Consider the following 44,355-nt stretch of genomic DNA (forward strand, 5'->3'; position numbering starts at 1 on the left):
GAGCTATTATTTGTTGTAATTGTTCGATTTCTCTAATATATTACGTTGAATACTATAATAACGGTAAGTACTTTCTCTTCTTACAGTTAGTAAACCGCAATCTATTTAATTTTAAATGGTGAAAGATATGAATGGCAGAATTAATAGATTGGAAAAATAGTGCTCGCAGGCATAAATTTATAGCTTCTTTTAGCGGAGGAAAGGATAGTGTCTTGGCTCTATATAAAGCAGTGAAGGTTGGAGAAGCGATTGGACTAATTGTCATGCTGGAGGAAGAAGGGAAACGTTCCAGATCCCATGCAATGCCGTGCCCAAGCTCAATCGATAGGTTTGCCCGTATATACTGCAGCTGCAAGTTGGATAGATTATGAAAAAGTATTTATGCGCCTTTTAGAAAAAGCTAAAAATCAAGGAGCAGAAGTGTTAGTAACTGGAGACCTAGATATGCCTGCTCATGACTGTTGACATGAAAAGGTTACGAAGAATGCTGGATTAAAGCTTGGGATGCCTTTATGGGAAATGAACTATCGTGAAGCTGTCGAAGACTTCATAAATCTAGGATTTGTAACGATTATTGTAACTGTTAATTTATCCCTTGGAATGCGAGAGGACGATTTAGGGCGAACGTTAACCCATGAATACGTGAGGGAGCTTGAAACTCGTGGTATTGACCCCTGCGGAGAAGGTGGCGAGTTCCATACCACAGTAATAGATGGGCCTATTTTTAAACATCCTATTCCGGTTCGGAAATGTGAGATTATTAAGGACGGAGAATATGCTTTTTTGCCTTTGGAGCTAGATCAGATGGCGGATATGGGGGTACCTTATAAAGTATAAAATAACATAAAAAAGAGACAGTTTTCTCCCAAGATTACAGGGGCTGTCTCTCCTCTGAATTTTCAGCCTATGGAAAGATTGTTGGCTTGGTATAGAAAAGTAAGAACAGCGCGCAATATATGTTAATTGAAAACCTATCCATTACTTGAATAAGATAAAGCGTCCTTCCTTTATTTCTTCGTTCCGCTTACAAATTCCTGAGTTTTTGCTGACGGAAAGAAATCAAAAAGGATGCCAATCACCATATCCTGATGCCTGACACCCAAAGTTACAAACAACTTAATCTTACTTTAATCTATTCTATTCAATTCAATTCGATACAAATCACGTCGTCGATCGCGTAATTGGCGCAGCGAACCAGAATTTCGAGAACGTCTCAGCTTCTCAAGGTCAACGTCACCAACAACGACGGTATCGATGTTAGCATCACATTCTCCTACAATCCCATCCCTTGCAAATTCAAAATCGGAAGGCGAAAAAATTCCAGATTGCGCGTACTGAATATCCACATTCTCAACATGTGTTAAGTTGCCCACGGTTCCAGCGATACAGGTATATACTTGGTTCTCAATCGCACGTGCTTGAGCACAGTAGCGAACACGGAGGTACCCCTGACGATCCTCTGTACAAAAAGGTACAAAAATAATGTTCGCACCCTTATCAACAGCAATCCTTGCAAGTTCTGGAAACTCGATGTCGTAAGAAACTTGGATAGCAATCTTTCCGCAATCTGTGTTAAACACATGAATTTCGTTTCCTTCTGAAATGCCCCACCATTTTTTTTCGTTTGGTGTTATGTGAAGTTTGGACTGTTTTTCTATCGTGCCGTCACGGCGGAATAGGAAACCGACATTGTAGACATCTCCATTCTCTTCAACGAAATGTGACCCACCAACAATGTTTATGTTATATCGTACTGCGAGTGCCGTAAACAAATCGATATATTGATTTGTATAGGTTGCCAGTCGTCGAACTGCCTGATCCGGTCGTTTTTCTTCGAGAAATGATAATAATTGGGTTGTAAATATTTCTGGAAATACAACAAAATCAGATCCGAAATCAGCCGCGACGTCGACATAATACTCAATTTGCCGATTAAAATCCTGAAACGAGTCAATCTTTTTCATCATATACTGAACCGCACAGATTCTAACCGGGAACGATGTGCGATAAATCCGCTTATTCTTGGGACGATAATCGACGTTGTTCCATTCCATCAAGGTAGCCATAGAAGCAGATGCTTTGTCATCTGGCAGATAGCTTGTGTTGATACGTTTAATCGTAAACCCCTGTAGAAGCTGAAAGGACAAAACGGGATCATAAATACTGTGCTTTTCAACTGCTGCAACATATTCACGAGCCGTCATTTCATTCTTGTGTTTGTGGTAATTTGGGATTCGTCCGCCGATAATGATGCTTTGAAGATTTAGTCGAACAGCGAGTTCCTTGCGCGCCTCGTAAAGGCGAGCTCCTAGTTTCATACGCCGGTATTCTGGATCGACCATTACTTCAATTCCGTATAAATTGTTCCCATCGGGGTCGTGATTCGTAATATACCCGTTATCTGTGATAACATCCCATGTGTGCTGGTCATCATATTCTTCAAAATTGACGATTAAACTTGAACAGGACCCTACAATCTTATCCTCATATTCCACGCAAAATTGACCCTCGGGGAAAATTCGAATATGACTTACCAATTGCTCCCTCTTCCATGGCTCCATATTAGGGAAGCAAACTTTCCCTAACTTTATAATTTCATCAATGTCTTCGATTCGTATGTTGCGAATGATTATTTTCTTCTCGTATTTTGACAAATCTGTCTCTGACACGTTCTCACACCCTTGCTCTAGTTGTAAAGCTATGTAGTTTTCTTGAAAATATCCTTCTTCTATTTAATGCCATTTTCATTTATGATTCCCTTTAATTACATAATTAATGATACATATTAAAAATTGACCCTAGTCAAAATTTCCATTTTCCTCTGAGCCTTGCGAATAAATGATCTTTTATATAAACCCCATCTACTAATACCTCCCATTTTGTGACATCGTCTTTTTAGCAAAATTAGTAGGATGATGCTTACTCCACTCCTTATGTCATTCGCATTGTAAGGAATGGATATGTTATTAAGCGTACACCTGCTTTAATTCTTTGTCACGTTAAACGAAAGACTGTAAATTAAGGTATTCTACAGCATTGCTGAATTTCAAGATATAAATGCTTTTTAAGAAAATAACAAATGGGCCAAAAAAATAACTATGGTTACTGTCATCATACTGAATACGGTAGACAATAAAACCGCTTGCGCAGCATATTCAGGATGATTTCCATATTCAAGTGCGAACAGCGAACTATTTCTTGAAGTTGGAAAAGAGCTCGCAATAAACAATGACTGTGCTGTAGTACCATCCAGCTTTAATAGTAAAATAACGAGGAACGCAATACATGGTGAAAGAATTAACCTTCCAATAAGGCTCAGCACTAAAGGCAGCGAAAATCTCGTTATTTTTAGGAAAGCACTTTGTGCACCAAGTGTAATAAGTGCTATAGCTAAAAATGCGTTTGAAGTATTTTTGATAGGGGTCCATATGTATTCTGGAATTTTTATAGAAACTGTATGAAGAAAAAAACCAAGTAAAAAAGCGTATAAGACCGGATTTCTCAAAAACGTTTTTATCGCCTGGAATTTTGCCTTATCAACAGAAACAGAATTAAATAACCCATAAGTATAAGTTAGGAGATTTTGAAAGATCATAACGACTATTTGTATGGATAGTCCAAGAGGATTATACTGAAAAACAACCTGACTGACAGGTAATCCAAAGTTCCCCGAATTACTTAGTACAACACTGTTTTTAAAGGTTGCTGAAAGACCGCTCTCAAATTTCGCCATTTTAGAGATTCCTGTACTGAGTATCATTAAACAAAGACCTTGTATGACAAGGAAACTAAGAATATGCAGAAGCGTATCTTCTTTAATTTCACTCTCATAAACATTGGCAAAACTCACAGCAGGCATTAGTAAATATGAATTTAATTTAGATAAGGTACGCATGTCTAATTTAAATCTTCTATGAAGAAGTGCTCCAACTCCAATAAGTGCAAATATGGGAAAAATAACGTTCAAAGTAATATGAAATAAAACGTCCATAAAATAATCCTTTCCATTTTAAGAATAATAAGCGCAATGGGAACTTGTAATTTTATTAGAATAAAAGTCTGTATAATGCTTAAGCTGCTTTAATCCTTCCAATATGGTTCAAAAATTTGTATATAGATGCTATAGCCATTGTTATATTTTATTGTTAATGCTATATCATACCGTCCATAGGTTTCGTCGTAGATCTGTTCGATTCCACTAATCGGTAAGTAAAAGTATTTTCCTGTATTAGGTTCGCTAACTACTATTCTCCCTGATTGGGTATGAATTTTTGCCCCCTCAACGTAAGTCATAAAACTAAACCCAACGATCCCTTCGATTTCATCCTTTATGATTGCATCGAAATCTCTCCCTTCGTGCTCCATTAAAAATGTAATAAGTTTCTTTGAATTGTCCTCCAATTGCTCTCCCCCCCATCCATTTCATTTTAAAAACAATACCCAAATAGTTGAAATACAAATAAATTATCGAAGTTCATTCAAAAAAGGAATGACAACATCTCCTGTTTGACACCAAATAAAAAAAGCCTGAGCAGTTGCCCACGCTTTCCTAAATAGTAGATTTAAAATCCAATTTTTTCACAAATTCTATAAATTCTTTAACTACTTTGATTTCAAGGTATTCTTTAGGATACAACATCCAAGTTCTTCTTACAATCGGATTCCCTTTTCTATCTTTTAGAATGATTCGATTAAGGTTTTGATGTTCCTGTACAAGAACACTCGGAAGTATCCCGTATCCCAAACCGTTCAATATCATTTCTTTGCAAGTATCAGCTTTATCCACTTCCATACCGATAAAAGGCGGCTGTGAAAATTCCCCACGCCACCAATTATCAATCATGGTCTTGAGTAAAACATCTGTTTCATATTCAATTCTCGGTAGGGATGGCAGATCACGAAGTTCAATTTTTTCTAATGATGTTACACAGAGATTTTCCTCAAAGAGTAGTATTTTTGAATCTGACCACTGATAGTCCCCACGGACCATCCCAATATGAACATCCCCACTATATACAAGATTAAATACATCCCTGCTCCATCCCGTTGTAACTTTGTAATTTACTTTTGGAAACTGTTCACGAAAAAGCTTTAAAAGATGTGGCAGCTTGTGCCTTGTTATGTAATTAGAAACTCCTAATCGTAAGGTTCCGCTAACCTCTTCATCCATATTAGATACTGTATCCTTAATCTGTTGGAGACGATACAGCATTTCATCCGCACATTGAACTAAATATTCTCCTTGTGGTGTAAAGTGAACGCCTTTTGTTCCTCTTTTAACAATTACTACTTGATATTCTTTCTCTATTTGTTGAATCTTTTTCGTTAATGCTGGTTGGGATAGATATAAGCTCTCAGCCGTTTTTGTAATATTCTTTTTTTCATAAAGCACCTTTAAGATTGTCCAGTCCCGTTCATCCATTTTCTTATCCACCTTATTTACTATTGATGTTACAAAAAAATCATTCAATCACTATTTAGATTATCATAGAAAAATTATTCTTGTTAAGTTAACCTCCATTAGAGTTTTAGTACATGATTTCACATTCAATTTGTAAACAGAGGGATTCCTTCATTCAGTCGGTATAAAAAACAAAGTCTCTGACCTGGAAGATCAAAGACTTTGTTTTATTAATAATTATTTATTAAGTGAACCAATTAATCTATTTAATGCTTAGTGAATTGGCATTACCGAACGTTGTTTGCAATGCCAATGTTTTATGTCCCTTATAAAACCATATAGATAACATTAACCCACTATCATATTTACTATTTTGAAGCTAAGTTATCTCGATCAATGGCTTTTGGTGGTTGTTCCATCCAGCCTTGATCAATCATAATATTGGTCCCATCCTCAACATATAGCCCTATATCCGCTAAAAACTTTGCATATATTCCACCTAAATCTCTTCTTCCGTTAAGAGAGGCTCCGTTTCCAGCAGTTCTTATTTTCATTGAAAACATTTCGATTTTATGGGCTAGCATTAATTTATCTGAAAATGGTGAAATGGTGGATTCACTTACTAAGTGATCCAATAGTGGAGGAGATGGCAAATTGTCCTTATGCAGTTTCTGAGAACTAATTTCTATATGTTTGTTTGTCAGCTCCTTTCCACGTATGAAAAATTCCTGAATAATTTCATTTTCTGCTACTTGACTAAAACCTATTAGTAATGCTTTGCTTGCTAAATTATTTTCGATATTATCATAGAGATGTGTAATCTCTAATGCATGAAGAGGTCTAATATCCCCCAAAAAACCATTTAGATAACTTTGTTTTTTTATAAAATCAACTTTTTCTGGTGTTGGAATTTGTGGGGGCTTTATATAAAGTCCTTTTTCCATTAATGTATTATTAACCTCAGTTAATAAATTTACTGTGGAATTAAGGGTTTTGATAAAAAAATCTCTTATGTCTTCTCTTGTCACTAGAGGTATTGCTATTGAATAAATGCTCATTCCTGCTTTACCAGTATACTTCAAATAGCTAAGGTAAAATTCATCTGAAAATAACCTTGGAGCACCTAAGTTTACATCTTCATCCGTAAACCCAATTGGTATAGGAAAGTTTTCTTGAATAAATATTTCTTTAATACTTTTCACAATCGTCTCACTTAAATTTAAGGCGTTTTCTACAACTTTTTTGATATCTTGGTCATCGATATGTTGAAGATAAAAACTAAGAACACACTTAGCCATAGTATTCCCTGTATAAGTTACCCAAAGCTTTCCCATTTCAGCAGATGTTAATGTTTCATTAAATGGTTTAATCGTTTCCATTTCAATCTCCTCGATTTCATTTTCATATAGTTTTTATATGCTAGCCAAAAAGTATTCATTTGATTAAATCATTTATTAATGAAAACAGGTACTATTGGTGCGTAAAATATATGTTTCCCTCTTTAAACTCTACTACCTTCGCTGGCACATTTGCTTTTCCATTAAATGGCCCATTTGTTGAACAAAGATTAAAAGCACTCTTCAACATTATTATGATAATATTTTTTTGGTTCGTTTTTATAAANNACTATGTACCCATCCGTATAACCTATTTTCCCCTAATTCTCATTCCAACTTAAAAAGTCATTATTTGACAAAATAATTATTAAGTCGACAAAAAAGATTTGACCTTTAAAAAATAAACGTATAAAATTTTCACATATTTGCGAAAAGAAAGAATGAGGGTTGATTGTGAAAAATGTATTATTTAGGAGAAAAAATATTGGCGAATTGCTGAAAAAAAACGGAAAAGTCCAACTGGAGCAAACTTTAGGAGCATTTGATTTAGTGCTGCTTGGGGTAGGAGCCATTGTTGGGACAGGTATATTCATTCTTCCTGGGACAGTCGCTGCGGAGCATGCTGGACCAGCGATAATTTTTTCATTTATTATTGCTGCTATTGTCTGTGCATTGGCAGGTATGTGTTATTCAGAATTTTCTTCAGCCGTACCAGTAACAGGTAGTGCATATACGTATGGATACATTGTGTTTGGAGAATTGATTGCTTGGTTAGTTGGGTGGGCTTTGCTTTTAGAATATGGATTAGCCGTTGCAGCGGTTGCAACTGGTTGGTCTGCTTATTTAAGTGCTTTGTTAGAAGGATTTAATATTACCATTCCAAAGGCCATCTCTGGCTCTTTTAATCCGGCAGATGGAACATATATAAATGTACCGGCTATAGCCATTATATTTGCCACTGCTTTTTTATTAACATTAGGAATAAAAGAATCTACGAGATTTAATGCAATCATGGTATTCATTAAGGTCTTCGTTATTCTTTTATTTATTGGAGTAGGTGTTTTTTATGTTGAGCCTGCTAATTGGCAACCATTTATGCCATTCGGAATGACTGGTGTTATGAATGGGGCAGCTCTTGTTTTCTTTGCTTATCTTGGGTTCGACGCTGTTTCGTCAGCGGCTGAAGAGGTAAAGAATCCACAGCGTAATATGCCAATTGGAATTATCGGATCGTTATTTATTTGTACAATCCTTTACGTAACTGTTTCACTTGTTTTGACTGGGATGGTTTCATATACGCAACTAAATGTAAGTGACCCCGTTAGCTTCGTTATGCAGCTGGTTCACCAAGATTGGGTGGCTGGTATTATTTCACTTGGTGCTGTTGTTGGGATGATGACCGTTATACTTGTTATGTGCTATGGCGGGACAAGACTTCTTTATGCGTTTGGCCGTGATGGCTTGCTGCCGAAAAGTATGTGTGAGCTTAGTAAAAAGTATAAAACACCCGTTAAAAATACGTGGGTATTTGCAATACTTGTAGCTTTCTGTGCCGGCTTCGTGCCGTTGTCTAAACTAGCAGAATTAGTGAACATGGGAACATTACTTGCATTTACAATCGTTTCACTCGGAGTGATCTACTTAAGAAAAAACAAGAGCATACCATCAGGTGGTTTTAAAGTACCATTCTTCCCCATCTTACCGATTGTATCATTCCTATTATGTGTATTTTTAATTACTCAGCTCTCTGCCCATACATGGATTGCATGCGGTATTTGGTTTGTATTTGGATTACTCATCTATTTTGTTTATGGTAAAAAGCATAGCTTAATGAATAAAGAATAAGAAATACAAGAAGTGAGCTTACGTTGTCCCGAAGAGACATGTAAGCTCACTTTTCTTTTTAGATAAGAATAAACTGAGAGAAACGAATCCGTAAACTTGATTCGTACTAAAGGATACTATACTAGTCTAAACAGAGCTTGTACAGCTGTTAGGAAAATCCCTATTACAAAACCACAAACTGCCCCGTTAACACGAATCCATTGCAGATCTTTCCCTATATTATTTTCTATCATATCAACAAGTGTTTCATTGTCTAACTTGTCTAAATTCTCTTGTACAAGATTGCCAATTTGTGAATGATTATTTTCAACCAGCACTGCTATTTGTTTTTGTATCCAATGATCAATGTTGGTGCTATTTTCTTGGATGTTGTCTAGTATGCGGCTCATCAATGGAATAAGATAATTATCCATAAAATCTTTATCCTCTACGAAAACCAATGCCTTTTCTTGAATTCGTTGCAGACTTTCCGTTATTGTTTGATCAGGCTCCCATTTCGCCAGCAGTTGATTTTTCCATTTCTCAACGCTTTCTACTAGTTCGCGGTTATCATTTATACCTTGTAACTCTTTCCGGATATATAAGAGTAAAGCTTCTCGATTCGCTTCACCCTCGTGTTTCAAACTATTGACCACACTTAATAATAGGTTTTGCACAATATTGCCGAGTTTTTCCTCGTTCAGTAAACCTTGAATAGACTTAAGAACAAACTGCAGCATGCCATCTGCTTCAATCTTATTGATTATATTCATAGAAACAGTGCCTAACCGGTGACTAGTCTGTTCTTTTCTTAACCAAGTCTCAGCTTTTTTCAAAATATAATCCAAAGCTTTCTTATCAACCTGTTCACTAATTAGCTGTGAGCTTATTAATTGAAGAAATTTTCTCATTTCAACGTTAGTAAGCGTCAAGGTTATTTGTTTTTTAATGAAAGGTGTAAGCTTTTCAACGTCTATGTAACGAATCAGTTTCTTAATCAATTGAATAAGACCTTTTCTAAAAGAATCTGTTTGCATCTGTTTGGCTATGATGGCGATTAGCTTTTCTGTAAAAGGAATGTGTTTTACTTTTTCTTGGATGCTTTCCTTAGAAAGCCAGTCATTTTTTACTACCGAAACAAGTGCATTTGACATTCTTTTACGATTATTGGGCAGTAAAGCTGTATGGGGGATGGGTAATCCAAGCGGGCGGCGAAATAGTGCAGTAACTGCAAACCAATCGGCTAATCCACCAACAAGCCCAGCTTCAAAACCTCCGTGTAATAAACCACCCCACAATGAACCTTCAAACGGTGTGGTTGCAATATAACCTAATCCCATAATAATTAGTGAATATCTAGCAATTTTTCTTGACGATTTTGTTTTAGTTGACATTATATTCCCTCATCCTTCAATGATATACAACATTTAATATAACCAAAGTAGTAGCAAATTTCATCACAGTTCTTTATAAAAACCCCATTCGATTAATTAAAAAATCAGAAGTGAAGAAAATATCTATTCATGGCTTACGACAGACCAATGCAACGCTATTAATGAAACAAGGCGTCAATCCAAAAATTGTCAGCCAACGTATCGGTCATGCAAATAGAAACAGTGAGCAAATTTGAAAAAATGCTAGGTTAAAAGTGAAGGAATTCTGTTTATAAATCAAAACAAGAAAATGGAGAAATAATGATCTTCCTCATTTGCGTACTTTTAATTTGTAAATTCATAACCTAATATAGATTACTATAATAACAAACGTATAAAGCAAAAATTGGCGGGCATGAGTCCGGTTCAATACCGCCTTCACACCAGCCAATTACGTATAAACTCTAACTTTTTGGGGACACACCAGTTTAACGTCCTACTTCTCTTTCACCTTGAATTGGGACACTTCTACTGTTCTCCCATTCCAGTAAGATTCTTTGACTCAAAGTTATCGAGCAATGCACGCACTTCATCTGTTGACGCTGTGTTCATTAATTGATTTCTTAATTCACTCGCCCCTCGGAATCCTTTGACATAAATCTTAAAAAAGCGATGAAGAGCCTTGAACGAACGCAGCTCTAATTCTGAATATTTATCATGGAGATCCAGATGCAGCCTTAAGAGATCAAGCAATTCCTCACTACTATGATCTTTCGGCTCTTTTTCAAAGGCAAATGGATTATTGAAAATACCACGCCCAATCATAACCCCATCAATACCATATTGTTGTGCAAGCTTTAAGCCAGTCTGACGGTCAGGGATATCCCCATTGATCGTCAAGAGTGTATCTGGTGCCACCTCGTCACGAAGTTTCTTAATTTCCGGGATTAGTTCCCAATGAGCATCTACTTTGCTCATTTCCTTTCTTGTACGCAGATGAATGGAAAGATTAACAATGTCTTGTTTCAATATGTGTGTCAGCCAGTCGCGCCATTCGTCTACCTCCGTGTAACCAAGCCTTGTCTTTACACTTACGGGCAACCCTCCTGCTTTTGCTGCTTGTATTAAATCCGCTGCAACTTCCGGACGACGGATAAGGCCGCTTCCCTTCCCATTCTGTGTCACATTAGGTACAGGACAGCCCATATTGATATCCACTCCCTTAAACCCAAGTTCCGCCATACCAATACTCATTTGCCGAAAATTTCCAGGCTTATCCCCCCATATATGGGCTACAATTGGTTGTTCATCCTCTGTAAAAGTCAAACGCCCACGCACACTACTCTTCCCCTCTGGGTGACAATAGCTTTCCGAGTTTGTAAACTCTGTAAAAAACACATCCGGTCTAGCTGCTTCACTCACTACATGACGAAAAACAACATCCGTCACATCTTCCATTGGTGCCAGTATAAAAAAAGGTCGTGGTAAATCACGCCAAAAATTATCTATCATATTCAAATTCAAATCCTCTCATGATGGGATACCAGGCCAACCCCTTGTCCCAAAATTAAAAAGCAAAATGTCTCTGCTTCCTTTACACTTATACCATGCTTAAGCACTTTTTATCAAACGAATCGTAAATGTTTATTTTAACTTTGCAATCTCTGTACAACCAAAATAATCTCCTGCTAAAATCCACCTTATCCACCAGCATTCCACTGTTCGAGTTAAAATAAAGCTTTGCTAAAAAAGAAAATTGAAAGAACACTGGATTGACAAGGGTTTAACAGGAAAAAGACCTCGAAATCGCAAAAGTATACTTTAGCGAAATCGGGGTCGGACTGTTTAATATTATCGTTTTGTCATTGTATTAATTAGCGTGCTAAATACTTGTGTCCTATCCATTTGTGGATGATCTCTCCAAAATGTGCCAGATAGCAATAACCCGCAATCATTTTATGCCTATTGATGAATTACTTTTTAATGAATTCACAATGCTCTTGATTTAATTTTTCATAAACCCACTTTAAATCTAAGCCTTTTCCTTTTTCTATTTTTTCTAAGATAGCTGCTTCTTTATTCTGGAGTTCCAACACTTTTTGTTGTAATTCTTTTGCCTCTTCGGGCTTTATAACGATAACGCCATCATCATCTCCTATGATGATATCTCCAGGACAAACAACCTTTCCTCCAATACTAACAGGAACATTTATCTCTCCTGGACCATTTCTATAAGGACCATTCGGTGTTCGTCCTTTCGCAAAAATAGGTAAGTCCATTTGACTTAATACTTCGTAATCCCTAATACAACCATCAATTAAGAAACCACCCAATTTTTTTGATTGTGCAAGTTTCGACAGAACTTCTCCTACTAGTGCTCGATCCATACATCCTTCTCCATCAATGACAAGGATATCGCCCGGCAGCGCTCTTTCAATAGCAAGAAAAATTAATAGATTATCCCCGCTTGGCACTTTAACGGTATAGGCTGGTCCAAGCAAATTTTGTTTATTGACTTTTTGAATAGATGAGTCAATTGCAGCCATTTTATTCATACAATCCCCAACGTTGGCAGCTTGCATACCTGCAAAACCTAGAATTAACTCCGTTGATGGTCTTTCAATGTCTTCAAAAACACGAAAACCTATATTTGACATAAAAAATCTCCCTTTTGAACCAATATCAAAGTTTATTTTAGTTTATCTTTTACCATAAACCAAGTACTTTCCACCAGAGTCCTCCAACAACACCCCAAATAATAATATGAATGACTGAAACGCCAAATCCGATTAACCACCATTTATCTTGCGAAACATAGCCTGAACCAAAGAATACAGGAGCAGGACCGGAGCCGTGATGGGTCAGACATCCGAACAAGTTACTTTTTATTATGCTGCACTTGAAATTGATTTTTTAGCTTTTTTCTTTTCGGATATTTTAAATACATAGCTAACAATAATCGGACAGACTATGGCAGATATTACACATGCTGCGGCAACAACGGCTGGTGTAGCTACAGCGTTTCCAGTTGTTGACCCTGTTGCTAAACCAACTATAGGATTTTCTTTAAATAACTTCAAAAGTACGTAAGCTCCAATTCCAGTGAATGCAGCTATTAATCCTACTGACCACTCCCATGGCTGAAGCCAGTGGGGTTCTTTCTCGCAAACATTCCACTTACAAACTTCCACAGGAAGGTGCAGGGGTGAAACTTGGGCGAGCAACTTTTGAGAGAAAAACAGTCTTTCAAAAGGGCAAGGTCGGTGCCACTACGCCATTCGACTGGCGATACTTGGTTCTTTCTTCGGTTTATCCTTGGGATGTTTCGTTTTTTGTCTGATTTCTTCAGACAAAAAGCGTTTATACCAAATCGGTTGTTTGAATAGGACCGAATAAAGAGATTGGACTGCCATCGTATGTTTTTTACGGGTAATATTTTGTGCTCCGTTTACATCACGATGGATTTCTGTTTTATGAACAGAACAAATAAAGTGTCTTCCTTTCGCTTGATGTCGTCCGTTACAAAACGGACAATCTTGAGAGGTGTAGCTTTCTTCTGTTTCCTCTACTTTTATCCCCATCAATGCAGCTTTATAGGTGAGTTTTTGTTTCATTTTCCCTTGGTTCCACAACGACAGTTGTTGCCTTCTGACTTTACTAGTTTTTTGTTTCTTTTTCTCGTTCTTCTTTGTCAATTTTTCAATGCCTGATACATTGCCTATCACGAAATGTGTAACTTGTTCTTCGACTAAAAAAGAAACGACTTCTTTTGTGGTTTTATGTTCCAACTCTTTGAGTTGATTTTTACTCGTTTGACGAATGCGGTGTTTGGCTTGTTTATACTTTTTCCATTGATTAGAGCCTTTTTTACAGCGAGACATCTTTTTACTTAACTCCGCCAATACTTTCGCTCGGAATTGAGAGATACTACGCATGGCTCGTCCTGAAACAAGAAGAGCCTTGTTTTCTGTCGCGACTGCCACGGCATGAATTTCTCCTAAATCAGCACCAGCCGCCTTTTTATCAAACGATGATACATCCCTTTCAGGGACTTGCACAGTATAACAAAACCAATAGGCACCGTCTCTCCATACAATTTCTGCGTAGTTACATTCATCTAACGGTTCCTCCGAAAGATTAGGAAGAAGAATAGCCTCATTTTTCTTTGGAAATTTTTCGTTCCAATTCTTCTTTTTCTTTTTAGTCAACAATTCAGGAAGTGAAAATCCGTAGGATGCCTTTTTTATCGAGATGGTATCTTTGGTTATATCCATCGATGCTTTTTTTAATGGGATGCAATAATAGTATTTTCTTCTCCACGGATACTTCGCTTTTTTATCCGTTTTTCGAAGCTGTCGAATCGTTTCTCGATTCGCTTCATACTTATCCGCAATGGCTTGAACGGTCTGAGAATGGAGCTGATACGTTTGTTTTCGAACAGATTGAATCTCTGTTTTACTTAACCACTTTTTACGAGAAACATAATAAGAAGTCGCTTCTCGAACGATATCATTCCATACAGAAGCTGCTTCTCTCTGCATCATTCTTAATTCTTCATATAGATATTTCTCATAGGGAATACGAAATGAGTGTGTAACAAACATGTTTTTTTCCTCCTCTCTTGTTTTCTATAAAACCATTATAAAAGAACACATGTTCTCATTACAAGAAATACACCCACAACACGAAAAAATCGAACCATTAACGTGTCACGAGACACGCCTGGTTCGACCTCACTATCAGCCCACCTCTAAAGAAGTGGGCTTTCTCGTTCGGGAAATCTGTAAATTAAGATGCTTGTAAGACAAAAACTCTATTCTAAAGCTTAAAAAGTTAAAATAAAAAAGGATGACCAATAGAACTTATCATTTACGCAGCTTACATTGTGCTGATGTCAATCACAAATCGATACTTCACATCTGAAGCTAATACACGTTCGTAGGCTTCGTCAATTTGGTCGGCTGAAATGACTTCAATCTTAGGAACAATGTTATGTTCTGCACAGAACTCCAACATTTCCCGAGTCTCACGGATGCCTCCAATCATTGAACCTGCAAATGAACGACGATGACCGATTAAATTAAACACGTTTAGTGACAACGGCTCTGCAGGAGCACCGACATTTACGAGAGTTCCATCAAGAGTAAGAAGTCCTAAATATGCATCCAAGTTAATCTTTGCACTTACTGTGTTAATAATTAAGTCAAAGGTTCCGGCAAGTTTCTCGAATGTTTCTGAATCTCTTGTGGCATAGTAGTTGTCTGCGCCCAATTGCAAACCATCTTCCTTCTTCTTCAATGTTTGCGACAGAACGGTAACCTCGGCACCCATGGCATGTGCAATTTGGACAGCCATATGACCAAGACCACCCATACCAACAACAGCTACTTTCTTACCTGGGCCAGCTCCCCAATGATTTAGTGGGGAATATGTCGTAATACCTGCGCATAGTAATGGTGCTGCGGCATCAAGCTCAATGCTATCAGGAATTCTGACTACAAAGTCCTCCGTTACGACAATGTGGGTAGAGTAACCACCTTGAGTAGGCTCTCCGTATTTGTCAACACCCGCATAGGTGGGGATATTTCCTTTAAGACAGTATTGTTCTTCTCCTTTACAGCAGTTGTCGCATTCGCCGCAGGAGTCAACCATACATCCGACCCCTACACGATCACCAACCTTGTACTTCGTGACCTCAGCTCCTACATCCGTGACAATTCCCGCAATCTCATGTCCAGGTACGAGTGGATAGTTCACTGGACCCCATTCTCCATGTGCAGTATGGATGTCAGAATGGCATATTCCTGCATATTTAATTTCAATTAGAACATCATGCAAATCAAGATCGCGTCGTTTAATTTCAGCAGCTCGAAACGGTTTGTCTGGACCGTCAACAGCTCGTGCTTTAGCAGTTATCATAAAAAAAAGCCTCCTATTAATTTATATTTTTCAAGAGAATGCGCTTATACCGGTATAAATGAAGAACTCAATTTACAATTCCCCTTCATTCATTTCTATCTCCACTTTTTTCTCTTGCAAAACAATGTTAATCCCTATAGTTAACTCTAGGTCAAGCAATTAGTTTATATTTCTTTTGAAAATCCCCCCAGCCATACAAGTTTCATATCATCTATCAATCTAGCCTATAGCTAACCACATTTTTTTAAAAGTAAGTATAGCTCTAATGCACAAAGTCGATTTCTACTTTCCCTATAAGACGACTTTGACATCCAAAAAATACCGTGATAAAATCCCCTTACAACATAGAGTTAACTCGAAGTCTATACCCATAAAAAGGGGAGATAAATGATGAAGACATATTCTATCAGCGAAGTGGCAAATGAATTAAATCTTACAGTATATACCTTGCGTTACTACGATAAAGAGGGGCTTATGCCTTTTGTAGAACGGACACCTAGCGGAACACGATTGTTTAAAGAATCCGATATCGGTGCTTTAAAAGTAATTGAATGTCTGAAAGCCACGGGGATGCCTATTAAGGAAATTAAAAATTTCATTGATTGGTGTTCTGATGGGGATTCCACGTTGCAGCAAAGATATGACATGTTCGTGGAACGAAAAGCACTTGTAGAAGCACAGATGGAAGGATTTAAAAAAACAATGGAGCTTATCGAACATAAATGTTCATATTACAAGACTGCTTTAGATGCCGGAACGGAAGATATTCATAAAAATGATAAAATAGAGATTTCCTTTACTAATTAATAGAAAACCACCTGTCATTCATTAAAGGAATAAATTCAACGCCTTTAAGAACTTCCTGTTCATTATTGATTTTATGTTCCTATCCTACTTTCTTTTATTAGATTTTTAGGGTGTAAGAAAATTTACTCTAACCCAAGATTAATAGTCGAAAATGGGGGTTTTAAAATGTTAAAGGATATAAAAGTTGCACTTGTCACCGGCGGGAATCGAGGAATTGGATATGAGCTGGTCAAACAATTGGCTTTGAAAGGTTTTAAGGTCGTTTTAACAAGTCGAAATCCAGAGATGGGTCATGAAGCAGTGCAAAAACTTAAAGATTCAAATCTTAACGTTTCCTTTGTGGTGATGGACGTAGACAATCAAGAAAGCATCTACCATGCAGCTGCTACAGTTAAAAAGGAGTATGGAAAATTAGACGTATTGATTAATAATGCCTGGTGTATATTTGGATGATAATAAAAAGCTAGCGGCTATGGACCCTTCCATTCTAGAGAGAACGATGGCAACGAATTTCTTCGGCGCTTACCATGTCATCCGTTCCTTTATTCCTATCATGGAACAACAAGGCTATGGGAGAATTATTAATGTTTCCTCAGAATATGGAGCGATGAGCGAAATGTCCTATCCAGGAGTAGGCGCATATAAGTTGTCTAAACTTGCCCTAAATGGATTAACACAATTGATAGCTGCAGAAATCAAAGGTGATATCAAAATAAATGCGGTCGATCCGGGATGGGTAAGCACCGATATGGGTGGACCATCTGCTTCAAGAAATCCTAAGCAAGCTGCTGAGTCTATCCTTTGGTTAGCGACGACTGGATCTGATGGACCTAACGGGGAATTCTTCAGAGATGGAGAACGAATCGGTTGGTAACAAAACAGTATGAACAAATTATTTGGTGCTTAAGTGTTGTTCGATGAAACCTAATTTTTCAATTGTTATTGTTTAAAAAAGAATTAAAGAAGAAAAGCCGATTTCCTTTTACTGAGATAATCGGCTTTTTCTATAACTTTGTAAAGGAATATACTTAAACTAAACTGCGACATTCACCGCATCAGGCATTCCATCTTATTCCGATTCAAGAAAGAATATCTTAACAGTCCTACTACTATAATAAAATAAGCATGTGTATTGAAGGATTTTTACCCAATAGTTAAATCGTCCATTCATCGTGAACAATACCTACAAGATACCACTTGCTGCCTTTTTTCTCATAAACTAGCTTCAAACTGGACCAATCCATACCACTGTATTTCTTAGTGCCCCCAAAGTAATATTCAACCACGATGGAGTTTGGGTACACCTTACGAATATTGTTAACCGTATTTCCTTTCCCTATCGTTTGATTATACCCGACTTTTTTCATATTTTTATAATCGCGGTCATAAATAAAATTACGGTAGTACTGATTAAACGTCGCCTTGATTGGATTACCTGAGCCATCGTATGCCCCCCATGTGTAAACGGTCTTGCTGGTTGGGAGCTTTCCTATTTGAGAAGACTTAAATACAAGGTCAGATTTTTTGTTCACATACGTATAGGGCGAGAACCTAACTCCCTTATCAGGATGAATCATAGTTTTTAATTGTTTCATATTCTTGTTTTTAATAGCCTCAACCGTTGCTTTTGCTTTTTTGCTAATGACAGCCTTCGCTTGTTTCGGAGACAGCTTGCTAGATACCGAAACTTGTTGAGCATTTATTTCTTCAAATTTCATTATCGGTTGAGTCTCTTGAACATCTATATGTGTTCCAGATAACAAAACAGTAAGGCCCAAAATAACTCCCTGTATACTCATTACTTCCCCCCACTTTAAATAATCATTCGCTTCTTTTTAGATCAAATAGAATCGAGATGGCAAGTAACCCTCCCAATCAGAAGGCGATTCATCCCCTCCCTCCTAATTTACTTTGAATTAATCAATTTATCTCATTTAAAATAATAAATATCACGAAAGAAACGAAAAAAGACCCTAAAATTAAAAGATATTCAAGACTGGAGTCGCTAAAAAATTATTTAACATATCTTTCAAAATGATGCTTCACTCATTTTTACAATGTTTATTTCCGTGTAAATAGTTCAATCTCTGTAACAAAAAAATCCCCTCAGAACATCGGTCTGGAAGGAATATAAAAATGTTCTAAATCTACTTTATCAGCGCCTCGGTTATTAATTAATAAGGTAAGTTCCATACTAACCAAACATACACCAAAATCCTAAGATTCTCTCAAAAAAGAGAGTTTAATAGCAAAAAAATAGATCCTACCCGAGAAACTCCCTGGCATGATCTATTTTCTTACGTTCTTTTCTTGCTAATTAAGTTTATTATTCTATAAATCACAATGCTTTTTCCAAAATTTCAACGATGTCGTAGTTTTCTACTGTCCCCTCAACTTCTTTTGCCTTCACCCCATCACTGATCATCGTTAAACAGTATGGACAACCGCTTCCAATCATTGTTGGTTTTGTCTCAAGAAGTTGTTCTGTTCTTGCAATGTTAATCCGTGTTCCAGTATTCTCTTCCGTCCACATCATACCACCGCCAGCTCCACAGCACATAGCATTTTCGCGGTTGCGGCCAGCTTCAACAACTTTTACACCCGGAATCGCTTTTAAAATTTCACGAGGCGGGTCGTATACATCATTGTAGCGCCCTAAATAACAGGAGTCATGGTAAGTGATGACCTCATTCAATTCTTTTGTGAATTTTATTTTTCCTTCTTTAATCCATTGATCCAACAATTCTGTATGATGATATACTTCTGCTTCAAGACCAAATTCCGGGTACTCGTTTTTCAACGTATTATAGGCATGTGGATCCATTGTTACGATTTTCTTCACATTATGCTTTTGGAATGTTTCAATATTGGCATTAGCCAATTCCTGAAATAAAAATTCATTTCCAAGCCTTCGTGGCGTATCACCTGAATTTTTCTCTTTATTCCCTAGAATAGCAAATGAAATGCCTGCTGCATTCATGATACGAGCAAATGATTGAGCAATCTTTTGACTACGGTTATCGTAAGAACCCATGGAGCCAACGAAGAATAAATATTCAAACTCTTCTCCAGACTTCTCCATTTCTTTGACAGTTGGAACATGAATATCTTCGCGTCCTTCACGCCAATCTCCACGTTCTTTTCGATTAAGTCCCCACGGATTTCCCTGCCGTTCGATATTTGTAATTGCACGCTGAGCATCAGGATTCATTTTTCCTTCTGTTAAGACAAGATAACGGCGTAGATCGATAATTTTATCTACATGCTCATTCATCACCGGGCATTGATCTTCACAGTTACGACATGTCGTACATGCCCAAATCTCTTCTTCTGTAATGACATCTCCAATTAAACTCACACCTTCGCTCGCTGCTGCTACTTCCTGAAACCCAGCCTCAGCTAAAGCTAATTGATTCCCTTTTGTGCTTTTAAAAGCAAAAGCCGGCATCCACGGTTCTCTAGAAGTAACCGCTGCTCCTTTTTCTGTCAAGTGATTCCTCATCTTCACAATCAGATCCATTGGAGATAACGTTTTTCCCGTTCCTGAAGCGGGGCACATATTCGTGCATCGTCCACATTCTGCACATGCGTACAGATCAATCAGCTGATGCTGGGTAAAATTCTCAATTTTCCCGACACCAAATTCTTCAGCTGTCTCATCCTCAAAATCAATCTTCCTTAACTTCCCAACAGGTCCGCTTTTCTTAAAAAAGATATTGACCATGGCAAATAACTCATGAAATTGCTTGGACTGTGGGACAAACACCAGAAATGTAAAGACCGTTAACATATGAACCCACCAAAATACGTAGAACAACACAGTTCCTGCGGTTGATCCGATGCCAGAAAATAATAACGCAATAGCACCAGAAAATGGGGCATAAGCCAGATTCAGTTCATGATCTAACATAATTACTTCGAATCCTAATGTAAGCAAGATAGATAAGGTTAGAGTACATAAAGCGATATAGACAAAAGCAGCTTTGCCATCACGCTTCCATTGCAATCGCTTTAACTTTTCCCCATAACGGCGGTAAAATCCATATACGACAGCTAACAGCATAAGGAATGTAGCCCACTCCTGCAGAAGACTGAAATATTTATGCCCCTCACCAAAAGGAAATTCATAGCCTTTAATAAATCCTTTTATGATAAGTTCTATGAGTCCTATTTGAATGATAAAAAAGGTATAAAATAATACTAGATGCATCAAACCGCTTTTCTTGTCTTTAAATAATTTGGACTGACCAAAACCATTGATTAATATCAAATTAATTCGTTCTTTAAGGTTTGGTTCGAACTCAGCTTTTTTGCCAAGCTTGATAAATAAATAACGGGTGTATACAAGGTTGACAAACAAATATGCTGCATATCCAGCCACAGCTAGGAAAACAAGTAAATTCAACAATGATAACATTCTTTCGTCCCTCCAATGACAAACTTTTGAAGTAAATAGGAGGAAGTGAATTCCTCCCATTGCAATATTAAACTCCTGTGCCAATCATGGTTTTCTTGAATTCCTCCGCATAATCACGTAGATATTCATTTGCATCTGTCCATTTTCATTGGATACTTGCTAACGTAAAACAATTATGTTGTCCTGTGATTGAACTATTAAATGAAATATTCCCTCCCTGCCGTTTCTATTTGATGTTTACCGATTACTTGAGGGAATCCCTATCCTATTTCTCCTTACTTTCTATAGTTTCATAACGACTGCTTCTCCATCTACCACCATCTTCTGGTGCTGATTCAATACTTGTGTTTTTAGCTTAATAATTTTCTTATCATCCCTTTTTTCGACTACCTCAACAGTTGCCTTAATCGTATCCCCAATTTTAACGGGAGCAGTAAACTTTAAGTTTTGGGACAAATAGATAGAATTCACTCCAGGTAGCTTCGTTCCAATAACTGTAGAAATAAAACTACCTGTTAAAAAGCCGTGGGCAATTCTTTCTTTAAAAGGTGTTTCCTTAGCAAACTCCTCATCAAGGTGAATCGGGTTAATATCGCCAGTCAGCCCAGCAAATTGAGTTATATCAGAATCTGTAATAGTCTTAGTGAAAAATTCCATATCCCCTACTTGAATATCGTTGTACGTTAGTTCTTTTATCATTAATAAACATCTCCTTTTATTTTTATAAGAGTTATATATTGCAATCTTTTCAGCCCTATTTTTTGTAAAAAAGAAGCCAGCAAATCCTACAACGCTTTTACATTGATTGCTTTTACAGATTCATCTAAGGCTCGTCTTCTGACAAAGAAGATTAAGTGAATAAAGTCCGTTTCTCCATTTAGCTCCCTGAAAACGATGCCTGTCTTTTTTCAAGAAAAGCTTTCGTTCCTTCTACCTTGTCTTCTGTTCCATACAAAAAGGCTTGGGCTAAGGTTTCAATCAGTAATCCGGTATCCATATCAACCTCAAAACCTCGATTAACAACAAGCTTAGCCATTTGAACAGCAAGCGGTCCTTTTGCTAATATTCGTTCAGCCTTTTCACAGACAGCATCCATCAATTCCTCTAATGGAACCACGTCTGACACTAAACCAATCGCTTTCGCCTCACTCGCGGAAATGAATTCCCCTGTTAAAATCATATTCATCGCTCGACCCTTACCGATGATTCTCGTTAATCGCTGCGTCCCGCCAGCACCCGGGATAACCGATAAATTCAACTCAGGTAAACCGAATTTTGCATTATCAGATGCCATCCGAATATCACAGCTCATTGCCAATTCGCTTCCACCGCCAAGAGCAAACCCATTAATGGCGGCAATGGTTGCCTTTTTACTATTTTCAATGCGGCGATACACTTCGGTCATACTTCCATTATTGAATGCATCGATTGATTTCCTGGTCGTAAGCTGGTTAATATCAGCTCCCGCTGCAAATGCCTTATCACCAACTCCGGTAAAAACAATGACTCCTATTTCCTTATCATTCTCTAACTCTTCCAATGCAGATAAGATTTCCGTAACCGTTTGATTATTTAGGGCGTTTCTTACTTCAGGACGATTAATTTTAATAATGCCAACCTGATTTTCCTTTTCAAGCAATAGATTTTGATAGACCATCATGAATTCCTCCTCATTATTGATATTTCCGATGTAATTGGACGGAAATAATCTTCTTTTGAATTTCAGGTATTCCTTCGTAAATTCTTATAATTCGCGCATCACGTTAATACCCATTTCACCTAGCTTCTTCTACACATGTCTTGAAGTGATCCCTTCTCTGTCCCATTTTGTCTAGTTTAGCAAGCTTCTCTCTGGCAAATTCCTTTACCATTTTTTCAAAAATACTCTTGTTCTTTTGTAAATGAAAATTAAATAATGTAAATCCCTCCTCGCTTATTAATAATGCAAGTTTCATGCCAACAAGTACCCTTGGAAAGTATGCTCCAAAACCCTAACTCTTTTCGCAAAATTGATAATTTTCTTAAAACTGCGAAGCAAAAATGAATATTACATACTTTCTCAGCACGACGAACCGAATCAACGAGCTTAGAACTAAAATCGAAAAGCAACAAACCAAACGAGACTCGCAAAACCTAGCGCAGCAAAGGCATATTAATTTTCGTCAAGCACATTTCTAGAAATGATCAATCTTTGGATTTCATTTGTTCCTTCATAAATTTGTGTAATGCGGGCATCGCGGTAAAAACGCTCCACTGGATAATCGGATACATATCCCATTCCACCATGAATTTGAACCGCTTTATCTGCCACTCGATTAAAGACATCTGAAGCAAACAATTTAGCCATTGAAGACTCTTTTACTACTTTTTTCCCTTCATCGACCATATGTGCTGCTTTTAGCATTAAATTTCTTGCCGCTTCTGTTTCCGTCGCCATGTCCGCTAGCATCCATTGAATCGCTTGGTTCGAAGCAATTGGTTTCCCGAATTGAATTCTCTCCTTCGCATAGGAAGCCGATAATTCAATTAGTTTTTCAGAAGATCCAACTGCTCTTGCAGCTAACCCAATGCGGCCTTCGCTAAGAATTTTTAAAGCGGCCATATACCCCATTCCGACTTCACCGATAACGTTTTCCTCTGGAACTTCACAGTTTTCGAAAATTAATTGTGCGGTATATGAACCACGCAGCCCCATTTTTTTGTCTTTTTTACCGATTGTGAAACCAGGAAAATCTTTTTCTACTAGAAAAGCCGTAATTCCACCTTTTGCTCTTTTATCTTTATCTGTCAGTGCAAAAACTGTAAAGACATCAGCAATCGGTGCATTTGTAATAAAATGCTTTGTTCCGTTTAGAATCCATTTATTCCCTACCTTTTCTGCTCTTGTCGATAAGTTCGTTGCGTCTGATCCTGCACCTGGCTCAGATAAAGCAAATGCCGCTGTCTTTCTGCCTGTCGCAAGCTCCGGTAAATATTTATCCTTTAAAAATGGAGAAGCTAAGCGAACTAGCCCTGTACTTCCAATACCTGTATGAGCACTAATCAACGTAGCAAATCCGTTATGTGTTCTTCCTAACTGCTCCAAAACCGCAGCTTTTCCAACCATTCCTAATCCGATTCCACCGTATTCTTCAGGGATACTCATTCCGAATAATCCAAGTTCTTTTGCTTGCGCGATTAAATGCTCCGGAATTCTATCCTCTTCTTCAATTTGCTGCGCGAACGGCTCTACTTCATTTTCTACAAAGTTTCTTACCATTTGTCTAATTTGCTCAATTTCTGGATTTACTGTCGTAAACATGTCAATTCCCCCTAATAATTTGGAATACTATATACATAATGCAAAAAGTGTGCCAAAAGGAAATTGCCTACATTTATCGGATTTTCTTACTACTTATTCTTTGTCGATTTATATTTAAATCAAACAAATAGATTACTGCAGGTTCTCGCGTTTCAAAAATGAATCAACATTTCATTTTTGAATCACACGATAATTGTTGAAAAAACAAGTTTCAACTCATATTCGCCCATCTCCACGAGAACATATCTTTGTACGATTAAACCAAAAACCAACAACTTCCTGCACAAAACCCTTAAATTAAACAAAAAAAGCCATCTGATAGGCCCCACTTAAAATAAAATACTATATTTTCCAGACGCAATACGTTAACTCTATATATGTTCAACTTGTTAATCCGACATAAAAATGTTTATTTGAATACACTGTTGATGTTGACAAGTGCACTGTAATCATCAATACATAAAGAAACATCCCTGCTCAGCATAGAAATATCCTTTTTTCCACTTACTTTATTCCAGTACCATCCGCTAAATATTCAATAAGATGAAGATAAATTTTCCCACTCAACCCCTACTTTCATTTGAAGGAGACAGCCAGGATTGGTTGTAATAATGACAGTCGCTTTTGTTTCTTTCACCTCCTTCTACAGATTCTTTTTCAAGCCGGTGTAAAATCAACTTCATTCCCTCTAGTTCTTCCGGTGTTCTTCTTATCGCAGTTACAAATTCTGATACAAAAAAAATACACACTACTGAGTAGTGTGCTAGTATTATTTCAGATTGTACTTAGCTATTTTTCGATACAAGCTGGCAATATGTATTTTTAGTTTTTGAGCAGCTAGAGTTCGATCACCATTTGCTTCTTGTAAAGCTCGTTGGATTGCGTTTATCTCTGCACTTCTCACTTCTTCCTCTAAACTTTGCAGAGGCGTAATCTCCCTATTTGTTGGATTGGTAGACATTTGGCGTGAAAAATAGATCGTATTCATCGAAAGGGTATCTCCTTCAACAATATTCATTCCCCTTTCAATAAAGGCCCTTAATTCACGAACATTTCCTGGCCATTCATAGTTCAAGATCCACTCTTGAAGCTTGGAATCAATGAATTTAACGTCCAGATCAAACCTCTCATTAAAAAAATCAATAAAATAATGAGCTAATGATAGAAGATCCTCTTTTCTCTCCCGAAGTGAAGGAATTGTTAAATCGAAGACATAAAGTCGATAAAATAAATCCTGCCTGAACTTCCCTTCCTCAACAAGTTTTCCTAAGTCACGATTCGTTGCTGCAATAATACGGATATCGATATTTTTACTAACAGTTCCTCCGATGCGCTCAACCTCTTTTTCCTGAAGCACACGGAGCAGCTTTCCTTGTGCTTCATAAGGAAGTTCTGATATTTCATCAAGAAAAAGGGTACCATTCATAGCTAATTCAAACTTTCCAGGCTTCCCTTCCTTTCTTGCTCCACTAAATGCTCCGGGTTCATAGCCAAAAAGCTCTGATTCAAATAATTCCCCCGGGATAGCTGCACAATTTACTGCAATAAAAGGATTGTTTTTCCTTCTGCTTATACCATGAATCGCTTGAGCGAATAATTCCTTTCCCGTCCCACTTTCCCCTGTCAGCAGCACAGTTGAATTACTAGTCGCAATTCGAATGGCTAATTCTTTAGCCTCCTTCATTGCCATACTATCCCCAATAATTTCCTCAAAGCTGTATTTGTTTTGGTGGGGCTTTTTTTTGTTCATTTTAGCTAAATCAATCGCATGCATGAACGATACCATTTCATGATGCTCAATATCTCCATCACGAGCTATCACCCGATAAATCTCCTGTTGATTCTGTTTCGTCACTCTAATTAAACAATTAATCCCGGAAATAACACCGAAGAAGACTTTTTTACGCCTTCGGCCATACATTCCATGAATTACATCATAAATTGGAGCCCCTAAGTAAGCACTCTTATTTATCGAAAAGTTTTCACAAAAATCTGGGCTGAGATGAATCAGTCGCCCGCTGCCATCAACTTCAATGTGTCCCCAGTCTTCTAGTAAATTTATCGTCTTCTCCATATCAATCACCTTTCCGATAATACAAAAAGAACAACTTGTCCTTTAATTACCTCGGTTCCATTTTGATTGAAGCATGTAACCTTTTGCGTAACCCAATTTCTTTCAAGATTAACATCAATAATCGTCAATTCAGCGGTAATGACATCTCCGGCATGTACCGGATGATAATAAATCATCTCTTTTTGCAGCAATACACAAGCACGTCCCGGAAGTTTATCGGTAATCACTTGGGTAACTAATCCCTCCACCAACATTCCAGGAACAATCGGCTGCGAATAACGATTCTTCCAACTATCCTCATTTGGTTGATAGATTGGATTAAAATCTTTTGTTAATTCATTGCATTGTTGAACATCGTCTTCTGTAAATATCCGTCGCAAACGGGCTATTTGTCCGATAAACAATTCCGAAGTAGATAAGTTCATTTATACTCTCCTTTATTCACAGACTTTTCTGCTGTATCAAAAGTAAGTTGCATAATCACATAGATTTTCATTTGCATCTCTCCATTCTCGTTTTATCTGTCCAATACTTAAACGTAGAATCATCATGTTGTTTTGTGATTGATATATTGAACGAAACATTACTCCTCTTGCTTAATCATATTGCAAGTTTCATGCCAACAAGTATCCTTTATAAAAAAGACCTAGATTCAGATAATCTCGCAAAAGTGATAATTTTTCGCATAATTGCGAATCGCTTTTGCGAAAATCTATTCATAAAAAAATGCACACTACTAGGTAGCGTACATTAAGCTTACTTGTATAAGTCGTACCGCCAACATGTTGTACACGAAGCACAATGTAGTCCCCTCTTTCATTATCCTCGCCACTTGTACCTGACACCCGGATTTTTTTCACTTTCAAGTGATTTCCCTGTTAACACAAGCGGAATTCCTTCAGGCAAGGATGAAGCAGCGGGAACACCGTCTAATATTTTTAAAAGCGTTCCTTTTGGGACAAATGGATACAATTCTTCAATATGGTGATTCAATAAACGAAAACAGCCTGCTGACACACTTCTTCCGACCGAAGAAGGCTTGTTTGTTCCATGTATAGCTACTTCTTGTTCAAGTACAATCCCTCTTGTGCCAAACGGAGAGCCTGGACCATTCGGTTCCACCACTCTTTCTGTTACATATGAAGATGAAAACGGCATTCCTTTTTTTCCTGTAGCTATAGGATAAACAGCAATCGGTCTGCCATGAAATGAAAGTGCCAATTTGTGCACACTCGGATAAACGAGGATTTCCACTAGTTCTTTTTGAGCATCAAGAGAAGCACCTGCCAAAAGAAGAGTATAGCTTCGGCTCGTTCGCTTATACGTAATTCCTTTAGGAACATACGAAATCCAGTTATACGGATAAGGACTCGCTAACTCCTCAAGCGAAACAGGGTAGCGCTTTTTTGCTTGATAGAAATGCACAATCGCACTGTTTACAACGAGCCATTCTATATGCTTTAGATTTGTTACATCAACCGGCAGCACTGCACCATCTTTTTGAGCAATATTAGTCTCCTGCTGTGAAGCGTTTTTTTTCTTATGCTCAGGTGTAGAATCATATATCGCTGTAGACGCATCAACAGCGTTTTCTTCCGTGAACATATCTGTAAAGTGAAAAAAATAACGACCTAAAACAAATGCAGTATACAAAAGAAATAAACAAGAGAAAAAGATTAGTAAAGCCAGCAATCTTCTGCTCGATTGCCTCTGTTTTGCTTGTGATTTAACCTTTCTTACACGCATGTAGCGATTTTGAGCTTTATTCATCTTTCTCGCCTCCTGCTTCTTTTAATGCCGGTGCGTAAAGAGTTTGCCGACGATAAAATGAGCCCCGGCTATATTGTTTACACACTCAACCTTGTTTTAAAGCAGATCGATGACTCACAAATTGCTCCAAATGTAAATGAAACACTTTTCCTCCTTAACTTGTTTACTTAGCTTATTTTTCTTGCTTTCTCGTGAATGGTTACTCTTTTTATATAAAATGTCCTGACACTTAGATTGATTTTCGATGTATTTTCTATGATTTACATTTTTTTACATCATATAAAAGTATACCATCAGTTCTTAATACAGAACAACAAAACACAATTTCCCCCTGCGTTTTCAGCAAAAAGTCAGTTAAACAAAAAAATCGCCCCACAAGGAGACGATTTTAATCAGTTCATTTGATTATGCTTCTTTCTGTCATATTAAGTTTTAGCGTCTGTCAATTTTCTAAACTATCTTTTATACTTGCAATAACCATTTCACAATACTTCACTTCAGAATCCGGCCCTAAATATAAAGAAAAAGCACAATTCTTGCTAAGGAATTGCGCCCTTTAACTGAATAAAGACCAAGAAAAATGGACTGCTGAAACAGTCCATCATTGTTCAATTCTTGCGCCCGATTGTTGAATTCACAGCTTCTCTTCTATTGCATATAATCTTCGTACTGTGCAACAAGTAAAAAAAAGAAAAAATTGTTTTTCATCTTTTTTTGGTTAAACTAATGGAAACTTCCAACGGAGGAGACGTATGGCTAATCAGTTTGAAAAAAATACAATAAGATTATCATTCTTCATAGGAATCGTTTCTTTTTTTTATTTAATTAGAAAACCCCCATTAAAAGATTGGTTACTTATTTTCTTATTAAAAGGTTACATTGCTTCAATTGTAGATAACATTTTGGTGAAAAGAGGGTATTTAAAGTACCCAGTAAGATTATTTAAGAGCTTTGACATAAGCATTTTGTTTAGTTATCTAATTTTTCCTGTAATGTGTATTTATTTCAATCAAGTAACTAAAAAATCAAACATCTTAGGAATACTCACTAAGTGTTTCATATTTACTTTTCCAGCTGTAGTAGCTGAACTTTGGCTTGAAAAAAACACAAAATTAATTACCTATAAAAAATCTTGGACTGGAATACATAGTTTTATTTCAATAGCTTCCACATTTTTAATTGTTAGATTTTTGATAACATTAATTAGAAAATCAGCAGAGAAACAATCAGGTTAATCCTGATTGTTTTTATATCTTGATACACAGTTTGTGTCCATTCCCCCATTCCGTATCATCTTTTTTGTTTTGTACATATTAATTACCAAACATCGAGGTGATTCCAGTGTACGAATGGATTTATGACCACATCATTAACACTACTCCTTTTATTTTTTTCAACATCTTTATTACTCCCCTTTTAATATTGGGAATTCTGCTTTATCCTGATTTCAAAAAAACAAAAATTAATTTCGGCAGCAAAAATATTATTTTATTGCGTTCTCTCTTTGTGTCACGGTATGTGTCAAAAGAGACATAAAAGAACCTTTTCTCTTCCTTAACTAAACTGCCAGTGACTTTAAATACATTCCTCCACAATCTGGCCCTAAAATGAAAAACGAGCACTTATCCTTGTTCAAGAATAGCGCCCGATTGCTGAAGATCAATTCTATTTCTTCAATTGTACTAATTAATTCTGTATTAATTGATTACGGTCATCTGTTTGTGGAGGTTCCTCCATCCAACCGTGTTTAATCATAATATTGGCTCCATCTTCGGCATATAACGAAATTTCTGGAATTAAAGATGCATATTTTAATCCTAAATCTCTTCTTAGACTTGCTGCCAATGATATTCCAAAGTTTCCAATCCCTGCAGCAGTCATTGCTGAGACATGATACATCATTAATTTATCTGAAAAAATATTTGTTGTTGTATCTAAAACAGCCGAATCCCAACCCATAGGGGCTGGTAGATCCTCCTTTATTAAAAAGTTGCTAAATGTATCTACATATTTTTTGGAAAGCTGTTTTCCTCTTGAGAAAAATTGTTTCACTTCATCATTTTGAGCAGTTTGGGCAAATCCTGTTATTAAAACTTTCCCCACAGAATTTGTTTCAATATTAAAAAATAAATGGGAGATTTCAACTGAAGTAAGGGACCTCCTTTTTCCGAAAAATCCAGCTAAAAAATGTTGTTTTTCTACGAAATCCACTTTGTCGGGGGTAGATATATAAGGAGGTCTTACATAGGTCCCTTGTTTTAACATTAAATCACGTGTTTTGTCCTGCAATTCAACCCCTTTATTTAATACATGCTTATGAAAAGTAACCACATCTGGCCGTGTTGCCAATCTTAGTGACAAACTGCTAGTTGACATTGCAAGAGTAGACATGTGCCGTAAATACACTAAGAAAAATGTATCGGAAAAAAGTCTTGGAGCTTGTAAATTTACATCTTGTTCTGTAAACCCGATAGGTATCGGAAAATCTTCTCTTTGAAACAGTTCCTGCATGATGGAAATATTCTCTTTGGCTGTATCCAGCGTCCATTCAACAATAGGACGTACTTCTTCATCTTCTACTTTTTTCAAGAAATAACTGTTCACACAAACAGCCAATGTATCGTTTATGTATTGGGTCCATAAACTAGACATTTCCGCAGCAGTTAAACGAATATTTGTTTTATCTTCCATTAGAACAACCTCCTATGTAATGGAATACATCATAGAATAATATCCCCTCAAACGGTAAAAAATATAACGGAACAACCTAGTTATATTCATCGAATAGAAAAAAGTCTTAGCTGATTACTGGCTAAAATCTTTTTCTATCTGCATATTGCTTCTTATACTTTACTGTCCTATTGTTTAAGTACATCTTTCACAAACACACAATACCATAAGTATTCAATTTTTCTTGAGATCCTACCTCTATTAAATGGCCCTTCGTATTATAAGGTCAATCAGAAAAGAAAATATTTCTGATTGACCATTTTTTATATCGATATATGATAACGGTAGCCGGGGTAGAACGTAATGGCCCTTGGGACTTGATCCCGTCATTTAAACAGTTCACCCCCTACTTGTAGAAACATGATTGAGGCTGGTTGGGACTTGGATCTCGTATAACAAACGAAGCTATGAAACTACATGGAGGAATAGGGGTTACCGGTTAATAGATTTTCAGGAGGGAATAAAAAGAGCATTGAATCGACATCAATGCTCTTTTTATTGGTCATCGTTATTAAAACAAAGCTATTCAGCTATCTCTTTTAAGAATAATGCGTAAGCACTTGAAGGTCTTAGGAAATAGGTTACACATAGGCCTCATCAATTAACAATTCACTATTTTTAATTTTTTATGCAATTGTAATTATAGTTCTTTTTGACATTTTATCATTATAAATTTAAATGGTGGTTTATTTTCCATATTCTTATGTGGCTCAACAATTTCCGAAAATTCTATCCGTCCATATTTTCCAAATTCTTGTTTTATCGAGTCAGAATCATAAAAAAACATTTTTACCCCTTCCATTATCTCGAAATAGTCTGTACCCAGTTGTTTTCCCTTTCCAAACATAGGGGCTTCTTTGGAAATAGTAGTAAAAATCATATATCCGTTTGGCTTTAACTGATCATAGCAATCTTTAATAAACTTGCCTCTCTCATGATTACTCAATAAGTGAAGAAGTGCATAACAAAATATACCATCATAAAGTTTGTTATCAAAAGGCATATCGGTTACTGAACCATGAAAAATACTAATATTAAGCCCATTTTGCCTTGCCAATTCAATCGATGTTTTTGAAATCTCAATACCTGTTACATGTATACCGTTGTCAATAAAAACCTTTGTATTTCTACACATATCCAATACCAGGAACCAATATATCCTTAACTTTCTTTTCAAGGAAAAAGTCCTTTGTCAAGATTGCGGAGTCTGAAGGCTCAAACCCCCACATCATTTGATTTTCTATAAAACTTGATTCCCAAAATTCTGCCATACCTCAATCTCCTTTACGAATATCAGCTCTCTTTCCTTAAAACCTGCTGTTTTTGTATAAGCATAGACTACATTACATTGAACCATAAAGTTCTTTACCTTTATTGCTTCTTTATCATTTTTAAACAGGTCAAGCCATTTGAATCAGTACATATAGTTACTGATATATTTAGTTATAACACCATTAAACCTATTCATTATACCTCTCTTTTTAACCTGCTTACCTCTTTTACGAGATTTTCTTAGCCTTTTAGAAGGTTTTGTACCTTTAAAACTTTCAACAGAGCCTATACCAAAAAATACCCTTATGCAGTCAAGAATTTTATGCCGCTAAAAGAAACCTATTGCTATGTTAATTTCACGAAATTATATGAAATTTCAACATTGATTTAAAACATAGCCAAAAAAAGAACATGATGCTTAAAACCGCATAAGTAAGAAGTCAAATAGTCCGCTAATTCTAAAAAAACTGACCTTCTTATATAAGCCAGGTCAGTTTGATAATTTTTTCTTATCTCCACCACGTATCGTATACATGAATCGGTTCATTTCGTTTATGTTCCGTCTTTGTGTACCAGTTTTCAATAATTTCCGCTGCTTCTATGCGAATGTCTTTACCTTCTAAATAGTCATCAATTTCCTCATAAGAAACACCTAATGCCGCTTCATCTGGTACTAACGGTTTATCATCCTCAAGATCCGCTGTTGGTACTTTTAAATATAAGCGTTCAGGAGCTTGTAGATACTTTAAAATTTCTCTACCTTGTCGTTTATTTAAACGGTAAAGTGGAACTAAATCAGCTGCTCCGTCACCGAACTTCGTAAAAAATCCAGTTACTGCTTCTGCGGCATGATCGGTGCCAAGTACAACTCCTTTATAAATACCTGCTAAATCGAATTGTACTTTCATTCGCTCACGTGCTTTTGTATTACCTTTCAAAAAGTTCGATAATTTCTGGCCAGAAGCTGTTTCAACCGCTTGTACGGAAGCGTCAACAGCCGCTTTAATATTCACCGTCACATTCACACTTGGCTTAATAAATTGCAAAGCCGCTTGACGATCATCTTCATCTGCTTGTACACCATAGGGCAGACTCACGGCAATAAATTGATATTCATTTGTGTTCTTTTCTTCATTTAATTCATTCACTGCTGTTTGAGCGATATAACCACATAAAGTGGAATCTTGCCCTCCAGAAATACCAAGTACAAAACTTTTGATAAATGAATATTTCTTTGCATAATCTTTCAGCAAATCCACACTTCTTCTGAATTCTACTTTAGGATCAATCGTAGGCTGAACTAACAGTTTTTTAATAATTTCTGACTGTAAAGGACGCATCTACTTACCCTCTTTCTACATTATTTAGATAACATTTTGGCTTGTACTTCTGCTATGTTTCTCATTTTATTATCCCAACATTTCTGACTTAAATCGACTGGATACTCTTCCGGATTTAACGCGCGTAAATATTCTGGCCAAAGCACTTGTAAATTTTGCTTACAAAAAGCTTTAATGTCATCAATGGCTGGCAATTCATAAACTAATATACCATCCTCATAAATATCTTCATGTAAATCGACCGCATCAAAATCAGTCACAAATTTACTAAGGAATGTATGTACTGGATGAAACATCTTTAATTTCTCTTCTTCTTGCGGCTTTTCATCCTCCATCGTCAAGTAATCACCTTCAGCATGGTGGTTAATTTTATTAATAATTCGATAGATGCGCTTCAGCCCTGGTGTAGAGACCTTTTCTGGATTAGATGAAATTTTCATCGTATCCACCAGTTCACCATGTTCTTCTTCCATCGCCACCATTTTATAAACCGCTCCTAGCGCTGGTTGGTCATAGGCTGTAATAAGCTTCGTTCCGATTCCCCAAACATCAATACATGCACCCTGCTGTTTTAAATTGATAATAGTATATTCATCCAAATCATTAGAAGCGACAATCTTTGCTTCAGGAAAACCAGCTTCGTCTAACATTTTACGTGCTTCTTTTGATAAATAAGCAAGGTCGCCGCTATCTAAGCGAATGCCAATAAAGTTAATTTGATCACCTAATTCCTTAGCAACTCGAATCGCATTTGGAATACCCGAACGAAGGGTGTCGTATGTATCGACTAAGAACACACAATCTCTATGTGTTTTCGCGTATTTATGAAAGGCTGTATATTCATCTTTATACGCTTGAATCATTGAATGAGCATGTGTCCCTGAAACAGGAATTCCAAATAACTTACCTGCACGAACATTGCTTGTTGAATCAAATCCAGCAATATATGCCGCTCGTGCTCCCCAAATAGCCGCATCCATTTCTTGAGCGCGACGTGAACCAAACTCAAGCGCTGGCTCATCTCCAAGCACTTGCTTAATACGTGATGCTTTCGTTGCAATAAGTGTGTGATAATTCACAATATTAAGCAGAGCAGTCTCGATAAGCTGAGCCTCTCCAAGCGGTGCTTCCACTCGTAACATCGGCTCATTCGCAAAAACAAGTTCGCCTTCTTTCATACAACGTAAGTTTCCTGAAAAACGCAGCCCGCTTAAGTACGTAAGAAATGCTTCATCGTACTCCAATGTTCGTAAATAATCAATATCACTTTCTGTAAAGCTGAAATGTTCTAAAAAATGAACGATTTTCTCCAGTCCTGCAAAAATAGCATAGCCACTCTTAAAAGGTAATTTTCGAAAATAAACTTCAAATACGGCCTTTCGATTATGAATGTTATCTTCCCAGTAAGATTGAACCATATTAATCTGATAAAGATCGGTGTGTAATGTATAGCTGTCATCGGTATATTTCGTTGCCATTTGATAGTTCCTCCCAAAAGAAATGCAAGCCGCTCCTCTTTTTTCATGTTGCTATGTTTATAAAGTGAAACTTCCATCAGTAAGGAGGTATTTAGCCTCCACTAATGGTTATTGAACCAATCGGACCTTTACCAGCAATTGTCTCCCACTTTCCTTCTTTATTCTCTCAAAATCTTGAAGTGGGCACTACTGCCCATTAAGTGTGAAATAAAATCGTTGCTCCAAACGTGCCTTTAAAATGTTCTAATGTCCTATAATAAACATTCGTATTGTTTTTATCAGTTTCATATACCTTCTGTAAAATGCGAATTGTGAACTTTCTTCGAGTGATGTTTATAAACATGAATGATTTCAAGCTTATTTCTTTTCATTAGTAACACTTTATTAGAAACGATTGAGCAATCGTTGTTACCATCCGTGATTGCATTCAAAAATAAACTATAAGTATAAATATGTAATTACACACTATCTTACTATATTTGCTTCTTATAATACAAGAAACCAAAAAAGTTTAATTGAATTCTTATCCTTTTCCATATAAAAACCTACCAAAACTGGTAGGTTTTTTATAGATTCATAATTTAAACTGGATATACTCCATGTTTTCGATCAGTAAATGTTAACTGTTTGCTATTATAAGCTGCAAATCGACTTGTTAATTCTGCACGTAAATCATTTGGTGCAACAATTGCATCGACAATCATTTCAGATGCTAAGCGGTAGATATCGATATCTTGATTATATTCTTCTCGTTTTTGCGCAATAAAAGCACCGCGCTCATTTGGTTCTAAAGCGTTTATTTTATTCGCATATACTGCATTCACTGCAGCTTCAGCTCCCATTACTGCAATAAAAGCAGATGGTAACGCAAGACAGCAATCTGGTTCAAAAGCAGGGCCAGCCATCGCGTATAATCCAGCACCATATGCTTTTCGTACGACGACGGAAATTTTCGGCACAGTCGCTTCGCTCATCGCTGAAATCATTTTTGCACCATGACGAATAATACCTGCTTGTTCAACCTTTGTTCCAATCATAAATCCTGGAATATCCGCTAAGAATAGAAGCGGAATATGGAAAGCATCACATAGCGTAATAAATTTAGCGGCTTTATCCGCTGAATCATGGAATAAAACGCCACCCTTTACACGAGGCTGATTGGCGATAATCCCGACCGGTTGCCCATCAATACGAGCTAATGTCGTAATCAGTTCAGGAGCAAATAATTTCTTAATTTCACAAACTGAATCTTCATCGACAATGCGATTGATTAGATCGTGCATATTAAATGGAGCATTTTGATTAGCTGGGATAATATCTGCTAATGTTTTTTCAAAAGAAGCAGGTGCTTTGGCTTCTGCTGGTGTTGGTTTTTGTTGATAATTCGTTGGGAAGTAGCTTAAATAACGGCGAGCAAACGCAATCGCTTCTTCTTCTGATTTAGCAAGCACGTCACCACATCCAGAAACTGAACAATGCATTTTCGCTCCGCCCATTTCCTCTTCCGTTACCTTTTCACCAATAACCATTTCAGCCATCCGCGGTGAACCCAAATACATCGACGCATTGCCATCAACCATGACTACGATGTCACAAAAAGCAGGGATATATGCGCCACCAGCAGCGGAAGGACCGAACAATAAGCAAATTTGCGGTACTTTTCCAGATAGCTTCACTTGGTTATAAAAAATTCTTCCAGCACCACGGCGACCTGGGAACATTTCAATTTGATCAGTAATACGTGCTCCAGCAGAATCAACTAAATATAAAAGAGGAACTTGTAATTTTTCCGCTGTTTCCTGAATACGAATGATTTTTTCAACCGTTTTAGCGCCCCATGATCCTGCTTTTACAGTAGAATCATTAGCCATTACACAAACCGTTTGGCCGTTAATTTTACCGATGCCTGTTACAACACCATCAGCTGGCAGCCCTTCACTTGTACAATTAGCAAAAAAGGCATCCTCTATTTCAATTCCTTCATCAAATAATAACTGTAAGCGTTCACGAACAAATAGTTTACCTTTTTCTGCATTTTTTTCATGATATTTAGTAGAACCACCTTTTTTAATTGTTTCCACAATATCATTCAGTGTAGTTTTCGTTGATTGTGACATGCTAATCCCTCCGCTTTTTTAAAAGATAGGAAAATATAAAACTTTCAATACGTTTTGGTGTCTAGATTCAAGCGTTGCCGATTCAAAGTCATAAGCTAACCTCTTCGAAAGACAAATTATGTATCTGTCAACGATTGCAGATGCCTTACGCTTTTCTTAATTCCCTGTAAAGACTGGCTTTCGCTTTTCTTTAAACGCGGCCAGACCCTCTAATCGGTCGTTAGAACGAATCGTCGTATTATATTGAATTTTTTCAATGGCTAAGCCTGCTTCCAATGAAACATCTAGTCCTTCATTAATAGCCGCTTTAGCCGCTCGTAGAGAAAGCGGCGCATTTTCAGCGATCTCCTGAGCGAGTTTTTTCGCTTCTTCTATTAGCTCACCTTGCGCAACCACTCGGCTAACGATTCCAAGCGAATTTGCTGTATGTGCATCAATTCTACGCGCTGTATAGATTAATTCTTTTGCCGCGGCAACCCCGATAACACGTGGCAAGCGCTGTGTTCCACCTGCGCCAGGGATAATGCCAAGCGCCGTTTCCGTTAGGCCCATTTTCGCTGCTTCTGAAGCTAAGCGAAGATCACAAGCTAAAGCAAGCTCAAGCCCTCCTCCAAATGCAGCACCATTAATAGCAGCAATCACAGGAACCGGGAAGTTTGCTAATTTTGTAATTGTGCTTCCAATCAGTTTGACTGTCTCTTTTACTTCGGCTTCTTCCATACCGGCACGTTCCTTCAAATCAGCACCAGCACAAAATGCCTTCTCTCCTGCCCCCGTTACAATGACAGCTCGTAACTGAGAGTCAGTTTGTAGTTCAGCAATTGCTTCATTTAACTCAAGAAGCAATGCTTTTGATAAAGCATTAGCTGCTTCAGGACGATTTAACGTAATAATCGCAACACCTTTTGTTTCACGATCCACTTCTATCAGCTTCATATCTTCACTCCTCACTTACTAGCATTAAACACGGCCATCTGATGACTTGGCAGCGGCGTTTGCAAACTATTTTGAATAAGCAAACTCGCCTGCATAAGTTTCTCAGTATCAATTCCCGTCTCAATTCCCATCTTATCTAGCATATGAACAAGATCATCTGTCGCAACATTTCCACTTGCACCCGGAGCGTACGGACAGCCTCCTAACCCACCTAAGGAAGCATCGAAGGTAACAATCCCGTACTCTAGCGATTTCACAATATTCGCAAGCGCCATTCCTCTCGTATCATGGAAATGAAGCGCGACCTTGCTTTTGTCATATCGCTTAAGAGCTACTTCAAGAAACTGCTCCACTTGCATAGGAGAAGCTACACCAATCGTATCACCGAGAGAAAGTTCATGAATGCCATAATCAAATAACTGATCACAAACACGCAACGCTTGCTCGATTGGCACATCTCCTTCATATGGGCAGCCAAAAACGGTTGACACATATCCTCTTACCGTCTTTCCGTTTTGAATCGCCTCCTCAATAACTTCACGCAAAACAGGATACGTGTCCGCTATTGATTTATTAATATTATTCTGATTATGCGATTCACTGGCCGACATAAAAACAGAAACCTCATCAATATTAGCTTCTAATGCAGCTTCTAGGCCTCTCTTATTCGGAACAAGTGCCGCATACGTTACATCCGGATTTCTCTTAATGCCCTTCATTACCTCCATTGCATCACCGAGCTGCGGGATCCATTTAGGATTAACGAAAGAGGTCGCTTCAATGTAAGAAAGCCCTGTGTTAGATAGAGCATTAATCCAGTCTATTTTAACGTCTGTTGGAACAATCCGCTTTTCATTTTGAAGACCGTCTCGTGGGCCTACTTCCTTAATAATGATTTTCTCCGGCCATTTCAATTACATCGCCTCCATTTTATCGCAAATGAGCAGATAGTAAGCCCCCACTTCACCATTAAGAGAAGTGGGAGACTTCAACCAACACTCAGGATCTCTTCCCTAAAAGAAAATCTACTAGATGAACTTTATTCAATGATTGCTAACACGTCACCTTCATTTACAAAATCGCCTTCATTCACTTTTAGTTCCTTCACAGAACCCGATTGCTCTGCCGCAATAGGAATCTCCATTTTCATCGATTCTAAAATCACGATATCTTGTCCATCTGTTACCGTTTCCCCTTCTCCTACAACTACCTTCCATACGTTACCAGCCATACTCGCTTTTAATTCTGCCATTTAAAATTCCTCCCTTAAACTGTAATTTTTTTAATATATTTATCAATAAAGTCTGTTGTTGTATCTCCATTTTTAAATGCTTCGTGAGCAGCGATTTCTTCCAGCAATGGAATATTTGATTTAATTCCTTGTACTTTATAGTGAGCCAGCGCCTCTTTTAACCTCTCAATCGCTTCGTTTCTCGTTTCTCCCTTAACGACTAATTTTGCAATCATTGGATCATAGAAATGAGACACGACTGATTGATTATGAACAGCTAGCTCATGACGAATCCCTTCTCCATTTGGCAACTGTAAATCCGTAATTTTTCCTGGAGCTGGATAAAACGTTTTTGGATCTTCAGCATACACTCGTACTTCAATGGCATGCCCTTCTAGCTTTACATCGTTTTGCGTAAAGGAAAGCTTCTCGCCACAAGCAATACGAATTTGCTGTTCTACTAAATCTAGGCCTGTAATTTCTTCGGTAACAGGGTGCTCCACTTGCAAGCGTGTATTCATTTCTAAGAAGTAGAAGTTTTGCTCATGATCTACTAAAAACTCAAGTGTACCAGCATTATAATAGCCAATTGCCTGCACAGCTTTTACTGCTGCCTCACCCATCTTCCGTCTCGTTTCTTCACTTAAGAATGAAGACGGCGCTTCTTCGACGACCTTTTGATGACGACGTTGCACAGAACATTCTCGTTCCCATAAATACACCGCATTGCCAAATGTATCTGCTAATATTTGAATCTCGATATGTCGCGGCTGTAAAATGCGTTTTTCGATGAACATATCACCGTTCCCAAAAAACATTTGTGCTCGCTTTTGATTTCCTTCAAATGCTTTAATTAGTTCCGCTTCATTATCAACCGATTGCATCCCAATGCCACCGCCGCCAGCAGAAGCTTTCAGCATAATTGGATAGCCTATTTGCTCCGCTACTTGAACAGCTTCATCCACATCAATAAGCGGGCGGGATAATCCAGGAACAAGTGGTAAACCAGCTTGCTCCATCGTTTTTCGGGCTTCAACTTTGCTACCCATTTGTTGCATCACATCAGGACTTGGTCCAATAAATGTTAAACCAGCGCTTTGACATGAACGAGCAAAATCTGCATTTTCACTTAAGAAACCGTAACCTGGGTGAATCGCATCTACCTTTGCAAGACTTGCAATCTCTAAAATCTTTTCGACATTCAGATAGCTTTGCTGTACTGGTGGCGCTCCTAACAGATAGGCTTCATCTGCCTCAGAAACGAATGGAGCATCCGCATCTGCTTCAGAATAAATAGCTACCGTTTGAATGTTTAACTTTTTACAAGTACGAATAATTCTCCTTGCAATTTCTCCTCGGTTCGCGATTAATATTTTCTGGATCATCGACATGCCCTCCTTATTTCGTAGATTCTGAGATTACATCTATTGATTGTTCTTTCAGTTTGAATTTCTGAATTTTTCCAGACGCCGTCATTGGATACTCTTTTGTAAACTGGACATAGCGAGGAATTTTAAAATGTGAAATTTGCCCTTTGCAATATTCTTTTACTTCTTCCTCTGTCAAAGTTTCGCCTTCTTTCAGAATAACCCAGGCCATAACTGCTTCTCCGTATTTTTTATCCGGAACGCCCACCACTTGTACATCCAAAATCGCTGGATGCTGGTAAAGAAATTCTTCGACTTCTCGCGGATATACATTTTCTCCTCCGCGAATAATCATATCTTTCAAACGACCTGTGATTTTACAATAGCCACTCTCATCCATAACAGCGAGATCTCCTGTATGAAGCCAGCCTTCATGGTCAATCGTTTCTTGCGTCGCTTCTGGATTTTTGTAATAGCCTTTCATTACATGGTAGCCGCGTGTACATAGCTCACCTTGTGTACCCGGTGGCACTTCTTCACCTGTAGTTGGATCGACAATTTTCACTTCGACATTAGGCAGTGCTCTTCCTACTGATGAAACACGTAACTCAATTGGATCATCTGTGCGAGTCATCGTAATACCAGGTGACGATTCTGTTTGTCCATATGTAATCGTAATTTCCGACATTCCAAGCTTTTCTACAACATTCTTCATTACTTCAATTGGACAATTCGATCCTGCCATAATACCTGTTCGAAGCGTGCTTACATCATAGCTATCGAAATCATCTAAATTCAGTTCAGCAATAAACATCGTTGGTACACCATGAAGACCTGTACATTTTTCTGCAGCGACTGTTCTCAATACATCGCTTGGATTAAATTCTTCAAGCGGAACCATTGTCGCTCCCACAGAAACACAAGCCATTGTCCCAAGTACACAGCCGAAGCAATGGAAGAACGGTACAGGAATACATAAACGATCCTCATTTGTCAGCTTCATACAAGCAGCAATATTTACCCCATTATTAACAAGATTAGAATGGGTCAACATTACACCTTTAGGGAAGCCTGTTGTGCCTGATGTATATTGCATGTTAATCACATCAGATGGACTTTGATTACTCATACGTTCATCTAACATTTCCTCAGTTACATGCTCTTTTCCTTTCAACACATCATCCCAAGAATAGGTGCCTGGATATCGATTTTCACCAAGAACAATGACATTTTTTAATTTTGGCAATTTCTTTGATTGTAACTGTCCCGGTTTAGATTCCCGTAATTCAGGAACAACTTCATATAACGTCTCAATGAAGGAATGACCACGATACTCTTCCATTAAAATAATCGTTGTCGCATCCGACTGTTGTAGCAAATATTCTAACTCACTTCTGCGATAATTCGTATTCACTGTTACTAGTACGCCGCCCATTTTCGCTGTTGAGAATTGGGAGATGAGCCATTCTGGTTTATTCGTAGCCCAAATAGCCATGTGATCGCCTTGTTCAATTCCAAGCGACATAAACCCTCGAGCCACTTCTCGACATAATTTCTCAAACTCCCGATACGTATAGCGAAGACCTAAATCATAGTATACAACCGCCTCTTTATCACCTGAAACACGAGCTGTTTGCTCTAGCAACTGACCAATCGTGACATGCAACAATTCAGTCATTAAAGTCCTCCTCATCAAGTTATATTTAAATTATCTTATTGGAAAGATTAACAACCCAGCTGTTTAGCAATAACCATTCGTTGTACTTCAGAGGTTCCTTCCCCAATCTCTAAAAGCTTCGCGTCACGGAAGAAGCGCTCAACTTGATACTCCTTCATATAACCATAACCTCCATGGATTTGTACCGCTTGATCACATACTTTCATGCATATTTCCGAAGCATACAATTTAGCCATGGCTGCTTCCTTCTTAAATGCTCTTCCTTGATCTTTCAACCATGCTGCTTTATAAACCATGTTACGAGCTAATTCAATATTCATAGCCATGTCAGCCAGCTTGAATTGAATGGCTTGAAATGAAGATAAGCTGTTACCGAATTGTTTTCTTTCTTTTGCATACTGAAGCGATTTTTCATAAGCTCCTTGTGCAATTCCAACGGCCATCGCCCCGATTCCAATTCTTCCTCCATCAAGAGTAGCTAAAAACTGCTTAAACCCATTGCCTTCTTCACCAAGGAGATTCTCTCTAGCAACGCTTACATTTTCAAAAACTAACTCAGTTGTATTTGAAGAATGAAGTCCCATCTTTTCATAGTTACTAATTACAGTAAATCCCGGCGCATCAGTAGGTACAATAAACGCACTAATTCCATTAATTCCTTTTGATCGATCTGTTACTGCAGTAATTGCAAGGTTTTTGGCGTAGCTTGCATTCGTAATAAAACATTTAGAACCAGAAAGCACCCACTGACCATCCTTAAGAATCGCTGTTGATTGAGTTCCACCTGCATCAGAACCAGCATTAGGTTCAGTCAAACCAAAAGCACCCAAGTACTCCCCTGTACAAAGTGGTGTTAAATATTTCTCCTTTTGCTCATGGGTGCCAAATAAATGGATAGGAGCTCCCCCTAGTGAAATATGTGCAGAATAGGTAATACCTGTAGAGCCACATACTCGACTTAACTCTTCTACAGCAATGGCAAAGCTGATTGTATCTCCACCACCACCACCATATTCCTCAGGAAAAGGAAGACCCATCATCCCTAGCTTCGCTAATTGATTGAATATTTCCTTTGGAAATTCACCAGTACGATCCCTTTGATCTGCACCTGGAGCAACCTCGGCTTCCGCAAAATCACGAATTAACTTACGTATCATGGCTTGTTCTTCTGTTAAATCAAAATCCATAGTCAAAAACCTCCCATAATTTATATAAGACCGACTAGTTGGTCTTGTTATCCCGCATAAAAGCACATTCAATTAGAATGCGAATCTAGTGGATCATTTAAAAAATAAGATTGAAAAGCTGCATCTTGTTTTGCTTGATCGGTTAATAACGAATGAAGAATCAAATCGACATAAATATCGGCAATTTCATCAATCGTTTTTTCTCCGTCCCGCTTATACCACTTGTAAGACCAGTTCACCATACCTAAAATCGACATACTGGTAATTTGCACAGGGAGTTCCGAGCGAAATTCCCCTTTATCAATTCCTTCTTGAATGATCGAAAACATCGCTTCTTTATATTGATTTCTTTTTTCCTTAATTGCTTGATCATAGGGTGGTTTTAAATAAATGCTTTCTTGATAAAAAACAGAAATATGTGGCTTATAAAGGTCAAACGCTTTCACAAAAGATCTAATAATTCTTTGCATTTTGTCTGTGGGGCGTATACTTGATGACATCGCTTCCTGTGCCTTCGTTAATACATAGGAAACAAAATAATCGTGAATCATAAAAAGAAGTTCCTCTTTCGATTGGAAATGATGATAGAAACCGCCTTTGCTCGAACCGCTTTTCTTCACAATCTCTTGAACCGAGACACCATGAAAGCCATGTCGTTCAAAGAGTCTTAACGACGTTTCGATAATTCGGTCCTTTAACTCCGTAAAGCAACCACTCCTTTTAAATTTTCTAGCATTCAATTATTTATAATAATAACTGAACTTAAGTACGATTCTAACATATTATGTAAAAATAT

The 44,355-nt window shown here is 37.5% G+C and carries 36 protein-coding genes and 5 pseudogenes; 7 read left to right on the forward strand and 34 right to left on the reverse strand.

Annotated features, from left to right (window positions below; genetic code table 11):
* Positions 1-131 precede the first annotated feature (131 nt).
* Positions 132-837: pseudogene (locus tag V7068_RS12475) on the forward strand (Dph6-related ATP pyrophosphatase).
* A gap of 290 nt (positions 838-1,127) precedes the next feature.
* Here V7068_RS12475 and V7068_RS12480 read toward each other — a convergent pair.
* The 5 genes from V7068_RS12480 to V7068_RS12500 form a co-directional block, all read right to left on the reverse strand.
* Positions 1,128-2,669: a carbon-nitrogen hydrolase family protein gene (locus V7068_RS12480; protein WP_499713064.1), complete on the reverse strand. Its 1,542-nt coding sequence runs from the start codon at positions 2,667-2,669 to the stop codon at positions 1,128-1,130.
* A gap of 395 nt (positions 2,670-3,064) precedes the next feature.
* Positions 3,065-3,991 carry an AEC family transporter gene (locus V7068_RS12485; protein WP_499713065.1) on the reverse strand — a complete coding sequence of 309 codons (927 nt, stop codon included), beginning with the start codon at positions 3,989-3,991 and terminating at the stop codon, positions 3,065-3,067.
* 89 nt (positions 3,992-4,080) lie between these two features.
* Complete coding sequence (locus tag V7068_RS12490) at positions 4,081-4,401, reverse strand: hypothetical protein (RefSeq protein WP_499713066.1); 321 nt, start codon at positions 4,399-4,401, stop codon at positions 4,081-4,083.
* 148 nt (positions 4,402-4,549) lie between these two features.
* Complete coding sequence (locus tag V7068_RS12495) at positions 4,550-5,422, reverse strand: LysR family transcriptional regulator (RefSeq protein ID WP_499713067.1); 873 nt, start codon at positions 5,420-5,422, stop codon at positions 4,550-4,552.
* Between the two features lie 347 nt (positions 5,423-5,769).
* The gene (locus V7068_RS12500; protein WP_499713068.1) at positions 5,770-6,780 is read right to left on the reverse strand and encodes a DUF3231 family protein; all 1,011 of its coding nucleotides are present in this window, start codon (positions 6,778-6,780) and stop codon (positions 5,770-5,772) included.
* Positions 6,781-7,191: 411 nt separating this feature from the next.
* On the opposite strand from V7068_RS12500, the gene bcaP reads away from it, so the two are divergent.
* Positions 7,192-8,583 carry a branched-chain amino acid transporter BcaP gene (bcaP, locus tag V7068_RS12505; RefSeq protein ID WP_499713069.1) on the forward strand — a complete coding sequence of 464 codons (1,392 nt, stop codon included), beginning with the start codon at positions 7,192-7,194 and terminating at the stop codon, positions 8,581-8,583.
* Between the two features lie 116 nt (positions 8,584-8,699).
* Here the strand turns inward: bcaP and V7068_RS12510 are convergent, their stop codons facing one another.
* On the reverse strand, positions 8,700-9,956 hold the full coding sequence (locus tag V7068_RS12510) for a DUF445 domain-containing protein (RefSeq protein WP_499713070.1): 1,257 nt from the start codon (positions 9,954-9,956) through the stop codon (positions 8,700-8,702).
* Positions 9,957-10,051: 95 nt separating this feature from the next.
* Between V7068_RS12510 and V7068_RS12515 the strand changes: the two genes are divergently transcribed.
* A complete protein-coding gene (locus V7068_RS12515) occupies positions 10,052-10,192 on the forward strand; it encodes a tyrosine-type recombinase/integrase (RefSeq protein WP_499713091.1) in 141 nt (46 codons plus the stop codon).
* A gap of 113 nt (positions 10,193-10,305) precedes the next feature.
* Positions 10,306-10,554, forward strand: coding sequence for an IS3 family transposase (locus tag V7068_RS12520; protein WP_499713092.1), 249 nt, complete (start codon positions 10,306-10,308; stop codon positions 10,552-10,554).
* Here the strand turns inward: V7068_RS12520 and V7068_RS12525 are convergent.
* The 6 genes and pseudogenes from V7068_RS12525 to V7068_RS12550 all read right to left on the reverse strand — a co-directional run bounded on the left by V7068_RS12525 (position 10,464) and on the right by V7068_RS12550 (position 15,854).
* Positions 10,464-11,447, reverse strand: a complete 984-nt coding sequence (locus V7068_RS12525) for a tRNA dihydrouridine synthase (RefSeq protein WP_499713093.1) — start codon at positions 11,445-11,447, stop codon at positions 10,464-10,466. The two genes, V7068_RS12520 and V7068_RS12525, sit on opposite strands and share 91 nt — an antisense overlap.
* 461 nt (positions 11,448-11,908) lie before the next feature.
* Entirely contained in the window at positions 11,909-12,592 is a 684-nt protein-coding gene (locus V7068_RS12530; protein WP_499713071.1) for an RraA family protein, read from the reverse strand.
* Positions 12,593-12,641: 49 nt separating this feature from the next.
* Positions 12,642-12,818 (reverse strand): annotated as a pseudogene (locus tag V7068_RS12535) (anion permease); the annotation flags it as partial.
* 5 nt (positions 12,819-12,823) lie between these two features.
* Positions 12,824-13,015: a hypothetical protein gene (locus V7068_RS12540; protein ID WP_499713072.1), complete on the reverse strand. Its 192-nt coding sequence runs from the start codon at positions 13,013-13,015 to the stop codon at positions 12,824-12,826.
* Between the two features lie 189 nt (positions 13,016-13,204).
* On the reverse strand, positions 13,205-14,539 hold the full coding sequence (locus tag V7068_RS12545; protein WP_499713073.1) for an RNA-guided endonuclease InsQ/TnpB family protein: 1,335 nt from the start codon (positions 14,537-14,539) through the stop codon (positions 13,205-13,207).
* A 274-nt stretch (positions 14,540-14,813) separates the two neighbouring features.
* Positions 14,814-15,854, reverse strand: coding sequence for an NAD(P)-dependent alcohol dehydrogenase (locus V7068_RS12550; protein ID WP_499713074.1), 1,041 nt, complete (start codon positions 15,852-15,854; stop codon positions 14,814-14,816).
* 390 nt (positions 15,855-16,244) lie between these two features.
* Here V7068_RS12550 and V7068_RS12555 point away from each other — a divergent pair, with 390 nt between their 5' ends.
* Positions 16,245-16,661, forward strand: a complete 417-nt coding sequence (locus tag V7068_RS12555; protein WP_499713094.1) for a MerR family transcriptional regulator — start codon at positions 16,245-16,247, stop codon at positions 16,659-16,661.
* A gap of 165 nt (positions 16,662-16,826) precedes the next feature.
* Positions 16,827-17,535: pseudogene (locus V7068_RS12560) on the forward strand (SDR family oxidoreductase).
* Positions 17,536-17,815: 280 nt separating this feature from the next.
* Here the strand turns inward: V7068_RS12560 and V7068_RS12565 are convergent.
* The 9 genes from V7068_RS12565 to V7068_RS12605 all read right to left on the reverse strand — a co-directional run bounded on the left by V7068_RS12565 (position 17,816) and on the right by V7068_RS12605 (position 28,223).
* A complete protein-coding gene (locus tag V7068_RS12565) occupies positions 17,816-18,460 on the reverse strand; it encodes a hypothetical protein (protein ID WP_499713075.1) in 645 nt (214 codons plus the stop codon).
* Positions 18,461-18,999: 539 nt separating this feature from the next.
* Positions 19,000-21,078, reverse strand: coding sequence for a (Fe-S)-binding protein (locus V7068_RS12570; RefSeq protein ID WP_499713076.1), 2,079 nt, complete (start codon positions 21,076-21,078; stop codon positions 19,000-19,002).
* Positions 21,079-21,360: 282 nt separating this feature from the next.
* Positions 21,361-21,777 (reverse strand): MaoC family dehydratase, encoded by a 417-nt coding sequence (locus V7068_RS12575; RefSeq protein WP_252289491.1) that lies wholly within the window; start codon positions 21,775-21,777, stop codon positions 21,361-21,363.
* A gap of 178 nt (positions 21,778-21,955) precedes the next feature.
* Entirely contained in the window at positions 21,956-22,738 is a 783-nt protein-coding gene (locus V7068_RS12580) for an enoyl-CoA hydratase/isomerase family protein (RefSeq protein ID WP_499713077.1), read from the reverse strand.
* Between the two features lie 115 nt (positions 22,739-22,853).
* Positions 22,854-23,033, reverse strand: a complete 180-nt coding sequence (locus V7068_RS12585) for a hypothetical protein (RefSeq protein ID WP_499713078.1) — start codon at positions 23,031-23,033, stop codon at positions 22,854-22,856.
* A 197-nt stretch (positions 23,034-23,230) separates the two neighbouring features.
* Positions 23,231-24,379 carry an acyl-CoA dehydrogenase family protein gene (locus tag V7068_RS12590; RefSeq protein WP_375351378.1) on the reverse strand — a complete coding sequence of 383 codons (1,149 nt, stop codon included), beginning with the start codon at positions 24,377-24,379 and terminating at the stop codon, positions 23,231-23,233.
* Between the two features lie 769 nt (positions 24,380-25,148).
* Complete coding sequence (locus V7068_RS12595; RefSeq protein ID WP_499713079.1) at positions 25,149-26,453, reverse strand: sigma-54 interaction domain-containing protein; 1,305 nt, start codon at positions 26,451-26,453, stop codon at positions 25,149-25,151.
* 5 nt (positions 26,454-26,458) lie between these two features.
* On the reverse strand, positions 26,459-26,878 hold the full coding sequence (locus V7068_RS12600; RefSeq protein ID WP_499713080.1) for a MaoC family dehydratase: 420 nt from the start codon (positions 26,876-26,878) through the stop codon (positions 26,459-26,461).
* A 394-nt stretch (positions 26,879-27,272) separates the two neighbouring features.
* Positions 27,273-28,223 carry a L,D-transpeptidase family protein gene (locus V7068_RS12605; protein ID WP_499713081.1) on the reverse strand — a complete coding sequence of 317 codons (951 nt, stop codon included), beginning with the start codon at positions 28,221-28,223 and terminating at the stop codon, positions 27,273-27,275.
* Between the two features lie 752 nt (positions 28,224-28,975).
* Here V7068_RS12605 and V7068_RS12610 point away from each other — a divergent pair.
* Positions 28,976-29,458, forward strand: coding sequence for a CBO0543 family protein (locus V7068_RS12610; RefSeq protein ID WP_499713082.1), 483 nt, complete (start codon positions 28,976-28,978; stop codon positions 29,456-29,458).
* A 451-nt stretch (positions 29,459-29,909) separates the two neighbouring features.
* Here V7068_RS12610 and V7068_RS12615 read toward each other — a convergent pair whose 3' ends face one another.
* From V7068_RS12615 to V7068_RS12675, 13 genes and pseudogenes are all read right to left on the reverse strand, one after another.
* Positions 29,910-30,914: a DUF3231 family protein gene (locus V7068_RS12615; protein ID WP_499713083.1), complete on the reverse strand. Its 1,005-nt coding sequence runs from the start codon at positions 30,912-30,914 to the stop codon at positions 29,910-29,912.
* A 679-nt stretch (positions 30,915-31,593) separates the two neighbouring features.
* Positions 31,594-32,224: pseudogene (locus tag V7068_RS12620) on the reverse strand (class I SAM-dependent methyltransferase).
* A pseudogene (locus tag V7068_RS12625) lies at positions 32,194-32,583 on the reverse strand (hypothetical protein); the annotation flags it as partial. The pseudogenes V7068_RS12620 and V7068_RS12625, both read right to left, overlap by 31 nt.
* 151 nt (positions 32,584-32,734) lie before the next feature.
* On the reverse strand, positions 32,735-33,565 hold the full coding sequence (gene nadE / locus V7068_RS12630; protein WP_252290569.1) for an NAD(+) synthase: 831 nt from the start codon (positions 33,563-33,565) through the stop codon (positions 32,735-32,737).
* A 20-nt stretch (positions 33,566-33,585) separates the two neighbouring features.
* Positions 33,586-35,043, reverse strand: coding sequence for a nicotinate phosphoribosyltransferase (locus V7068_RS12635; RefSeq protein WP_499713084.1), 1,458 nt, complete (start codon positions 35,041-35,043; stop codon positions 33,586-33,588).
* Positions 35,044-35,624: 581 nt separating this feature from the next.
* Positions 35,625-37,160 carry an acyl-CoA carboxylase subunit beta gene (locus V7068_RS12640; protein ID WP_499713085.1) on the reverse strand — a complete coding sequence of 512 codons (1,536 nt, stop codon included), beginning with the start codon at positions 37,158-37,160 and terminating at the stop codon, positions 35,625-35,627.
* Positions 37,161-37,316: 156 nt separating this feature from the next.
* The gene (locus V7068_RS12645) at positions 37,317-38,096 is read right to left on the reverse strand and encodes an enoyl-CoA hydratase (protein ID WP_499713086.1); all 780 of its coding nucleotides are present in this window, start codon (positions 38,094-38,096) and stop codon (positions 37,317-37,319) included.
* 11 nt (positions 38,097-38,107) lie between these two features.
* Entirely contained in the window at positions 38,108-39,010 is a 903-nt protein-coding gene (locus tag V7068_RS12650) for a hydroxymethylglutaryl-CoA lyase (protein WP_499713087.1), read from the reverse strand.
* 125 nt (positions 39,011-39,135) lie between these two features.
* Positions 39,136-39,348 (reverse strand): acetyl-CoA carboxylase biotin carboxyl carrier protein subunit, encoded by a 213-nt coding sequence (locus V7068_RS12655; RefSeq protein WP_119118397.1) that lies wholly within the window; start codon positions 39,346-39,348, stop codon positions 39,136-39,138.
* A 14-nt stretch (positions 39,349-39,362) separates the two neighbouring features.
* Positions 39,363-40,712, reverse strand: coding sequence for an acetyl-CoA carboxylase biotin carboxylase subunit (locus tag V7068_RS12660; RefSeq protein WP_499713088.1), 1,350 nt, complete (start codon positions 40,710-40,712; stop codon positions 39,363-39,365).
* A gap of 13 nt (positions 40,713-40,725) precedes the next feature.
* Positions 40,726-42,372 carry an AMP-binding protein gene (locus V7068_RS12665; protein ID WP_499713089.1) on the reverse strand — a complete coding sequence of 549 codons (1,647 nt, stop codon included), beginning with the start codon at positions 42,370-42,372 and terminating at the stop codon, positions 40,726-40,728.
* Positions 42,373-42,419: 47 nt separating this feature from the next.
* Positions 42,420-43,559, reverse strand: a complete 1,140-nt coding sequence (locus tag V7068_RS12670) for an acyl-CoA dehydrogenase (protein WP_375348573.1) — start codon at positions 43,557-43,559, stop codon at positions 42,420-42,422.
* A gap of 68 nt (positions 43,560-43,627) precedes the next feature.
* Positions 43,628-44,299, reverse strand: coding sequence for a TetR/AcrR family transcriptional regulator (locus V7068_RS12675; RefSeq protein WP_499713090.1), 672 nt, complete (start codon positions 44,297-44,299; stop codon positions 43,628-43,630).
* Between the last annotated feature and the right edge of the window lie 56 nt (positions 44,300-44,355).

It is taken from the genome of Bacillus sp. JJ634, from assembly GCF_036962285.1.
Lineage (GTDB): Bacteria > Bacillota > Bacilli > Bacillales > DSM-1321 > Peribacillus > Peribacillus asahii_A.

Excerpts from the sequence above, each read along its gene's own strand:
- V7068_RS12485 (WP_499713065.1), bottom strand. The coding sequence starts at position 3,991 with ATGGACGTTTTATTTCATATTACTTTGAACGTTATTTTTCCCATATTT.
- V7068_RS12495 (WP_499713067.1), bottom strand. The coding sequence starts at position 5,422 with ATGGATGAACGGGACTGGACAATCTTAAAGGTGCTTTATGAAAAAAAG.
- V7068_RS12500 (WP_499713068.1), bottom strand. The coding sequence starts at position 6,780 with ATGGAAACGATTAAACCATTTAATGAAACATTAACATCTGCTGAAATG.
- V7068_RS12510 (WP_499713070.1), bottom strand. The coding sequence starts at position 9,956 with ATGTCAACTAAAACAAAATCGTCAAGAAAAATTGCTAGATATTCACTA.
- V7068_RS12525 (WP_499713093.1), bottom strand. The coding sequence starts at position 11,447 with ATGATAGATAATTTTTGGCGTGATTTACCACGACCTTTTTTTATACTG.
- V7068_RS12530 (WP_499713071.1), bottom strand. The coding sequence starts at position 12,592 with ATGTCAAATATAGGTTTTCGTGTTTTTGAAGACATTGAAAGACCATCA.
- V7068_RS12545 (WP_499713073.1), bottom strand. The coding sequence starts at position 14,539 with ATGTTTGTTACACACTCATTTCGTATTCCCTATGAGAAATATCTATAT.
- V7068_RS12550 (WP_499713074.1), bottom strand. The coding sequence starts at position 15,854 with ATGATAACTGCTAAAGCACGAGCTGTTGACGGTCCAGACAAACCGTTT.
- V7068_RS12555 (WP_499713094.1), top strand. The coding sequence starts at position 16,245 with ATGAAGACATATTCTATCAGCGAAGTGGCAAATGAATTAAATCTTACA.
- V7068_RS12565 (WP_499713075.1), bottom strand. The coding sequence starts at position 18,460 with ATGAGTATACAGGGAGTTATTTTGGGCCTTACTGTTTTGTTATCTGGA.
- V7068_RS12570 (WP_499713076.1), bottom strand. The coding sequence starts at position 21,078 with ATGTTATCATTGTTGAATTTACTTGTTTTCCTAGCTGTGGCTGGATAT.
- V7068_RS12575 (WP_252289491.1), bottom strand. The coding sequence starts at position 21,777 with ATGATAAAAGAACTAACGTACAACGATATTCAAGTAGGGGATATGGAA.
- V7068_RS12580 (WP_499713077.1), bottom strand. The coding sequence starts at position 22,738 with ATGATGGTCTATCAAAATCTATTGCTTGAAAAGGAAAATCAGGTTGGC.
- V7068_RS12585 (WP_499713078.1), bottom strand. The coding sequence starts at position 23,033 with ATGAAACTTGCATTATTAATAAGCGAGGAGGGATTTACATTATTTAAT.
- V7068_RS12590 (WP_375351378.1), bottom strand. The coding sequence starts at position 24,379 with ATGTTTACGACAGTAAATCCAGAAATTGAGCAAATTAGACAAATGGTA.
- V7068_RS12595 (WP_499713079.1), bottom strand. The coding sequence starts at position 26,453 with ATGGAGAAGACGATAAATTTACTAGAAGACTGGGGACACATTGAAGTT.
- V7068_RS12600 (WP_499713080.1), bottom strand. The coding sequence starts at position 26,878 with ATGAACTTATCTACTTCGGAATTGTTTATCGGACAAATAGCCCGTTTG.
- V7068_RS12605 (WP_499713081.1), bottom strand. The coding sequence starts at position 28,223 with ATGAATAAAGCTCAAAATCGCTACATGCGTGTAAGAAAGGTTAAATCA.
- V7068_RS12610 (WP_499713082.1), top strand. The coding sequence starts at position 28,976 with ATGGCTAATCAGTTTGAAAAAAATACAATAAGATTATCATTCTTCATA.
- V7068_RS12615 (WP_499713083.1), bottom strand. The coding sequence starts at position 30,914 with ATGGAAGATAAAACAAATATTCGTTTAACTGCTGCGGAAATGTCTAGT.
- nadE (WP_252290569.1), bottom strand. The coding sequence starts at position 33,565 with ATGCGTCCTTTACAGTCAGAAATTATTAAAAAACTGTTAGTTCAGCCT.
- V7068_RS12635 (WP_499713084.1), bottom strand. The coding sequence starts at position 35,043 with ATGGCAACGAAATATACCGATGACAGCTATACATTACACACCGATCTT.
- V7068_RS12640 (WP_499713085.1), bottom strand. The coding sequence starts at position 37,160 with ATGTCACAATCAACGAAAACTACACTGAATGATATTGTGGAAACAATT.
- V7068_RS12645 (WP_499713086.1), bottom strand. The coding sequence starts at position 38,096 with ATGAAGCTGATAGAAGTGGATCGTGAAACAAAAGGTGTTGCGATTATT.
- V7068_RS12655 (WP_119118397.1), bottom strand. The coding sequence starts at position 39,348 with ATGGCAGAATTAAAAGCGAGTATGGCTGGTAACGTATGGAAGGTAGTT.
- V7068_RS12660 (WP_499713088.1), bottom strand. The coding sequence starts at position 40,712 with ATGATCCAGAAAATATTAATCGCGAACCGAGGAGAAATTGCAAGGAGA.
- V7068_RS12665 (WP_499713089.1), bottom strand. The coding sequence starts at position 42,372 with ATGACTGAATTGTTGCATGTCACGATTGGTCAGTTGCTAGAGCAAACA.
- V7068_RS12670 (WP_375348573.1), bottom strand. The coding sequence starts at position 43,559 with ATGGATTTTGATTTAACAGAAGAACAAGCCATGATACGTAAGTTAATT.